Source organism: Aeromicrobium piscarium, from assembly GCF_007421815.1.
In the GTDB taxonomy this organism is placed as follows: domain Bacteria; phylum Actinomycetota; class Actinomycetes; order Propionibacteriales; family Nocardioidaceae; genus Aeromicrobium; species Aeromicrobium piscarium.
In genome coordinates this window covers 1-40,965 of the sequence record NZ_VLNT01000022.1, presented here as the reverse complement: position 1 = coordinate 40,965, position 40,965 = coordinate 1, and the positions used below count along the sequence as shown (strand labels likewise).

At 66.8% G+C, this 40,965-nt stretch carries 33 protein-coding genes and 2 pseudogenes; 17 read left to right on the top strand and 18 right to left on the bottom strand.

What is annotated here, in order from left to right; genetic code table 11:
• Nucleotides 1-498: 498 nt before the first annotated feature.
• The 11 genes from FNM00_RS16825 to FNM00_RS16775 form a co-directional block, all read right to left on the bottom strand.
• Nucleotides 499-1,674 carry a L,D-transpeptidase gene (locus FNM00_RS16825; protein ID WP_246065213.1) on the bottom strand — a complete coding sequence of 392 codons (1,176 nt, stop codon included), beginning with the start codon at nt 1,672-1,674 and terminating at the stop codon, nt 499-501.
• A 38-nt stretch (nt 1,675-1,712) separates the two neighbouring features.
• On the bottom strand, nt 1,713-2,108 hold the full coding sequence (locus tag FNM00_RS16820; protein WP_143914697.1) for a cytochrome c oxidase subunit 4: 396 nt from the start codon (nt 2,106-2,108) through the stop codon (nt 1,713-1,715).
• 3 nt (nt 2,109-2,111) lie between these two features.
• Nucleotides 2,112-3,797, bottom strand: coding sequence for an aa3-type cytochrome oxidase subunit I (ctaD, locus tag FNM00_RS16815; RefSeq protein WP_246065214.1), 1,686 nt, complete (start codon nt 3,795-3,797; stop codon nt 2,112-2,114).
• Between the two features lie 71 nt (nt 3,798-3,868).
• Nucleotides 3,869-4,711, bottom strand: coding sequence for an aa3-type cytochrome oxidase subunit II (gene ctaC, locus FNM00_RS16810; RefSeq protein ID WP_246065212.1), 843 nt, complete (start codon nt 4,709-4,711; stop codon nt 3,869-3,871).
• A gap of 106 nt (nt 4,712-4,817) precedes the next feature.
• Nucleotides 4,818-5,810: a carbohydrate kinase family protein gene (locus FNM00_RS16805; protein ID WP_143914694.1), complete on the bottom strand. Its 993-nt coding sequence runs from the start codon at nt 5,808-5,810 to the stop codon at nt 4,818-4,820.
• Nucleotides 5,811-6,084: 274 nt separating this feature from the next.
• Nucleotides 6,085-6,450 carry a HesB/IscA family protein gene (locus FNM00_RS16800; RefSeq protein WP_087623992.1) on the bottom strand — a complete coding sequence of 122 codons (366 nt, stop codon included), beginning with the start codon at nt 6,448-6,450 and terminating at the stop codon, nt 6,085-6,087.
• 99 nt (nt 6,451-6,549) lie between these two features.
• A complete protein-coding gene (locus FNM00_RS16795; RefSeq protein WP_143914693.1) occupies nt 6,550-7,668 on the bottom strand; it encodes a glycerate kinase family protein in 1,119 nt (372 codons plus the stop codon).
• A 7-nt stretch (nt 7,669-7,675) separates the two neighbouring features.
• Nucleotides 7,676-8,929, bottom strand: coding sequence for an aspartate aminotransferase type Ic (locus FNM00_RS16790; protein ID WP_143914700.1), 1,254 nt, complete (start codon nt 8,927-8,929; stop codon nt 7,676-7,678).
• Between the two features lie 62 nt (nt 8,930-8,991).
• Nucleotides 8,992-9,558: a PspA-associated protein PspAB gene (gene pspAB, locus FNM00_RS16785; RefSeq protein ID WP_143914692.1), complete on the bottom strand. Its 567-nt coding sequence runs from the start codon at nt 9,556-9,558 to the stop codon at nt 8,992-8,994.
• Nucleotide 9,559: 1 nt separating this feature from the next.
• Nucleotides 9,560-10,408, bottom strand: coding sequence for a zinc metalloprotease HtpX (gene htpX / locus FNM00_RS16780; protein ID WP_240191026.1), 849 nt, complete (start codon nt 10,406-10,408; stop codon nt 9,560-9,562).
• A gap of 19 nt (nt 10,409-10,427) precedes the next feature.
• The gene (locus tag FNM00_RS16775; protein WP_143914690.1) at nt 10,428-11,144 is read right to left on the bottom strand and encodes a PspA/IM30 family protein; all 717 of its coding nucleotides are present in this window, start codon (nt 11,142-11,144) and stop codon (nt 10,428-10,430) included.
• A gap of 91 nt (nt 11,145-11,235) precedes the next feature.
• On the opposite strand from FNM00_RS16775, the gene FNM00_RS16770 reads away from it, so the two are divergent.
• Nucleotides 11,236-11,784 carry a DUF3043 domain-containing protein gene (locus tag FNM00_RS16770; RefSeq protein ID WP_185973209.1) on the top strand — a complete coding sequence of 183 codons (549 nt, stop codon included), beginning with the start codon at nt 11,236-11,238 and terminating at the stop codon, nt 11,782-11,784.
• 294 nt (nt 11,785-12,078) lie between these two features.
• Here the strand turns inward: FNM00_RS16770 and FNM00_RS16765 are convergent, their stop codons facing one another.
• Entirely contained in the window at nt 12,079-12,273 is a 195-nt protein-coding gene (locus FNM00_RS16765) for a YegP family protein (RefSeq protein WP_143914688.1), read from the bottom strand.
• 2 nt (nt 12,274-12,275) lie between these two features.
• Nucleotides 12,276-13,376, bottom strand: a complete 1,101-nt coding sequence (gene gcvT, locus FNM00_RS16760) for a glycine cleavage system aminomethyltransferase GcvT (RefSeq protein WP_143914687.1) — start codon at nt 13,374-13,376, stop codon at nt 12,276-12,278.
• Between the two features lie 32 nt (nt 13,377-13,408).
• Here gcvT and FNM00_RS16755 point away from each other — a divergent pair, with 32 nt between their 5' ends.
• A complete protein-coding gene (locus FNM00_RS16755) occupies nt 13,409-14,845 on the top strand; it encodes a leucyl aminopeptidase (protein WP_143914686.1) in 1,437 nt (478 codons plus the stop codon).
• Nucleotides 14,842-16,170 (top strand): serine hydrolase domain-containing protein, encoded by a 1,329-nt coding sequence (locus FNM00_RS16750; protein ID WP_143914685.1) that lies wholly within the window; start codon nt 14,842-14,844, stop codon nt 16,168-16,170. The genes FNM00_RS16755 and FNM00_RS16750 overlap by 4 nt, the downstream gene beginning before the upstream one ends.
• A gap of 179 nt (nt 16,171-16,349) precedes the next feature.
• Here FNM00_RS16750 and FNM00_RS19305 read toward each other — a convergent pair whose 3' ends face one another.
• Nucleotides 16,350-17,351: a DUF222 domain-containing protein gene (locus FNM00_RS19305; RefSeq protein WP_143914684.1), complete on the bottom strand. Its 1,002-nt coding sequence runs from the start codon at nt 17,349-17,351 to the stop codon at nt 16,350-16,352.
• Between FNM00_RS19305 and FNM00_RS16740 the strand changes: the two are divergent.
• Both FNM00_RS16740 and FNM00_RS16735 read left to right on the top strand, forming a co-directional pair.
• Nucleotides 17,260-18,063: pseudogene (locus tag FNM00_RS16740) on the top strand (integrase core domain-containing protein); the annotation flags it as partial. The gene FNM00_RS19305 and the pseudogene FNM00_RS16740 sit on opposite strands and share 92 nt — an antisense overlap.
• 887 nt (nt 18,064-18,950) lie before the next feature.
• Nucleotides 18,951-19,589: an Ltp family lipoprotein gene (locus FNM00_RS16735; RefSeq protein ID WP_221933790.1), complete on the top strand. Its 639-nt coding sequence runs from the start codon at nt 18,951-18,953 to the stop codon at nt 19,587-19,589.
• A 222-nt stretch (nt 19,590-19,811) separates the two neighbouring features.
• Here the strand turns inward: FNM00_RS16735 and FNM00_RS19085 are convergent, their stop codons facing one another.
• Nucleotides 19,812-20,366: a hypothetical protein gene (locus FNM00_RS19085; RefSeq protein WP_221933789.1), complete on the bottom strand. Its 555-nt coding sequence runs from the start codon at nt 20,364-20,366 to the stop codon at nt 19,812-19,814.
• Nucleotides 20,367-20,484: 118 nt separating this feature from the next.
• Here FNM00_RS19085 and lpdA point away from each other — a divergent pair, with 118 nt between their 5' ends.
• Genes lpdA through FNM00_RS16715 form a run of 3 tightly spaced genes read left to right on the top strand, consistent with a single transcriptional unit; the run spans nt 20,485 to nt 24,580 of the window.
• A complete protein-coding gene (gene lpdA, locus FNM00_RS16725; protein ID WP_143914683.1) occupies nt 20,485-21,867 on the top strand; it encodes a dihydrolipoyl dehydrogenase in 1,383 nt (460 codons plus the stop codon).
• A gap of 17 nt (nt 21,868-21,884) precedes the next feature.
• Entirely contained in the window at nt 21,885-23,684 is a 1,800-nt protein-coding gene (sucB, locus tag FNM00_RS16720) for a 2-oxoglutarate dehydrogenase, E2 component, dihydrolipoamide succinyltransferase (RefSeq protein ID WP_143914682.1), read from the top strand.
• Nucleotides 23,685-23,689: 5 nt separating this feature from the next.
• Nucleotides 23,690-24,580 carry a TIGR01777 family oxidoreductase gene (locus tag FNM00_RS16715; protein WP_143914681.1) on the top strand — a complete coding sequence of 297 codons (891 nt, stop codon included), beginning with the start codon at nt 23,690-23,692 and terminating at the stop codon, nt 24,578-24,580.
• A 131-nt stretch (nt 24,581-24,711) separates the two neighbouring features.
• Here the strand turns inward: FNM00_RS16715 and FNM00_RS16710 are convergent, their stop codons facing one another.
• Nucleotides 24,712-25,125: a hypothetical protein gene (locus tag FNM00_RS16710; protein WP_143914680.1), complete on the bottom strand. Its 414-nt coding sequence runs from the start codon at nt 25,123-25,125 to the stop codon at nt 24,712-24,714.
• An 80-nt stretch (nt 25,126-25,205) separates the two neighbouring features.
• On the opposite strand from FNM00_RS16710, the gene lipB reads away from it, so the two are divergent.
• The 3 genes from lipB to FNM00_RS16695 are packed head-to-tail and all read left to right on the top strand — an operon-like array spanning nt 25,206 to nt 27,608.
• On the top strand, nt 25,206-25,928 hold the full coding sequence (gene lipB, locus FNM00_RS16705) for a lipoyl(octanoyl) transferase LipB (RefSeq protein WP_143914679.1): 723 nt from the start codon (nt 25,206-25,208) through the stop codon (nt 25,926-25,928).
• Nucleotides 25,929-25,938: 10 nt separating this feature from the next.
• On the top strand, nt 25,939-26,874 hold the full coding sequence (lipA, locus tag FNM00_RS16700; RefSeq protein WP_143914678.1) for a lipoyl synthase: 936 nt from the start codon (nt 25,939-25,941) through the stop codon (nt 26,872-26,874).
• 29 nt (nt 26,875-26,903) lie between these two features.
• The gene (locus tag FNM00_RS16695; RefSeq protein WP_143914677.1) at nt 26,904-27,608 is read left to right on the top strand and encodes a DUF4191 domain-containing protein; all 705 of its coding nucleotides are present in this window, start codon (nt 26,904-26,906) and stop codon (nt 27,606-27,608) included.
• 127 nt (nt 27,609-27,735) lie between these two features.
• Here FNM00_RS16695 and FNM00_RS16690 read toward each other — a convergent pair whose 3' ends face one another.
• Entirely contained in the window at nt 27,736-28,122 is a 387-nt protein-coding gene (locus tag FNM00_RS16690; protein ID WP_143914676.1) for an RDD family protein, read from the bottom strand.
• 192 nt (nt 28,123-28,314) lie between these two features.
• Here FNM00_RS16690 and glnA point away from each other — a divergent pair, with 192 nt between their 5' ends.
• Both glnA and FNM00_RS16680 read left to right on the top strand, forming a co-directional pair.
• Nucleotides 28,315-29,736, top strand: coding sequence for a type I glutamate--ammonia ligase (gene glnA, locus FNM00_RS16685; protein ID WP_143914698.1), 1,422 nt, complete (start codon nt 28,315-28,317; stop codon nt 29,734-29,736).
• Nucleotides 29,737-30,177: 441 nt separating this feature from the next.
• Nucleotides 30,178-30,819 (top strand): DUF6338 family protein, encoded by a 642-nt coding sequence (locus FNM00_RS16680; protein WP_143914675.1) that lies wholly within the window; start codon nt 30,178-30,180, stop codon nt 30,817-30,819.
• Between the two features lie 807 nt (nt 30,820-31,626).
• Here FNM00_RS16680 and FNM00_RS16675 read toward each other — a convergent pair.
• The gene (locus tag FNM00_RS16675; RefSeq protein WP_143914674.1) at nt 31,627-31,944 is read right to left on the bottom strand and encodes a hypothetical protein; all 318 of its coding nucleotides are present in this window, start codon (nt 31,942-31,944) and stop codon (nt 31,627-31,629) included.
• Between the two features lie 435 nt (nt 31,945-32,379).
• Here FNM00_RS16675 and FNM00_RS16665 point away from each other — a divergent pair, with 435 nt between their 5' ends.
• From FNM00_RS16665 to FNM00_RS19300, 4 genes and pseudogenes are all read left to right on the top strand, one after another.
• Nucleotides 32,380-35,490 carry a helicase-related protein gene (locus FNM00_RS16665; protein ID WP_143914672.1) on the top strand — a complete coding sequence of 1,037 codons (3,111 nt, stop codon included), beginning with the start codon at nt 32,380-32,382 and terminating at the stop codon, nt 35,488-35,490.
• The gene (locus FNM00_RS16660; RefSeq protein WP_143914671.1) at nt 35,490-38,939 is read left to right on the top strand and encodes a type ISP restriction/modification enzyme; all 3,450 of its coding nucleotides are present in this window, start codon (nt 35,490-35,492) and stop codon (nt 38,937-38,939) included. The genes FNM00_RS16665 and FNM00_RS16660 overlap by 1 nt, the downstream gene beginning before the upstream one ends.
• The gene (locus FNM00_RS16655; RefSeq protein ID WP_143914670.1) at nt 38,939-40,036 is read left to right on the top strand and encodes a DUF3320 domain-containing protein; all 1,098 of its coding nucleotides are present in this window, start codon (nt 38,939-38,941) and stop codon (nt 40,034-40,036) included. The genes FNM00_RS16660 and FNM00_RS16655 overlap by 1 nt, the downstream gene beginning before the upstream one ends.
• 372 nt (nt 40,037-40,408) lie before the next feature.
• Nucleotides 40,409-40,965: pseudogene (locus FNM00_RS19300) on the top strand (transposase family protein); the annotation flags it as partial.

Here is a 40,965-nt window from a genome sequence, read left to right as displayed (position 1 = left end):
ACGCAACCGCGGCATCGAGACGCTGCCCAGCATCCGCGAGACCGCCGACCGAGACAACGACTAGGCTGCCCACACACCGTTCACTTTTCGGGCGATGCAATCGTCCAGTTTTCGAGCGTTGCCGACACCGCGACGGTCGCGAACGGCTGCGGGAATCTCTGGCTCCGGGCGAGCGGCGCGGATCCCTGGGAGTACGACGTCCTGCTGGAGCGTGTCGACGGCTCGACCTGGACCTACAAGCGCGATCCGCGCATCAGGCGTCCACTCGACGAGGCACTCTGGCGACGAGACGGACTCGTCTATCTCCGCCCTGAGGTGCAGCTCCTCCTCAAAGCCGTACACACACGTGAGAAGGACAGCCGCGACCTCGCCAGCTGTCTGCCCGTGATGGACCAGACGAGCAGGCGATGGCTCGCGGCATCCCTGAGCCGGGCACACCCCGAGCACCCCTGGCTGCACCGGTTGCCAGCGCCACGGCGAGAAGATCTGCGCTGACTGCTACGCCCCGGCCAGTGCCGAACCGGACTGCCAGGTCTCCCAGTCGACATTCCAATCGGTCCAGCCGTTCTGCGGCTCGAGGGCACGGGTGCTTCCCACGAAGTTGACCACGTCACCGCGCTTGGAGTTCTGGTAGAGCCAGCCGGCGTCCTCGGTTCCCATGCCCACACAGCCATGGCTGACGTTCGCACGTCCGTGGGAGCCGGCGGACCACGGCGCAGCGTGGATGAACTCACCGGAATTGGTGAGCCGCATCGCCCACTTGACGCCCTTCATGTTGTAGTAGTTCGGATCGGACGAGTCCACCCCGGTGGTCGCGGCGTCCATGTCGATCGTGTCGAACTTCTCCATGACGATCTTGGTGCCCTCGCGGCTGGCCCACTGTGGCGCACCGCTGGAGACCGGGATGGTGCGTGCCGTCTGACCGTCGATGTCGACCGTGAGCGTGTGGGCGTTGACATCGACCGTGGAGACGACGGACGAACCGACCTCGAAGTCCACCACCTGGTTCTGCTGGCCGTAGATACCCTGTCCGGCCGGCAGGCTGTTCAACTGCAGATCGACGTGGACCTTGGTGCCGGCCGGCCAGTACTCCTTGGGCCGCCAGTGCACCACCCGATCGCTGATCCAGTTCCAGGCGCCCTCGACTTGCGGTTCGGAGGTGACCGCCATGTGCTGCTCGAACGTGGCCCGGTCCTCGACGGGGAGGTCGAAGTTGACGATGACCGGCATGCCGACGCCGACGGTCTCCCCCTGGAGCGGCGCCACAGAGGGATAAGTCTGCTCGTCGAGGGTCAGCGACTGGCTCGTGAACCCGGTCTCCAGCTCCGTCTGCTGCCCGTCGGTCCCTGAGGCCGTCGCTTGCAGCGTGTAGTCGACCGCGGGCTCGAGGCGCTCGGCCGCCGTCCAGCGCGCGCCGTCGACGGTCCCCTCGATCACGGCATCGTCCTCGCCGCCACGTACGACGACCTCACCGAGCTCGCCGTCCTCGACGTCGACGGTCACGATCGTCTCGACCGGCACGTCGGTCTGTCCATCGGTGACATTGGCGGAGAGCACCGGCTCGGGCCCGGCCGCGGCCGCGGGCTCGGTATCGGAGGCACCGGAGTCACTGCAGCCCACTAACACCAGCGCCGCCACAGCGGCGACGACAACGCGCGAAAACGATGAGATCACCGTGACAGTCTAGTCACGGTGATCTCATCGGGTGGCACTCAGTGGGCGTGGACACCCCGGTAATACTCGAAGACCCAGCCGACCACGACGATCGCGCCGAATGGCAGAGCCAACAGGAAGAGCCACCAGCCCACGACGATGCCGAGCATCAGCGTGCCGAAGACCAGCGCACACCACAACGGCCACCAGCTGAATGGCGGGAAGAATCCCAGCTCGCCGGCACCGTCGATGATGTCGCCGTCCTTGCGGTCCTCCGGGCGCGGATTGACCTGCTGGGCGACGAAGCCGAGGTACAGCGCGAGCATGAAGCACAGCAGCAGGGTCATGACGAGGGCCGTGGTGCCCGTCGGGTCACCCGAAAGCACCCAGTAGACCGGCGTGACGAACACGAAGAAGACGCCCACGCCGAGCATCATCCAGAATTCGGCCTTCATCGATCACTCACCGTCCTTGCGATGCCCGAGGGCCTCTTCGCGATTGTCCACATTCGGCGCATCGGCGACCGCGGCCTTCTCATCGGGGTTCTGCTTCAGCTCCAGCGCAGCGAGCTCGGGGTGATGCAGATCGAAGGCCGGGCTCTCAGAGCGGATGCGCGGCAGCCGTACGAAGTTGTGCCGCGGCGGCGGGGACGAGGTCGCCCACTCCAGCGTTCGGCCCCAGCCCCACGGGTCGTCGAGTCCGACGAGCGGAGCCTTGCGCGACTTCCAGACGTTGTACAGGAACGGGATCATCGAGGCGCCGAGCAGGAAGGCACCGATCGTGGAGATCTCGTTGAGCGTCGTGAAGCCGTCGTTTGGTCCGTAGTCGGCGTAACGACGCGGCATACCCGCCACACCCAGCCAGTGCTGGACCAAGAAGGTCAGGTGGAAGCCGATGAACAGCAGCCAGAAGTGGATCTTGCCCAGCTTCTCGTCGAGCATCCGGCCGGTCATCTTCGGCCACCAGTAGTAGAACCCAGCGAACATCGCGAACACCACGGTGCCGAACACCACGTAGTGGAAATGCGCCACCACGAAGTAACTGTCCGAAAGGTGGAAGTCCAAGGCCGGTGAGGCCAGGATAATGCCCGTCAGACCGCCGAACAGGAACGTGGTCAGGAAGCCCAACGCGAACATCATCGGCGTATCGAAGGTGACCGATCCGCCCCACATCGTGCCGATCCAGTTAAAGAACTTCACCCCCGTCGGCACGCCGATCAACAACGTCATGAAGCTGAAGAAGGCGAGGTTGACCGCACCGGTCACGAACATGTGATGCGCCCAGACGGCAGCCGAGAGCGCCGCGATCGCCAAGGTCGCGAAGACCAGCCCGACGTAACCGAACACGGGCTTACGGCTGAAGACCGAGAGCACTTCGGTGATGATGCCGAAGAAGGGCAGCGCGATGATATACACCTCTGGATGCCCGAAGAACCAGAATAAATGTTGATACAATATTGGGCCGCCGGTCGCCGCGTCGAAGACGTGGGCCCCAAGCATTCGATCGGCCGCGACCGCCAGCAGCGCGGCGCCGAAGACCGGGAAGACGATGATGACCAGCAGACTGGTCACCAGCGTGTTCCACACCATGATCGGCATCCGGAACATCGTCATGCCGGGCGCGCGCATCGTGAAGATCGTGGTGATGAAATTGACGCCACCGAGGATCGTGCCCAGACCCGACATGTACAGGCCCATGACCCACAGGTCACCGCCCATACCGGGCGAGTTGATCGAATCGCTCAGCGGCATGTAGGCGAACCAGCCGAAGCTCGCCGCGCCGCCGGGCACGATGAAGCCCGAGACGGCGATGAGGCTGCCGAACAGGTACATCCAGTAGCTGAACATGTTCAGGCGCGGGAACGCGACATCCGGGGCACCGATCATGATCGGCACCACGAGATTGGAGAACCCGAAGAACAGCGGGGTCGCGAACATCAGCAGCATCACGGTGCCGTGCATCGTGAAGAGCTGGTTGAAGGTCTCGTCGCCGACGACCTGGGTGCCCGGACGCGCGAGCTCGGCGCGCATGATGAGCGCCATCACGCCGCCGATCAGGAAGAAGGCGAACGACGTGAAGAGATACATCTTGCCGATCAGCTTGTGATCGGTCGTGGTCAAGACCGTGGCGATCTTCTGACCCATGCTCCGCTCACGCTGGATGCGTGCCGACGTGGCGTGGGCTCCGCCCTCGTCGAACGCTGCGGTGGTGGCCATCAGCCCTCTCCTCCGTGGTCACCGAGGCCGGTGACGGTCGTAGCATCGGAGGCTCCCTGCGGACGACCGATCTGGCCCTCCTGCTGAAGCTCCTCGAGGTGAGCGTCGTACTCGGCGCGCGAGACGACGTGGACGTTGAACAGCATCCGCGTGTGGTAGACGCCGCACAGCTCGGCACAGCGGCCGGTGAACGTCCCCTCACGCGTCGGCGTCATCTGGAAACGGTTGTCCTGAGGTCCCTCGCCGGGGATGACGTCCATCTTGAAGTAGAACTCGGGGATCCAGAACGAGTGGATGACATCGGGCGAGAAGAGCTGGAACTCGACCGTCTCGTCGACGGGCAGGTAGAGATCCGGCAGGTTCTCGGTGTCGCCCTGGTCGTAGACCGGCTCACCGCCCGTGGCCTCGGAGTCCAGGTAGTTGAACGTCCACTGCCACTTGCTGCCGACGACCTCGATGGTGTGATCGGGCGTCTCGGAGTCGTCGAGCATCGAGTTCTGCGCCTGCACCGTATGGAAGAAGAACGCTGCTACGACGACCAGCGGTGCGATCGTGTAGAGCGCCTCGATCGGCAGGTTGTAGCGGATCTGGGAGGGCGCCGCGGTCTGGCCCGCGCGCCGGCGGTAGCGGATCGGCGCGTACAGGATGAGCGCGAAGACCAGCACGAACACGACGAGGACCGCGATCCACGTGCCGAGCCACAGATGCCACATCGGCTCGGAGCGATCCGAGCCCGCGATGGGCAGCGCGAGGCGCTTGAGCTCCGACTCGTCAACAGGGGAACAGCCGCTGAGTAGCAGCGCGGCTGCGGCGATGACCGCCGCCAACTTCTTCCGACCCACGGGGCGCCTTTCTGAAACCTGGACCATCACCTGGATGTCACCCTGACCCTAACGCAGGCCACTGCCCGGGCGACGGTCAGGTCAGCCTGTGTTGATCGTTCCGATGTCATGCTACGCCGCCGAGGGACAACGCCTTGTGAATTTCGGTACGAGCCTCACTGCCGTACTGCCGTTCCAGCCGGCTCAGGAAGGTGCCGGCGTCCACGGCGTACTCCTGGGTGCCGATGGTCTCGACGACGCAGGCGGCGATGGTGCAGCCCACCTGGACGCTGCGCTCAGCGCCGAGACCCGCCGCGACACCGGCGAGATAGCCGGCCCGGAAGCTGTCGCCCACACCGGTCGGGTCGACGGCGGTGATGCCGTCGATCGCGGCGACCTCGATCAGCTCGCCATCGGCCGTGTGCACGACCGCTCCGTCCTTGCCGTGGGTCACGACCCGGGTGCCCACGTGGCGGCGCAGGTCGTCATCGTTCCAGCCGGTCTTCTTCTCGATCAGCGCGGCCTCGTACTCATTGCAGAACAGGTACGCGGCACCGTCGATGAGGTCGGCGATGAGCTCGCCATCGGCCCACGCCAGCTGCTGGGAGGGATCGGCGGCGAAGGGGATGCCGAGCTCACGGGCCGTGTGAGTGTGCCTCAGCATGCCGGTGGGATCGTCGGGACCGATGAGCAGCAAATCGATCGGGCGCTCGGCATGGAGCGTCGCGACGTCGATCTCGCGGGCCTCGGCCATCGCGCCGGGGTAGAAGGTCACGATCTGCGCGTGCGCGTCATCTGTGGTGATGGTGCACAGAGCCGTGTGCCGCGTGTCGGAGACCCGCAGCCGCGAGCAGTCGACGCCCGCGGAATCGAGCCACTTCTCGTATCCCTGGGACACGAAGTCCTGTCCCACGGCGGCGACGAGTAGCGGCCGGTGTCCCAGCTGAGCGAGCCCGAAGCTGATATTGGCGGCGCAGCCTCCCCGGCGGACGTCGAGGTCCTCGACCAGGAACGACACGGAGATCTTGTCGAGCTGGTCAGGGACTAGGGAGTCCGAGAAGCGGCCTGAGAACGTCTGGAGGTGGTCGGTGGCGACCGACCCGGCAATCGCAAGATGCACCGAACCAGCATACGTTCGATGCCCTTGGTCGCCACCGCCCCGGCCCCCTCACCCCGCCATGCGCCCGTGCTAGGCCCCGTGACTGTGGGGACCAAGAGCGGTGATTTACGCACCTCTCGCACGCGGGAGCGGTGAGCTACGCACCTCTCGAGCGTCGTGAGAGGTGCGTAACTCACCGCCTTCGAGGACGGGAGCGGCGGAGGACACCGGCCCCACTCGACGCGAACGGCGCCCCTCGCGGTAGTCGCGAGGGGCGCCGTTCGTCAGGAAGGACTCAGTGGAAGGAGTCGCCGCAGGCGCACGAACCCGTGGCCATGGGGTTGTCGATCGTGAAGCCCTGCTTTTCGATGGTGTCGACGAAGTCGATGGTGGCACCGTGCAGGTACGGCAGGCTCATCCGGTCGACGACGACGTGGACGCCGTCGAACTCGCGGATCTCATCGCCGTCGAGCGAGCGCTCGTCGAAGAACAGCTGGTAGCGCAGGCCGGAGCAGCCGCCGGGCTGCACGGCGATACGCAGCGACAGATCGTCGCGGCCCTCCTGATCGAGCAGGCTCTTGACCTTCGACGCCGCGCCGGAGGTCAAGGTGATCCCGTCGGCCGAGGTCTCGGTGGCCGGGGTCTGGTCGGTCGTGGTCATCTCTGCTCCTGCCGTGGACTGCTGGTGTCGAGGTCAACGCGCTCGCTCACGATTCCATTCCTCATCGTACGCGCCGGAGACGACGAAATCGATGCGCGGTCATTCCCAGCGGGCCGACCAGGTCCGGGCGACGCGCGCGGCAAGCGCCGACAGCTGCTCGGCCGGTGCCCTGAGGGCGGCCTCCTCGCCGACATAGTCGACCATCCCGTAGGCCGACTCGATCCCCAAGGCCCGCATCTCGCGTGATCCGACATCGACGCGCCCTGCGAGCACCAGACACGGCAGAGCCGAGCGCTGCGCGATCTGCGCGACACCGTGGACCACCTTCCCGGCACGGGAGGAGTAGTCGAAGGCTCCCTCTCCGGTGACCACGAGATCGTGGGTCGCCGCCGCGTCGGGGAGCCCCACCGCCTCGGCGACGAGCTCGATCCCCGACCGGACCGAGGCCCCGAGCACCAGCAGCGCGAAGCCGAGGCCTCCGGCGGCTCCCGCGCCCGGCTCGTCGGCGACCCGGCGCTCGGCAGGGGTGGCGCCGCACACGGCGTCGACATACCTGTCCAGGATCCGGTCGACCGCGAGGATGTCCTCGTCGCTCAGACCCTTCTGCGGTCCGAACACCTTGGTCGCGCCGAACATGCCGAGCAGCGGCGTCTGCACGTCCGCCGCGGCCACGAGCTCGACTCCGCTCACGCGCTCCCTCACCGCATCGAGGGCGACCGAGGTCACGCCCTCCAGGCCTCGGGGGCCGGCGTCGAGCGCCACGTCCGCGGTGGCGCCCAGCGCAGCGAGGAGGCCCGCTCCTCCGTCGGCGGTGGCGCTGCCGCCGAGACCGACCACGATGCGCCGGGCCCCGGCGTCGATGGCCGCGTCGATCGCCTGGCCCACCCCGAAGGTGCTCGCCGTCCACGGCGAACGAGCGTCGTCCGCGAGCAGGTGCAGCCCACAGGCCTGTGCCGACTCCACATAGGCGGTGGTGCCGTCGAGCAGGAGCGTGGCAGGCACAGGATCGCCGAGCGGGCCACGGACGGTCACCGCCTGCAGCCGTCCGACCCCCGATGCGGACAGCACGTCGATGAATCCCGGGCCACCGTCGGCCATCGCCGCGACGGTCACCGTGTCGCCGGGTGCGGTGCGTCGCCATCCTTCGGCGATCGCGCGGCCGGCCTCGGCCGCGCTCAGCGTGCCGGCGAACTTGTCGGTCGCTACGAGGACGCGCATGGTGGCGTCAGCCGACGGCCTTCTCCGCCGCCGCGAGCAGCACGCAGGTGCACAATCCCTCCATCGCGGCCCGCAGCTCCTCCAAGGGCGGGAACGACGGCGCGATCCGGATCTGCCGATCGCGCGGATCCTTGCCGTAGGGGAAGGCCGCTCCCGCGGGAGTCAGGGCGATGCCCGCCTCCTTGGCCAGCTGCACGACACGGGTCGCGGTGCCGTCCGGCACCTCCAGGCTGACGAAGTAGCCGCCCTTCGGCTGGGTCCACTCGGCGATGCCGAGACCGCCGAGCCGGTCGCTCAGGATCTCCTGGACGGCCGCGAACTTCGGGGCGAGGATCGCGCGGTGCCGGTCCATGTGCGCCAAGACCCCGTCCGCGTCGCCCAGGAACTCCGCGTGGCGCAGCTGGTTGACCTTGTCGGGGCCGATCGCGCGCACGGCGGCGTGCTTCAGATACCAGGCGACATTCTCCGGCGAACCGCCGAAGAAGCTGACACCCGCGCCCGCGAAGGTGATCTTGGACGTGCTGGCGAACACCAGCGGGCGATTGGGGTGGCCGCTGGCCGTCGCGAGGCCGAGGATATCGGCGGACTTGACCCGCTCCTCGGTGAGGTGGTGGACGGCGTAGGCGTTGTCCCAGAAGACCCGGAAGTCCGGTGCGGCGGTCTCCATCGCCGCGAGCTCGGCCGCGACCGCCTCGCTCACGACCGCCCCGGTCGGGTTGGCATAGGTGGGCACGAGCCACATGCCCTTGACGAGAGGGTCCTTGACGAGCTCGCGCACGGCCTCCAGGTCGGGACCGTCCTCGAGCATGTCCACGGCGACCATCTCGATCCCGTAGTGCTCGCAGATCGTGAAGTGCCGGTCGTAACCGGGCGAGGGGCAGATGAAGCGCACCTTCTCCTCGGCCGACCAGGGGCGTGGCGAGTCGGGAGTGCCGTGCAGGAGTGACCACACGATCGTGTCGTGCATCATCGACAGGCTGGCGTTGTCGCCGGCCAGCAGCTGGTCGGCGGGCACGCCCACCAGATCGGCGAAGATCTCACGGATGGCCGGCAGCCCGGTGCCCCCGCCGTAGTTGCGGGTGTCGACTCCCGCGGCCCGATAGTCGTCGCGGCCGGGAAGGGCGAGAAGCTCGTTGGAGAGGTCGAGTTGCTCGGCCGACGGCTTGCCGCGGGTGATGTCGAGTGCGAGACCGGCCTTCTGGAGCGTCTCGTACGCGTGTCGTTGCTGGTCGTGGAATTGCTGGAGGTCGTCGCGGGACATGCTCTCGATCGTCACACGGACAATCTATCGTGGCCGCGACCCGCTCCCGCGTGACCGGGGTCTCAGGCCAAGCCCGGCGCGCCCCAGATCGCCAGCCACCGGGTCAGGTCCGACTCGATCGGCACGTCCCCCTCGACGATCCCGCGCATCTGCAGCTCCAGCGCATTGTCGCGGCGCTGGCCGCCCGCCGGCACGAAGGGATAGAACGTGCCGCGTTTGAACAGGTAGACCAGTCCCACCGGACGGCCGTCGTGCTCGAAGACGAAGGTCGAGCACAGCAGAGCGGTGTCGAAGCCGTGATCGGCGAGCGAGGAGTTGACGGCGTGCAGGTCCGCGGCGATGGCCGAGGCATCGCCGTCGGCGCGCTCGATGCTGATCCAGGTGAAGCCGTAGTCGTCCTGGGTCTTGTCCAGGGTGACATCGCCGTCGATGGCCACGACCTGCTTGACCTCGGCGATGACGGCATCGTCCGCGGCACCCTCAGTGTCGCGATAGCAGACCGCTCCCCCGCCGGTGAAGCTGAAACCCTGCACCTCCAGCGAGAGCGCCGCCTGCGGCACGGAGAAGAGCACCTCCAGATCGGCCTTGGGCGGTGTCGTGCGGCCGAAGAGCGCGTCGAGAAAGCCCATCTCAGCCTCGTTCGGAAAGGTCGGCGCTGATCTGGGCGAGCTGCGCGAGCCGCCGGTCCAGCGGCGGGTGGGTCGACATGACCGCCTCGATCGACTGCCGGTTGAGCGCCGGCGCGATGAAGAAGGCGTTCATGCTCTCGACCTCGCGCAGGTCCTTGGTGGGGATGCGGGCCATGTCGCCGGAGATCTTGGTGAGCGCCGAGGCCAGCTTCGACGGGCGGCCGGTGAGATAGGCGCCCGACCGGTCCGCGCTCAGCTCCCGGTACCGCGACAGGGCGCGCGTGAGCAGGAAGCTGACGAAGTAGACGATCATGCTGACCAGGAAGACCACCAGGAACGCCGGTCCGCTGTTGCGATTGCGTCCTCCGCCGCCGAAGAACATGCCCCAGCGCGTCATGAAGCCGGCCAGCAGGCCGAGGGACGAGGCGACGGTCATGACTGAGACATCGCGATTGGCCACGTGCGCCAGCTCGTGCGCCAGGACGCCTTCGAGCTCGTCGGCGTCCAGGCGGTTGAGGATGCCCGTGGTCACGCACACGGCCGAGTGGTTGGGCGTGCGCCCCGTGGCGAAGGCATTCGGCACGTCGGTCTGCGCGATGGCGACCCGCGGCTTGGGCATGTCGGCGAGGGCGACGAGCCGGTCGATCATGGCGTGCAGCTCCGGTGCCTGCTGCGGGGAGACGACCTTGGCCCCCATCGACTTCAGCGCCAGCGAGTCCGAGAAGAACCACTGGCCCCACGCCATCCCCAGGACGATGACGAGGCCGAGGATCGCTGAACCGGAGAAGTAGATGAGGACGACGCCGAAGGCGACGTAGAGCGCGCCGAGGCCGAGGCCCACGCTGCCCATCCGCCAGGACAGTCCCCGATCACGACGAAATCTGGTTCGGGCCATCGTCTCCCTTGCTTTCCTCGATCTGGGTCTCGGCGAGCGCGGCGTCGATCTGCCGGCGCAACGCCTCGTCGGGGTCCTCGCCGGCTCGGGCGATCACGCCTTCGCTGGCGAGCTCGTCGACGGCATCGGCAGTGGCTTCCAGCTCACGGGTGTGACGTTCGGCCTCGTCCATCGCCTGGCCGATCTGGCTGGTGGCCGAGGCGATGCCGGTGGTGGCGTCGTTGATCTCGGACCGGGCGCTGGCCGCGGAGTACCGCGCGGTGAGCGTGTCCTTGCGCATCCGGAAGTCCTCGATCTGGCGCTCGACCTTCTCGGCGGCGCGTTCGAGCGACTCCTCCTCGCCGGCGAGGGAGCGGTGGCGCTCGGTCAGCTCGTCGAGGGCCTTCTCGAGCATGACCTTGCGTCCGAGCGCGTCGCGGGCCGCGTCATCGTCGCCGCGGTTCACCGCCTCGCGAGCCTGCGCGTCGAAGGACTCGACCTGCTCGCGCTGCCGCGCCATCTGCACCTCGACACGACGGCGGCTGGTACGGACATCGGCGACGCCTCGGCGCACGGTGGTGAGCATCGCGAGCTGGTCACGATAGGTCTCGTCGAGCTTGCCGCGCAACCGCTCCGGATCCTCGACGTCTCGCGTGGCCGCACGCGACCGCCACCAGCGGCCGATCCGTGCGGTGATGCCGTCCCCTGCCATGGGCCAAGCCTAGGGCGTGCGGCCCAAGACCGGGTGTCACCGCTCACCGGCGCTGTCGGGCGTCTTGCCGCGGCCCGGTAAGGTTTCGCGCGTGACCGACGACGCACCGCAGCCAGGCAAGGGCCGGCCGACCCGTTCCCGTAAAGAGGCCGAGGCTGCCCGCAAGCAGGTCATGAAGCGTCCCCTGACCCGCCGCGAGCAGATGCGCCGGGAGCGCGAGCGCCGCTCGAAGACGCGCGAGAAGCAGATCGCGGCCCTCGACGGCCGCGGCGACGAGGCCTACCTGCCGGCGCGTGACCGCGGGCCGGTGCGCGCGCTCGTGCGCGACTATGTCGACCGTCGCCGCTCGGTGGCCGAGTACATGCTGCCGATCCTCGTGGTGATCCTGGTGCTGAGCTTCATCCAGAACCCCACGGCGGTCACCGTCGTCTTCTTCCTGTGGACGATCACGATCCTGTCGACGGTGCTCGACGAGATCTGGCTCGTCATGGGGCTCAAGCGCGAGCTGAAGAAGCGCTTCGAGCCGGGTCAGGCGAAGGGCGCCACGACCTATGCGGTCCTGCGCAGCACGCAGCTGCGTCGTACACGGCGTCCGCGTCCGGTCATCGAGCGCGGTCAGCCGCTCGCCGACCGCTACTGACCCCGGCCTCCCCGGGGCCTATCTCGGGCGGTGAGTCAAGGAGCGGTGAGCTATCAACCGCCGACGCGCAGGCGGCGGTCGTCTGCCTGGTTGACACTGCACCGCGATCACGCATCTGCACGAAGCGGTGAGTGGTCAATCACCGCTCGCATCACGAGGTTGCCGACTCACCGATGTCGTGCAGGGACAGAAAGCGGTGAGCTATCAACCGCCGGCTGGCCTCCCAGCCGCGATGACGACGCACCCGGTGGTTGACCACTCACCGCCCTCGCGACCGCCTCCCCACGGCGCGGCTCAGTCCGCGTGCAGGCTCATCGGGCCGTAGACCTCGGTATCGCCCTCGAACAGGCGCACCTGATCGATACCGCGACCGAGCAGCTCCTCGAACTCCATGCCGATGAACGTCTCGGCATCGCTGCGCGACGGGAAGTCGTGCGAGGTGCCGAGCTCTCCGCCGTCGGCGTTCTCGTAGGTCCAGCGCCAGTTCATCGTCAGCTCTCCTTCACCTGGGTGGTCACGAACGGTGGCGTCACCACCGTGAACGATTGCGCGCGGCCCCGCACGTCGACGGACACCGTGTCGCCCACCGCGATCGAGCGGTCGAGCAGCGCCAAGGCGATCCCCTCGCGCAGCGTGGGGCTGAAGGTCCCCGAGGTCACCTCGCCCACCGGCTCCCCCGTCGTCGAGGACACGCGCATGCCCGGACGGGGAATGGCGCGCCCTTCGGCCTTGAGACCGCGGATGAGGCTCACGGTCTTCTCCGCGCGTTGACGCTCCAGGGCCTCCTTGCCCCAAAACTCGGGCTTGTCCCAGCCGACGGCCCATCCGGCGCGCGCCATGACCGGGGTGATCTCCGGGGAGAGCTCGTGGCCGTGCAGCGGGTAGCCCATCTCGGTGCGCAGCGTGTCCCGGGCGCCGAGACCGCACGGCCGGATCCCCTGCGGCTCGCCTGCGGCGAGCACCGCGTCCCACACATCGGCGGCGTCCTCAGAATCCACGACGAGCTCGTACCCGCGCTCGCCGGTATAGCCGGTGCGGCACACCGTCAGCTCTCGGCCGGCGATCGTGCCGGTGACGAAGGACATGTACGGGTGATCGGCCGGAACGTCGAGGGCCTGGAGCACGTCGGCGCTGGCGGGGCCCTGCAGGGCGAGCACGGCGTAGCGGCGGTGCAGGTCGGCCACCTCGATGCCCTCGGGGGCCTCGTCCCGCAGACGCTGGACCACCTCGGCCGTGTTGGCCGCGTTGGGCATGAGGAAGACCTCGAAGTCGCTGCGCAGGTAGGCGATGAGGTCGTCGACGGTGCCGCCGTCATCGGCGCAGCACAGCGTGTATTGCGCCTGCCCCACGCCGATCTTGGCAAGATCGTTGGTGAAGCAGCGGTTGACGTAGTCGGCGGCTCCGGCTCCCCGGACGACCGCCTTGCCCAGGTGGCTGACATCGAACAGTCCGACGCTCTCGCGCACGGCGGCATGCTCGGCCAGTACTCCACCACCGGAGTACTCCACCGGCATGTCCCATCCGCCGAACTCGGCGAACTTGGCGCCGAGGGCGACGTGGCGATCGTGCAGCGGCGAGTGCAGCAGGTCCATGCGATCAACCTACCCGTGGATACAGTGGCGCCATGGTCTCGGTATCACTGCGCCCCACTGCCCCGTCGAGCGATGTCGTGCTCCGCGCGATCCGCGCTTCGGACCCCCTCGACGAGGACCTGGTCCCGTTCACCGCCCTGGGCTTCCGCCAGGAGGCGGGGCAGACCCTGGTCGTGCCGAGTCCGGCAGGGATCAAGGCGCCCGTCACGGTCTTCGTCGCGATCGACGACGAGCCGTCGCTGGAGGACCTGCGCCGCGCCGTCGCCAAGGGCCTGCGGGCCGCGCCGGCGGCACGCCACATCGTCGTCGACTTCGGTGATCTCACCGATGACCAGGTCGCCGCGCTGGCCGAGGGTGCGCTGCTGACGGCGTATCGCTTCGACGACTACAAGGGTGAGAAGGCCCGTCAGAAGGCGGACGAGAAGCCGTGTCTCGATGAGGTCACCCTGGTCGCCTCCGATGCCAAGAAGCGCGAGCTGAAGAAGGCCGTCGACCGTGGCGTGGCCATCGCCGAGGCGGTCTGTCAGGCGCGCGACTGGGTCAACACGCCTCCGGGGGATCTGCGTCCGCCGGACTTCGCCGCCGCGATCGAGTCGTCGGCCGCGAAGGGTGTCTCGGTGACGGTGTGGGACGAGAAGCGTCTCACCAAGGAGAAGTGTGGTGGAATCCTCTCGGTGGGCCGTGGCTCGGAGGCTCCGCCGCGTCTGGTGACGCTCTCCTACTCCCCCTCCAAGGCGAAGGCGCACCTGGCGCTCGTCGGCAAGGGCATCACCTTCGACTCCGGCGGTCTGTCGATCAAGCCCGGCGCGAGCATGCAGACGATGAAGATGGACATGGGCGGGGCGGCGGCGATCGTGGCGGCGGTCAACGCGATCGCGACGCTCGGGTTGCCGGTCAAGGTGACCGGTTACGCCTGTCTGGCCGAGAACATGCCGAGCGGCTCGGCCACCCGGCCGGGCGATGTCATCACGATGCGCAGCGGCAGCACGGTGGAGGTGCTCAACACCGATGCCGAGGGCCGCATGGTGCTCGGTGACGGTCTCGCGATCGCGGCGGAGCAGCAGCCCGATCACATCGTCGATGTCGCGACGCTCACAGGTGCGGCGATGACCGCGCTCGGCGCCAAGACGGCGGCGATCCTCGGCAATGACGAGTACTTCGAGGAGCGCGTCTTCGCCGCCTCGCAGGAGGCCGGCGAGGCGATGTGGCGCCTGCCCATCACCGAGGAGGTCACCTCCTCGCTCAAGTCCTCCAAGATCGCCGATCTGCGCCAGATCGGCACCAAGCCGCACGGTGGGACGCTGTTCGCGGCGGCCTTCCTGCGTGAGTTCACCGCGGACATCCCGTGGGCGCATCTGGACATCGCCGGTCCGGCGTTCAACGAGGGCGGCGCCGACGACTACATCCCGTGGGGTGGCACCGGGGTGGGCGTGCGCACGCTCGTGCAGGTGGCGACTCAGCTTACGTGAGCGCGTACGACGACCGGCTCGTCCGCGAGCTGGAGGAACGGCGGCTGCCCTCGGTGGCGGCCGCCGTGGTCGCTGGCGGGCAGGTCGCCTGGTGCGGCACCGCGGGGACGCTCGACGGCTCGGACGGGACCGACGCTGTCACGCCTGATACGCAGTACCGCATCGGCTCGATCACCAAGACCTTCGTCGCGGTGGAGATCCTGCGGCTGCACGAGAAGGGTCGGCTGCGGATCGATCAGCGGGTCCGTGAGGTGCTCGACGATGTGGACGGGCAGTCCTTCGCCGATGTCACGATCGCTCAGCTACTCACGCACACCTCCGGGCTGCAGTCCGAGACGAACGGACCGTGGTGGGAGCGTGCGCCGGGTACGGACTGGGCGGAGCTCCGTGACAGCGACCTGCGTCTCGTGCTGATCCCGGGGACCCGCTTCCATTATTCGAACGCGGGGTATGCGTTGCTCGGGCGGATCCTGGAGGTGGCACACGGTCGTCCGTGGTTCGAGGTGGTTCGCGATGGACTGCTGGTGCCGCTGGGCATGGCACGCACGACGCTGCGGCCGACGGGTGAATGCGCCGCGGGGATCGCGGTTCATCCGAGCGAGAGTCTGCGACACGCGGAGCCGGAGTTCGATGCTGGGGCGATGGCCCCGGCCGGCCAGTTGTGGGCCAGCATCGAGGATCTCGCCCGGTGGGCGGTGTTCGCTGCGGGGGACGGTGAGGGGCTGGTGAGCCGTTCCACGATGGAGCTCATGCGGGTGCCGCTGGCGGTCAATGACCGTTGGGAGTTGGAGTGGGCGTCGGCTCAGGGGCTCGGCTGGCAGGTCTGGCACGACGGGCCACGTCGGTATGTCGGACATGGCGGCTCGATGCCGGGATTCCTGGCGTCGCTGAAGGTCGAGCCGGCGACCGGGGTCGGTGTCGTGGTGCTCACCAACACGACTTCGGGTCTCGGCTCGGTCGGCGACGATCTGCTGACGATGGCTCGCGAGGAGCTGGCCACGCCCGCTTCCGCTGAGGTCGCGGCGCCGAGTGAGCGCGTCGCTGCGCTCGCGGGCACGTGGTACTGGGGTCCGGCACCGTTCACGATCGAGCCGACCGGCGGTGAGGGCTTCATCCTGCACGCGCCGAACGGTGGGCGTAGTTCGCGGTTCACCCCCGACGGCGACCGAGACCGATGGATCGGGCTGGACAGCTATTACGCCGGAGAACACCTCGTGGTGCGTGAGGATGGCGCGCTCGATCTGGCCACTTTCGTGTTCACCCGCGAGCCCTACGACCCCGGACACATCTATCCGGGCGATCTCGATCCCACCGGCTGGCATTAGGTCGATCCTCCCGGTCGCCATCGGTGGTTGCGTTTCCATTGTCGGGTGCCGGGTTTGCGGAATTCGGGGATGCCGTCGTGTGGGTTGATACGGCATTCGAGATAGCCGTTGTGGATTTGTCGGTGATGCTCGGCGCAGACACTGATGGCGTCTTTGAGGTTGGTGGTGCCGCCCTCGGCCTAGGCGAGATCGCCGTGATGGGCCTCGCACCATCCTGGTGGTCTGTCGCAGTCTGGTGCGGCGCAGCCGCCGTCTCTGTTGGCGATCGCGATGCGTTGATATCGGGCGAAGAGACGTTCCTCGCGGCCAAGATCGAGGGGAACAGATTCCCCACCGAACACCTGTGGGAGCAATCTGGCATCGCAGGCCAGGCGTCTGACTTCGCCGGGACTCATCCGGGTTCCGTCGGTGGTGATGATTCCTGGCGCCGCGTCCTCGATCGGCTGTTCCAAATCTTCGAGGTTCATATTCACGGTGACGAGGACGTTGTTCCCGCCGTGGTTCGGCAACCGATCAGTCGGAACCCGCTCGATGAGTTCACAGAACCCCTGACCGACGCGGGTGGTGTAGTCGTCGGTACGTTCACGCCCAAGCGTCGACGCACGACGTGGCGACGCATACGCATCCAACACCGTCTTCAACATCGCAGCTTGGGCGTCGGGGATCATGAACCGGCCACTGGTGGTGCCGTCACCATTCCCCCACATGCTCAGGCGCGTGGAGTCCCAGGAGCGCTGTTCCCGCTCGACCAACAATGAGGATTCGTGCCGATCCACGTCCTTCTTGGTAGCCCATTGGTCGGCGACCCGATCCGCCCCCGCCCGCAGGTCCTTCGGCGTCAAGATTCCCGAGTCGTCGATCAGTGTCCGCTCCGCAACCGTTCGCTGCTCAGGCGTGGTCTCGGTGGGGAAGTTCTTGAGCCCGTCAGAGATGATCCGGGCCTGAGCCAGTGTCAGGTCCCCGGCTGAGAGTGCTTGGTCGGTGAGCGATTCTTCCGGGACATCCTTGGCTGCGGCGAGGAGCCGGTTCTCGGCGGTGCGGTCGTTGCCCAGGTCCCTGCCGAGCAGGTCACCGGTGGTGTTATCTCTCAGGAGGGCGCTGGCAGAGGGGCCGGCCGCGGTCCTCGAGCCCAGGTCCAGACGCCCGCGATCGAGCCCTGCCCGGTTGACCGATGAGGTCAAGGCGCAGGCGGTCCAGGTTCGGGCATCGCTGGAGGCCTCGGGTCTGGACTGCGGGCCGATCAGCGTCCACGACAAGATGAAGTCGATGGGGCTGCCGGTCGTGCCCTCGATCGCGTCATTGGCGCGGATCTTCCGCGAAGCGGGTGTTGCTCGCCTGGAGCCGAGGAAGAGGCCCCGCTCGGCCTGGCGCCGGTTCGTCTACCCGGCCCCGAACGCGTGCTGGCAGCTCGACGCGACCGAATACGTCCTGACCGGCGGGCGCAAGTGCGTGGTCTTCCAGCTCATCGACGACCACTCCCGCTACGCGGTCGCCTCCCATGTCGCCTGGGGCGAGACCGCGACAGCGGCGATCGCGGTCTTCGACAAGGCCGTCGCCGCCCACGGGGTTCCGCAGCGGCTCCTCAGTGACAACGGGACGGCTCTGAACCCGTCGCGGCGCGGGATCGTGGGCCAGCTCGTCGACCACATCGGTGCGCTCGGTGTCGAGGCGATCACCGGCAAGCCCTACAAGCCGACCACCCAGGGCAAGAACGAACGGTTCCACCAGACCCTGTTCCGTTTCCTCGACAAGCAGCCCCTCGCTAGCACCCTGGAGGAGCTCCAGACGCAGGTCGACGCATTCGACCACATCTACAACACCGAGCGCCCCCACCAAGGGCTCCCTGGCCGCGTGACCCCGCAGACCGCCTGGAACGCGACCCCTGCGGTCGAGGCGCCCCGCCCGCGACCCTCACGGCCACGACTCGAGCGGCCCGTCAGGAAGCAGCCAGTCAAACCGGCCATCCCTGACCACCTCCCAGCCGACACCCGCGTCCGGCGACTCTCCACGGCCGGCACGATCGGTCTGGACAAAGTCACCTACATGATCGATTCGCACCGACCCTTCGAGCACGTCCTGGTCATCACCGACGGCGACCGGATCATCGTCTGCGACACCCACGGCGAGGTCCTCGTCGAGCACACCCGACCAGCACCCGGAACCCGCTACGTCGGCAACGGCAGACCTCGCGGCCCACGCACCAAGAACCCCGGACCGTCACCGAAGTCCTGAGACATCGAGTGTCACCCATGTCCTGAGGCAGAACTGTCACCGATCTCCTGAGACATCACAGCAGGTCACCGGTGGAGGCGGCGCCTGCATCGAACTGGTGTTCGATACGGTTCCCACTCTAGAGGAGTGCCCCGACACTTTCCGACTTCATCCACACCCACCCCACGCGGAGTCCGTGCGTGGTAGAAAAGTGATGCCGAAACCACCAGACACCGTGCGTTTGCGCAGGTCAGCAAGTGCGCTCTCCGCAAGCGGGGATGATCCGTCGACCGGCGAGAAGCACCGAGTGCCCGCGCAGTGCTCCCCGCGCGAGCGGGGATGATCCCGCCGGTCACAACTTCCCGGAGAAGTGCCCTTGACGAGGGCTTCAGCGGAAGTGACTCACCGAAGTAGTGAAGGACCCGCACGCGCCGACTCGTCGGCTTCACGGAAAACGAGAGCGGCGCGCTCCGTCATACACACGCCCGACCAGCACGGCTGAAATGAGCGGCCGATCAGTCTCGGGAAACGTGAGACAGACAGCATTACTGGCCAGTAAGATTCCGCATATGAGCGATCAGAAGCCGAATGCTGGTTACTATCCGGCCCCTGACGGGTCAGGCCAGAATTGGTACTGGGACGGTGAGCGGTGGATCGACCCTGCTCAGACTCAGCCCGCAATGGCAGGTAACGCCCCCGAGCCTGAGCGGCCGTGGTTCAAGAAGAAGCGCATCGTGATCCCCGGTGCGCTCGTTGCGCTGATCATCTTCGGTGCCGCGTTGAGCGGCGGAGAGGGCGATGCCGATTCGCCTGCCGCATCGAGCACGCCTGCTGCCACCGAAACCGCAGATGCCGAGACCGTCGTCGCCGAGGAGCCGGAACCCGAACCGGAAGCGGAAGCGGAGCCTGAAGAGTCGATGACCGCCGGCCAGAGGAATGCAGTGAGTTCGGCGGAGGATTACCTCAGGTTCACCGCATTCTCGCGTTCGGGACTCATCACTCAGCTCGAATTCGAGGGCTACACGACCGAGGACGCGACCTTCGCCGTGGACCATCTTCAGCCCGACTGGAACGAGCAAGCTGCCAAGTCCGCGCAAGAGTACCTCGACTTCACCTCTTTCTCCCGTGTCGGTCTCATCGAGCAACTGCAGTTTGATGGCTTCTCGCCAGAAGAGGCCACCTACGGCGTCGACCAAGCTGGTCTCTAGCGTCAGGATCGATGTCGGACACACCTGGGCAACGGACGAGGCAGTGTCTCCGCCGCCGTCCGGTATCGAGCTGCCACCTCATGAACTAGACATGTGATTCTGCGGTCGCTATAGCTACCGCAGAATCACATCCTTCGTGCACCTTCGGACGAAGGATGTGCTTCCGTGGTTGTCATGGCAACCACGGAGTCACATCTTCCGTCGGGCAAGCCCGGAATGGGCTCAGTGCAGGCCGAGGGTGCGGGCGGCCTCTTCGACCTTGTCCCACTGGGTGCGGTCGCCACCACGGCGATCGGGATGCGCGGCGTTCCGCGCCCGCTTCCAGACCCGCTCGATCTCCTCGGGGGCCGGTTCCTTGCCGAGCGGCTCGGCGCCGGCGATCGACTCCAGCACCATCAGCGCTTTGAACCGGTCCGGACTCAGCGAGGCGCGCTGCGGAGACGGGGTCGTCGCGCGCTTCGCGGAGGACCGCTGGTTGTAGTCCCGCATGCGCTGCGGGTAGCCGACCCGGTTCGCGTCGTAGAGGGGGATGCCCTGCTTGCGAGCGAAGTCGGAGGCCACCTTGGGCGAGGCGATGCGCTTGCGCGTCCACTCACCGTCGCTGGCGACCAGCAGCACCGTGGTCTGCGTGACCGAGGTGGCCGGCTCGACGAAGGCCTCGACCCCGCGTCGCGACTCCACGAATTCACGTAAAGCCGCGAGATCGGCGCGCGTCGCGTCACGATCGGAGACCACAGCACCGCCGTCGGTGCGCTTGCGTTTGGAGAACCAACCCACGGCCCTAGTGTGCCCGATGGCGACCAGACGGAAGTTACCGACGCGTCGGCGACCCCACTGGGCGCAGGGGTGCCCGAAGTGACAAGATGGACGCCAGACATCCGACGGGAGGGAAGCTGTGGCCGACGCCGAACCCGGCAGCGAGTTCGACATCGTCGTTCTCGGAGCGGGCAGCGGAGGCTATGCGTGCGCGCTGCGCGCCGCACAGCTCGGTCTGACCGTCGCCCTGGTGGAGAAGAAGAAGCTCGGCGGCACCTGCCTGCACGAGGGCTGCATCCCCACCAAGGCGCTCCTGCACGCCGCCGAAGTCGCCGAGACCGCCCGCCATGCCGCCGATGTCGGCATCCAGGCCAGCTTCGACGGCGTCGACATGCCCGCGGTCAACCGGTACCGCCAGGGCGTGGTCGACCGTCTCTACAAGGGCCTCACCGGGCTCATCGGCTCCGCCGACGCGATCAAGGTCATCGAGGGCGAGGGGCGCCTCGTCGACGCTCACACCGTCGAGGTCGACGGCGTCCGCCACACCGGTCGCAACGTCGTCCTCGCCACCGGCTCGGTCCCCCGTACCCTCGGCGTCGAGATCGGCGGCCGGGTCGTCACCAGCGAGCAGGCGCTGACCCTCGACGAGGTCCCTCAGCGTGTCGTGGTGATCGGCGGCAGCGTCATCGGCGTCGAGTTCGCCTCCGTGTGGAACTCGCTCGGGGCCGAGGTCACGATCGTCGAGGCCCTCGACCGGCTCGTCCCGCTCGAGGATCCTGTGCTCGGCAAGGGCCTCGAGCGCGCCTTCCGCAAGCGCAAGATCGCCTTCCGCACCGGGGTCAAGTTCACCGGCGTCGAACAGGACGACACGTCCGCGCGCGTCAGCCTCGAGGACGGCACGCAGCTCGATGCCGACCTGGTGCTGGTGGCCGTCGGCCGCGGCCCCAAATCGGACGGGATGGGCTTCGAGGACGCGGGTCTCTCGCTGGAGCGCGGCTGGGTTCCCACCGACGAGCGCCTGCACACGAATCTCGACGGCGTCTACGCCGTCGGTGACCTCGTACCGGGCCTGCAGCTCGCGCACCGTGGCTTCGCCCACGGCATCTTCGTCGCCGAGGACATCGCCGGCTTGAACCCCGCCCCCGTCGTCGACTCCGGCATCCCGCGTGTCACCTACTGCGAGCCCGAGCTGGCCTCGGTCGGCCTGACCGAGCAGCAGGCGCGCGAGCAGTACGGCGAGGTCGAGACCGTCGAGTACAACCTCGGCGGCAATGGCAAGAGCCAGATCCTGCAGACCGCGGGTCTCGTCAAGCTCGTACGCCAAGCCGACGGGCCCATCGTCGGCGTCCACATGATCGGTGCCCGGATGGGCGAGCAGGTCGGCGAAGCGTCTCTCCTGGTCAACTGGGAGGCCTATCCCGATGACGTCGCTCCGTTGATCCACGCCCATCCCACCCAGAACGAATCCCTCGGCGAGGCCGCACTGGCCCTCGCCGGCAAGCCGCTGCACTCACACGCCTGAATCGGACAGAGGAACCCATGGCAGAGAACGTCACCCTTCCCGCCCTCGGTGAGAGCGTCACCGAAGGCACCGTCACCCAGTGGCTCAAGCAGGTCGGCGACACCGTCGAGGTCGACGAGCCCCTGCTGGAGATCTCCACCGACAAGGTCGACACCGAGATCCCCTCGCCCGTCGCGGGCGTGCTGCTCGAGATCAAGTTCGACGAGGACGACACCGTCGAGGTCGGCGAGGTGCTCGCCGTCATCGGCGAGGAGGGTGAGTCCGCCGGTGAGTCCGGCAGCGATGACTCCACGTCGAGCGAGGCCGAGGAGGAGCCCACCGAGGACGAGCCCGAGGCTGAGGAGCCTGCTGAGGAAGCGGCCGAGGAGCCGGCCGCCGAGCCCGACGAGTCCGCTCCGGCCCCGCAGGCCGAGAGCAAGCCCGCCGGTGGTTCCGGCGGCGAGGCCGTGACGCTGCCCGCGCTCGGTGAGAGCGTCACCGAAGGCACCGTCACCCAGTGGCTCAAGCAGGTCGGCGACACCGTCGAGGTCGACGAGCCTCTGCTGGAGATCTCCACCGACAAGGTCGATACCGAGATCCCGTCCCCCATCGCCGGCACGCTGCTGGAGATCAAGGTCGACGAGGACGAGACGGTCGAGGTCGGCGCCGAGCTCGCCGTCATCGGCTCGGGCGACGCCGTCCCGGCCGAGTCGTCGGAGGAGAGCGAGTCCTCCGAGCCCGCCGACGAGCCGGAGCCTGACGAGGAGCCCGAGGAGCAGCCGGAGGAGAACCCGGAGCCCGAGGCCAAGCCGCAGGCCGAGCCCGAGCTCGAGGCGAAGCCCGAGGCCGAGGAGCCGAAGCCGGCCCAGGAGCAGCCCAAGGCCGAGGAGTCCTCCAGCTCGTCGTCGGGCGACGAGGGCTATGTGACCCCGATCGTGCGCAAGCTCGCCAAGCAGCACGGCGTCGATCTGACGTCGCTGACCGGCAGCGGCGTCGGCGGACGCATCCGCAAGCAGGACGTGCTCGATGCGGCCAAGAAGGCCGAGCAGCCCGAGCCGGCCGCCGCGTCCTCGGCTCCGTCGAGCAGCGCACCGGCCCCGAGCACCGAGGTCTCGGCCCTGCGCGGCAAGACCGAGAAGGTCTCGCGACTGCGCAAGACCATCGCCAAGCGCCTCACCGAGTCACTGGAGGTCTCCGCGCAGCTCACGCAGGTGCACGAGGTCGACGTCACCGAGGTCGTGCGGCTGCGCAACCAGCACAAGAACGCGTTCGGTGAGCGTGAAGGCGTCAAGCTGACCTTCCTGCCGTTCTTCGCCAAGGCGGCGGTCGAGGCGCTCAAGCAGTACCCGCAGATCAACGCCTCGCTCGATCTCGAGGGCGGCACGATCACCTACCCGGCGGGCGAGCACCTGGGTGTCGCGGTCGACACCGAGCGCGGCCTGATCGTGCCGGTGATCAAGGACGCCGGCGATCTGTCGATCGCGGGTCTGGCCCGCAAGATCGCCGATGTCGCCGATCGCACCCGCACCAACAAGATCGCTCCCGATGAGCTCAGCGGCGGCACCTTCTCGCTGACCAATCTCGGCAGCAACGGTGCGCTGTTCGACACGCCGATCATCAACCAGCCGCAGTCGGCGATCCTCGGTGTCGGCTCGATCGTCCGTCGTCCGGTGGTCATGACCGATGAGCACGGCAACGACAGCATCGCGGTCCGCAGCATGGCGTACCTGGCGCTGACCTACGACCACCGCATCATCGACGGCGCTGACGCCGGCCGCTTCCTGACGGCCGTCAAGCAGCGCCTGGAGAGCGCGGCGTTCGAAGGCGAACTAGGCTGACGCGTATGCGTATCGTCGTCGGAGGGGCATCGGGTTTTCTCGGTGCCCCTCTGGTGTCTTCTCTGCGCGAGGCGGGCCACGACGTGAACCGCCTCGTCCGCGGTGAGGACACCTCCGCAGATGCTTCCCGTTGGGATCCCGCGAACGGCGAGGTCGACACCGCCCTCATCGGCGATGCCGATGTGGTGGTGAACCTCTCCGGTGCGCCGATCTCGCAGTGGCCTCGCACCAAGGGGCGCGAGGTGGAGATCCTCAACTCGCGGGTCAGCGCCACCGACACCCTCGCGCGGGCCATCGCGGCCGCGTCCACTCCCCCGGCCTTCCTGTCCGGATCGGGCATGTCCTGGTACGGCGTCGATCGCGGCGAGACCGTGCTGCCCGAGGGTTCGGGCTCGACCGGTGAAGGCTTCCTCGCGGAGGTCTCGCAGGCGTGGGAGGCGGCCGCGGCGCCCGCACGCGATGCCGGTGCCCGGGTGGCGTTCCTGCGCACCTCGATCGTGCTGGACGATGCCGGCGGGGCGCTCAAGCTGATGAAGGTGCCGTTCTCGCTCGGCCTGGGCGCGCGGCTCGGCTCCGGTGAACAGTTCTTCTCCTGCATCAGTCGTCGCGACTGGGTCGAGGCGGTGCACTTCCTCGCCGAGAACGACGTGAGCGGCCCGGTGAACCTGGCGGCTCCGTCGCCGCCGACCAATGCCGAGTTCACCAAGGCGCTCGGTCGCGCGCTGAATCGTCCGGCGCCGTTCGTCGCTCCCGCATTCGCGGTCAAAGCGGCCCTCGGCGGGCTCGCCGAGGATCTGCTCGGCTCGCTGCGTCTGGAGCCGGAGACCCTGCTCCAGGCCGGTTACGCGTTCGAGCACACCTCGATCGACGACATCCTCCACGCCGCCCTCGCCTGAGCAGGCCGGCCAGTCGGTGGTTGAGTAGGCCCTGGGGGCACCTCCCGCTTGCGGGGGAGGAACGAGGGCCGTATCGAAACCACGTCACCGTGTGGTGGTTTCGATACGCTCCGCGCGCAGAGCGCACTTCGCTACTCAACCACCGGGTCCCGCACGGAGGCGATGCGCCAGCGGCCGTGCTCGACCACCAGCCGCACCTCGCGCTCCTGCCACGGCTCCCGCGGCAACGCCTGCCGCTCTCCGTCCGGCAGCACCGCGACAGCCGGGCCGAGCCGTTCGCTGACGCGGAGGCGCCCGTCGGCCTCCTCGCAGGATTGCCGCTCGACGCGCCCACCCTCGATGCGCACGCCACGTCGGCGATAGTCCTCGGCCGTCGCGATGTCATCGGTCTGCGCCCGCTCGGCGTACTGCGCGGTGACTCCGTCCGGGTCGAGGCGCGCGTAAGCGACCGCACGGTGGAGGTCGAGTCCGTCGAGCACTCGGCAGGGATCGCCCGCCCCCGAGCGGGGTAACAGCACCAGGATCGCGGCCAGAAGATCGTCCATGAGCCGATCGTGCCGTGAAAGCTACTCACGGGTCGGGCGCTGTCCACAACCTCGTCGGGTGGGGAGCGTAGGCTGGTCGTGTGAGTCTTCGGATCCTCGACTCGTGGTATGGCGAGCAGGCGATCGAATATCTTGATGCCTGGGAGCTGCAGCGTCAACTGCACGCGCAGCGCGTGGCCGATCAGATCGAGGACACCACGCTGTTCCTGGAGCATCCGCCGGTCTACACGGCGGGCAAGCGCACGGAGCAGTTCGAGCGTCCGCAGGACGGCACGCCGGTGGTCGATGTCGACCGCGGTGGCAAGATCACCTTCCACGGTCGGGGCCAGCTCGTCGGGTATCCGATCACCAAGCTGCCCTCGCATGTGCTGGTGGTCGACTATGTGCGGCGCGTCGAAGAAGCCCTGATCCGGTCTCTCGCGGAGTTCGGCCTCGCCACCGGACGGGTGCAGGGCCGGTCCGGTGTGTGGCTGCCGGAGGCCCCCGGACGCGGTGAGCGCAAGATCGCCGCCATCGGCATCCGCGTCTCGCGCGGCGTCACGATGCACGGGTTCAGCCTGAACTGCGATGTCGACCTCGGCTGGTACGACCGCTTCATCCCTTGCGGCATCGCCGATGCCGGCGTCACCACCCTGAGCGCAGAACTCGGCCGCGATGTGACCGTGCTGGAGGCGGCACCGACCGTGGCCCACCACCTCGCCGAGCTGCTGACGTGGAAGCCCTACGATCCCTCCCCCGACATCGATCGCGTGGACCACCCGAGCCTCGCGATCGGAACCGTCCAACCCCCGACACCCAGGTAGGCTGGAAGAGATGACTATCGCACCCGACGGTCGCAAGATGCTGCGCCTCGAAGTCCGCAATGCGGAGACTCCCATCGAGAAGAAGCCGCCGTGGATCAAGACCCGCGCGAAGATGGGCCCGGAGTACAACGAGCTCATGAACCTCGTGAAGGGCGAGGGTCTGCACACGGTCTGCCAGGAGGCCGGCTGCCCCAATATCTTCGAGTGCTGGGAGGACCGCGAGGCCACCTTCCTCATCGGCGGTGAACAGTGCACGCGGCGCTGCGACTTCTGCCAGATCGACACCGGCAAGCCCTCGGCCCTCGACCGCGACGAGCCGCGCCGAGTGGCCGAGAGCGTGCAGAAGATGCAGCTGCGCTACTCGACCATCACCGGTGTCGCGCGCGACGACCTGCCCGATGGCGGCGCCTGGCTGTACGCGGAGACGGTGCGGCAGATCCACGAGCTCAACCCGGATACGGGTGTCGAGAACCTGATCCCGGACTTCAACGGCATCCCCGAGCTGCTGACCGAGGTCTTCGAGTCGCGGCCCGAGGTGCTGGCGCACAATGTCGAGACGGTGCCACGCATCTTCAAGCGCATCCGCCCGGCCTTCCGCTACGAGCGTTCGCTCGATGTCATTACGCAGGCCCGCGACTTCGGCCTGGTGACCAAGTCGAACCTGATCCTCGGCATGGGTGAGACCCGTGAGGAGGTCTCGGAGGCGCTGCGGGATCTGCATGCCGCGGGCTGCGATCTCATCACGATCACGCAGTACCTGCGTCCGTCGGCGCGGCACCATCCGGTCGAGCGGTGGGTCAAGCCCGAGGAGTTCGTGGAGCTGTCCGATGAGGCCACGGAGATCGGCTTCGCCGGGGTCATGTCCGGACCGTTGGTCCGCTCGTCGTACCGCGCCGGCCGTCTGTACCAGCAGGCGCTCGAGGCGAGGGACCAGGCCCGCGCCTGAGCCTGTGCCGCTGACGTAGAATCGACCGTATGTCCAACCCCGCAGCCGTGCCCCAGGGCCGCATCGCGCAGATGCGGCAGGCCTATCGCAATACCAAGCAGACCGATCCTCGCCTCGGGTGGATCCTGCTGGCGATCTGGGTCGTGGCCGCGGCGATCACCGCGACGCTGAGCACGCTGCTGGTCGGTACCGGTTGGTTCAGCATCATCCTGACGGTCTTCCTGTCGATCGCGGTGGCCTCGCTGGCCACGATCACGGTCTTCGGCCGTCGCGCCGAGAAGTCGATGTACCAGCAGGCCGAGGGCCAGCTGGGCGCCGGCGGCGCCGCGCTGACGATGCTGCGTCGTGGGTGGACGGTCAAGCAGGCCGTCGGCTTCAACAAGCAGCAAGACGTGGTGCACCGGGTGATCGGCCGTCCCGGTGTGATCCTCGTGGGCGAGGGCAGCCCCGGGCGCACCAAGAATCTGCTGACGAGCGAGGCCAAGAAGCACGCGCGGATCGTCGGTGAGGACGTGCCGATCACGATGCTGATGGTCGGTCGCGGCGAGGGCGAGGTACCCCTGCCCAAGCTGGTCAAGAAGGTCCGCAAGCTGCCCAAGAAGATCAAGGCGGCGCAGCAGACCGAGGTGCTCTACAAGGTCAAGGCGCTGGACTCGATGCGCCCGGCCGCCCCCATGCCGCGCGGCCCGATGCCCACGAGCATGAAGGGCGCCCGCAAGATGATGCGCGGCTGAGTAGCCCCCTCGGTGATTGAGTAGCCGAAGATCACAGCACGTCCGCCCGGTAACCGACTCGGTGATTGAGTAGCGACGGCGAGCGAAGCGAGCGCGTCGCGTATCGAAATCACCTACGGTGGCGAGATCACTTGCCGACGCGGACGACCTTGCTGCCGACGGCGAGGTCGTGGAGTCCTCGTCCGTCGCGCTGGATGATCGCGGGGATGACGAGGCTGAGCAGGGCGGTGCGCACGAGCCCGCGCCACCAGCCGATCGGGCGGCCGTTGACGTCGACGACGGCGAGGCGCACGAGCCGTTTGCCGAGGGAGACTCCGAGGAAGCCGATGGTCAGGCCGGTGATGACGACGAAGACGCCCTGGACGATGAAGCTCTCCCCCGGCGTCTGGGGCGGGAAGCCGGTGCCGAAGGCGGCCCAGGCGAAGGCCATCGCGAGGGTCCAGTCGATGACGAGGGCGAGGAGTCGGCGGCCGGGCGACGCGTCGTATAGGTCGGGTGAGGGCTCGTTCGGCACGTCGCGAGCCTACCGTTCGCTCCCCTGCCGCCCGTTTCGCGATCGGCGACTGAGCCTCGATCTTTGTAACATCGATGAAACAAACCAGTGATGGTGGAGTAATCACGCCCGCCTAGGCTCACTGGTGACGCTGATGAAGCGTCGCTGTCGATGTATCACAATGACCCGCCCCCGGCGGTCGAGGAGGCCCAGATGTTCGGCAATGCCGACGAGCTGTTCAGATTCATCAAGGACGAGGGTGTCGAGTTCGTCGATGTCCGGTTCACCGACGTGCCGGGTATCCAGCAGCACTTCACGGTTCCGGTCTCCTCGTTCGACGAGGGTGTCCTCGACAGCGGCCTGGCCTTCGACGGGTCGTCGGTGCGCGGCTTCCAGAGCATCGACCAGTCCGATATGGCGCTGTTCCCCGACGTCAAGACCGCGTACCTCGATCCCTTCCGGGCGCGCAAGACGCTGGTCATGGACTTCTTCGTGCACGATCCGATCACCGGCGAGGCGTACTCGCGCGATCCGCGCAATATCGCCCGCAAGGCCGAGGCGTACCTGAAGACGACCGGCATCGGCGATACCGCGTTCTTCGCGCCCGAGGCCGAGTTCTACATCTTCGACCGCGTCAGCTTCGGCACGAGCGCCAACAAGTCGTACTACGAGATCCAGTCGGCGGCCGGTGCTTGGTCGACCGGTGACGACATCGTCGACAACCGCGGCTACAAGGTGCGCTACAAGGGCGGCTACTTCCCCGTCGCGCCGACCGATCACTTCACCGAGCTGCGCGACGACATGATGGCCAACCTGGAGACTGTGGGCCTCACGGTCGAGCGTGGTCACCACGAGGTCGGCACCGCCGGTCAGGCCGAGATCAACTACAACTTCGACACGCTGCTGAAGTCGGCCGACGATGTCATGAAGTTCAAGTACATCATCCGCAACACGGCGTGGGCCGCGGACAAGACCGTGACCTTCATGCCGAAGCCGATCTTCGGCGACAACGGCTCGGGCATGCACTGCCACCAGTCGATCTGGAACAACGGGGAGCCGCTGTTCTACGACGAGGCCGGGTACGGCGGGCTGTCGGACATGGCACGCCACTACGTGGGCGGCATCCTGCGCCACGCGCCGAGCCTGCTGGCGTTCACGAACCCGACGGTGAACTCCTACCACCGTCTGGTGCCGGGCTACGAGGCCCCGATCGCGCTCGTCTACTCGGCGCGTAACCGTTCGGCCTGTGTGCGCGTGCCGATCACGGGCAACAACCCGAAGGCGAAGCGCATCGAGTTCCGCTGCCCCGATCCGTCGGCCAACCCGTACCTGGCGTTCTCGGCGCTGCTGCTGGCCGGTCTCGACGGCATCAAGAACAAGATCGAGCCGCCCGCGCCGGTCGACAAGAACATCTACGAGCTCCCGCCGGAGGAGTACGCGGAGATCGACCACGTGCCGACCTCGCTCGACGCCGTCCTCGACTCCCTCGAGGCCGACCACGAGTTCCTCACCGCCGGTGACGTGTTCACGCCCGACCTGATCGAGACGTGGATCGACTACAAGCGCACCGAGGAGATCGCCCCGGTCCAGCTCCGCCCCCACCCGCACGAGTTCGAGCTCTACTACGACATTTAACAGGCTCCGCAACCCCGAAAGGGCCTCTGACCTGCATGTTTGCAGTGTCAGGGGCCCTTTCACATGAGCTCCAGAGACCCAAGTACCGCGGAATTACCGGAGGAGGTTCCGTTGAGCTACTTAAGACGGTCGGAGTTGGTCGATGCGAGCCGCATCCTTACCGTCGGTTGAACCGTCGACACGCTGCGATCCCCTTCGGTCAAGGGGGCGTCGGACACGAGACAATGGGCTCATGTCAGATCCTTCGTCGAACGCTCCCGCCCCCACTATCGAGACCCGCGAGACGGCCGCGCTCACGGGCTCCGGAGAGATTCGCGAGGGCGTCCAGGCCATCACGACGACCGGCGTCCCTGCGGGCTACCAGCCTCCTGCGGCGGCCCTACTCCAACCGTCCGCTTCTGAGCCGGCCGTACCAGAGTCGCCCAGTAACTAGAGCCTCCGATGCTCCCCACGGGCGTCGCCGCCTTCGTCGCTCTTTCGGCGCTCATTCCTGCTTGGTACTACGAGCGCCGCACCGAATCCAGTCGACCACGCAGCAGCCGGTCCAGCCTGACCGAGGTACTTGAGCTGCTCGCGGTCGCGGCCGTAACAACGGGGCCACCCGCGCTCGCTGCCGCACTCGCGCCCGAGAGTTGGCGAAAGAATGTCTTCGATCCTGCAGATTGGTTCATCAACGGCACGCCCTATCTTGCGGAGCACCTCAGGGGTGCGGCTGTCCAACTGGCTCTGATCCTGATCTGCGCCATGCTGATCGCGGAAGGACTCGCTTGGCTAACGCGGAAGGGCGTCCCAGACGAGTTCCATCCCTCTGGTGCGGTCTGGAGCCGGGCGCTCGCCGAGCGCCCGAAGGGCACCTACCCGTGGGTTGGCGTTATGCTTGCGGACGGGACCCTTGTGGAGGGCGTGCTGAAGACGATTGACCTGAGCTCAACCGGCGATGATCGCGACCTTGCGCTAACGGCTCCAATTCGCGTCACTCCTACCGACGGGGTTGCGCAACGCCACCCCCATCTCGACCGATTGGTGGTCCCCGCTCGGGAGATTCGATGGATCAGCGCCATGCACCTACCGGAGAAGGTGTAGTTGCTACACACCAGCCGATAGGTACGACCTGTCCACCTCGACAAGGCAGTAGCTATCTTCGCGGCGCACGAATGCGACCGTCGGCACCGGTGTCGAAGGACTCGACGTAGATTCCTGGTTCGTAGAAGCCCATGAGCGTTCCATTTCTTTGTAGACGGCCGTGACTGCGGCGCGTGAGGTCGTCCCTGTCCGGCCGTAGGTGCCGAGAGTCGTCTTGGCCGACGTAAGGCGCAGCCGGACCTCGACACCTTCACGTCGAGCCTGCTGACGGTGAGCAGCGATGCGAAGTAATACCGCAGGTCGTGGAACCGAAATCCGTTTGGCAAGCCAACGACCGGGATAGCAGCACGCACGGAGCACTGGATCGTCCAGGATCCTCGGGCGTTGCCACACTCATCGTTGATGAGATGGTTGCCATCACCAGCGCACGGCCTCCTTGAGCAGTCGTGCCATGTCGAGCGCGATCGGGAATCGCCCGCCCACTCCCGTTCGATTTCTTTCGACAGTTTGTCGCCCCGCTGAGCGGTCGGCGCGACAATGCCGACCTCGGAGTCAACCTCAGTCACCCGCAGGGCGGCGGCCTCGGCCAGCCGCCGCTCGCGTGGGCGCCAAGCAGGATCACCAGCTTCACCCCGGGCGGCACGGCGTCGTAGAGCGCCACACCTGCTCAGTCGTGGCGACGTACGGCCCCTGCGTGCCCATGCCGGGTGACGTACGACGCGAACACGGGTTGCGCACGACGAGCCCGTCGTTGCGAGAGCCGGGAGTACAGCGCATAGACCTAGGGACCGACGCGGCCTTGCGTCTTCATCTTCGCGCTCCACGCGCGCACATCGGGTTGACCGCCGAGAGCAGCACGGCCTCGAACTCCGCGCAGACGACCTTCAGATGCACTGCGGCAATCTTCACCGTCGACTCGCGGCGGGTTCGGCCATCCAGCCACTTGTCGCACCTCTGCCTCACCGTTAGCTTCTGATCCTGCGGCGCGACGTGTTCGCCGCGCAGGAGCGAGGCGAGCTGGCCGTCGAGCCACTGCTGCGCGTCAGCCCTGCGGTCGAAGGGCCGCAGGGCCTCACGGCCACCATCGTTGACGTACCGCGCCGACCACCGCGTGACCCCAGCCACGGCCTACGGCACCTCGATCATGGTGCCGTAGGTTGCCCTTGACGCGCTTGCGCCAGCGGTCCTCGACGTTGCGCCGCGGTCTGGGAGACACGTAGCTGCTACTAACGCTGCCGTCGAATCGGCGTCGCACTGCTCCACGAGCCATCGGAACACATCGGCTCGGACATAGCGCAGCCGCCGTCCGATGACGAAGCCGCGCGGCCTGGTGCCGAGGACACGCCAGTAGCGTAGAGATGCCACCGGCATGCGTAGCAGCTCGGCGCGTTCGACGATTCGGTCGTCGTTCCAGACCCGCAAGGCCGTCGCCGACGCCCTCCTCACGAAGGTCGGGCTCTCGAAAGACCGGCCTTCCCGGCGGCATCGGGCTGTTCGTCCGATTTCGTCGGAGCTGGCCAATAGACTTTCGGACGAGCAAAGGATCAAGGGGACGAGCACGTGGCAACACCAGAACAGTTCATCGTCGACAACACCGCAGAGGACTGGAAGGCACTCCAGTACGTCCGCGAGTGGTGCGACATCAGCTCCGCGATCGACATCGCCACGGGCCACTTCGAGATCGGTGCCTTCCTCGCCCTCGACGGCGCATGGCAGAAGGTCGACAAGATCCGCCTCCTCATCGGGGGCGAGACCAGCCGCACGACGGCCGACGCGATCGCCGCAGCCCTCGACACATCGATCGTCGTCGAGCGGCAGACCGGCGATGCCTTCCTGACCGGCGTCGATGCCGTTGTCGACGGCATCCGCACCGGCAAGATCGAGATCCGCGTCTACAAGCCGAAGAAGTTCCACGCCAAGGCCTACATCACCCACAGCAAGCTGAAGGTGGTCGGCTCGGCCGCTCTCGTCGGCTCGTCCAACTTCACCCGCCCCGGCCTCACGCAAAACGTCGAGCTCAACGTGAAGTTCCAGGGCCCGGAGGTCGCCGACCTCCAGGAGTGGTACGAGCAGCACTGGGACGAGGCGACGCCGGTCAACCCCGAGTTGCTCGCCGTGCTGGAGCACAACGTCCGCGAGTTCACGCCCTTCGAGGTCTATGCCAAGGCCCTGCACGCACTCACGGCCAACGTCGACCCTACCGACAAATCATGGGAAGAATCGGAGTCGACCGTCTACCCGCTGCTCGCCCCCTACCAGCAGGAGGCGTTCCACTCGCTCGTCGAGATGTCTCGCCGCTGGGGCGGCGGCTTCCTGACCGACGGCGTCGGTCTCGGCAAGACGTTCGTCGGCCTGATGCTGACCGAGTACTACGCGGTGCGTCACAGCAAGAACGTGCTCATCATGGCGACCAAGACCGGCCAGGACGCGGTGTGGAACCCGGAGATCAAGGAGAAGCTCCCCGAGCTGTACGGCGGGCAGTTCTCCAACGTGATCGTGAAGGCGCACACGGACCTCACCACGAAGGCCGGTGCCGAGGAGATCGAGCACCTCGCCAAGCGCGCTGATGTGGTGATCATCGACGAGGCCCACAACTTCCGGAACCACGGAAGGAAGCCAGATGAGGACGACGAGCAGAACCCATGGGGCTCTCGCTGGTGGCGCATGGAGAAGATCTGTCAGGGCAAGATCGTCTTCAACCTGACCGCGACGCCGATCAACAACTCGCTCTTCGACCTCGTCCACCAGGCCGAGCTCTTCACCGGCGTCGACGCGGACGACCACTTCACCAGCATCGGCATCAACAGCCTGCGCAAGTACTTCGTTGCACTGGAGAAGCCGTTCAAGGCAGCCGTCCCGGATGCCGCCGCCATCGCGGACTTGATGACCAAGGACAAGCTGTTCCAGTCGATCATTCACCAGAACAGCCGCAAGTACGCTGTCGAGAGCTCGAAGGTTGTCGGCGGCTCGGAGGTCGTCTTCCCCGACACCCAAGTGCCGCGTGTCGTCCCCTACGACTTCGGCACGCTGTACTCCCCTCTCTTCACCGAGCTGCAGAACGCGTTCAGCCGCTCGACCCCGCTGTTCGTCCTCCCGATGTACTACCCCTTGGCATTCTCCACGAAGAAGGACGTCGACACCAAGGCCGAGAACCGTCAAAAACAGGTCGTCGCCCTGATCCGGACAATCTTCCTCAAGCGATTCGAGTCGAGCCTGGCTGCCTTCGCGGGCTCCTGTCTCGATCTGTCGGCGAAGGTGCTGCACTGGCTCGACGTGAACACCAAGATCGACCCCGACCAGGAGAGCCGCCTGGTCGATTGGCGTGCAGCCAACGAGCTCACGCTCGAAGCCATCCACGACCGCTATCGCGCCACGCTGGAGGAGGTCTGGCACGAGGAAGACCTCACGGAGGAGGCGCTCAGCGAGCTCGACTACAACCTTGTGGGCGGCGACTACAAGCTCCAGGACATGATCGACGCTGCCTTCGAGGACCTCGATCAGCTCAAGCGCTTCATGGACCTGATCCTGGGCGGCGCAGGGGTCGACGACAAGTACCTGCGACTCCGCGACCTGCTCATCGGACGTTCGGGCAAGCCCAAGAAGGGCCAGGAGGTGCTCGACCCGGAGGTCTTCACGCCGGAGTTCCGCGCCGAGCGGGTGATCGTCTTCACCGAGTTCGCCGACACTGCCCGCTACCTTGAAGAAAGCCTCCGGAACGACGGCCTGACCGACGTCGATCGGATCGACGGTTCGCGCACCGCCGGCTCGTCGCGCTACGAGATGATCAAGCGGTTCGCCCCCTTCTACAACAAGGTGTCGGCTGCCGACCGCACGAAGCTCGCCCCTCTCCGCGTGCTGGTCTCCACCGACGTGCTCAGCGAGGGCGTCAACCTTCAGGACGGCACCCTGCTGGTCAACTACGACATCCACTGGAACCCCGTGCGTTTGATGCAGCGCATCGGCCGTGTGGACCGCCGGATGAATCCGGTCATCGAGAAGGAGCTGGTCAAGGAGCGGCCGTCGGCCAAGAAGTCGCGCGGCCACATCCAGATCCGCAACTTCCTGCCGCCGACGGAGATTGAGGACCTCATCAAGCTCTACAACCGCGTCCACGGCAAGACCCTGATGATCTCCAGCACGCTCGGCATCCCGGGCGGCAAACTCATCGACGAGTCGGACCTGTATGACGACGTGAAGGTCTTCCAGGCCTTCAAGGACGAGTACAACGGCGACATCGCGCCCATCGAGGAGCTTCGCCTCAAGTGGTTGACGCTCGCCAAAGACAACCCCGGGCTCGAGGAGCTCGTCGACCGCCTTCCCGACGGCATCTCCGTCGCCAAGGACGGCAAGCCCGCAGGCGTCTTCGTGTGTCGCCGCATCCCGGTGCTCACCAAGGCCGCTGACGAGGCCGAGGCAGAGTGGAGCATCGAACCGGGCGAGATCCAGTGGTCGTTGCGCACACCGGACGGCGACGAGCACGGGCTTCATGCCATCGACGCCGCCATCGCTGCTGAACCGACCAACCAAGCCAAGACCTTCAGCGACCGTTCCAAGGTGCACTCCGCGCTCAGGGAGTTCGAGCGGGATGAGACCAAGCAGCTTCGCAAGGAGACTCAGATGCCCCTCAATGCGCCTTCACCCAAGACACTGTGCTGGATCGAGGTGCAGTGATGGTCGCCGACGCCAAGCTGCGCGAGCTGATCCGCAACGCTCCGAAGGACACCTGGGCGCTCATCGACTTCCTGCGTGACGGCCTCTCTTGGCCGCTGCCTGACGTAACCCTTCTCCAGTCCGACGACATCCTCATCGACTGGAAGCCGGAGGAACTGCACCTCGACCCCGCTAAGGTCGCCAAGCTCATCGACATCACCCAGCTCCCGCCGCTGACGGCCAAGCAGAACTTCGGCGTGTTCTTCCTGAACTTCGATGGCAATAACCTGCCAATCACCGCAGTTCGGCGACTCGTCCACCGGCTCGTCAGTAACAAGCGCGGGAAGGGTGCCGGCACCCACCCAACGTGGGCGCTGGACGACCTCCTGTTCTTCTGCTTCGCCAACGGCGACGAGAAGGTCATTCACGTTGTGAACTTTCGCGAGAAGGACGGCAAGCGCGTCCTGCGTGTCCTCTCTTGGTCCGACAAGCCCACCGAGACTCGCCTCGATCTTCTGGTCCGCAAGGCCGTCCCCGAGCTCTCCTGGACCACCGACGACGCACCACTGCTTGTCGTTGACCCCGCAGGCAGCCGTGCGCTCGCCAACTACCGAGAAGGCCTCAGAAACGCGAAGCAACTCTCCCGCAGAATGGCAGAGGTGGCCCAGGACGTCCGTGACGAGGTCGCCGACCTGCTCACCGTCGAGACCAAGACCGGACCGATCCGCAGCCTCTATCGCGACGTTCGTGAGCAGCTGCTCGGTGACATCACCCAGGAGCGCTTCGCCGACGTCTACGCCCAGACCATGGTCTACGGCCTGCTGACAGCACGCATCGCACACCCAGAGCAGTTCGAGTCCGAGCAGTCGCTCGCGGTAATGAAGTTCGACAACGAGTTCCTCGACGCCATCTACGCCCGGTTCCGCGAGGGATCGGACGGCATTATCGACGTCGACGAGCTCGGTCTCGCCGACCTGGCCGAGCAACTTGCCGGCACCGATGTCGACGAACTCCTCGCCGACTTCGGCGCCGACAACCAGCGCGACGACCCAGTCGTCTACTTCTACGAAGAGTTCCTCTCGCAGTACGACCCCGTGCAGCGCAAGGACCTCGGCGCCTTCTACACCCCCAAACCGGTCGTGCGCTACATCGTCAAGACCGTCGACGACGCGCTGAAGTCCTTCGGGCTGCCGCTCGGCGTCGCGGACCCGACGACCTGGGGCGAGTACGTCAAGGCCCGGCCCGACATCACGATCCCCAAGGGCGCGCTTCCGGAGGACTCCGTCGTCTCCATGTTCGACCCCGCCAACGGCACCGGCACCTTCCTGGTCGAGTGGCTCGAGCAGGCGAAGCGGAACGCCGGCGAGGTAGGCCTCAAAACCGCGCTGAGCCACGCCTCGGCGCTGGAGATCTCCCTCGCTTCCTACGCCGTCAGCCACCTGAAAGTGTCACTCGACCTGCCGGAGGACCTCCGAGAGCAGGAGCGCATACCCGTCTTCCTCGGCGACACCCTCTCCGAGAAGCGCGTCGCCCGCATCAGCGGCCTCGACGACCCCATCGGCGCCGAAGGCGTCCAGGCAGACCGGGTGAAGTACGACTGGCACCACAACGTGCTCATCGGCAACCCGCCCTACGACCGCGTCGAGAGCCAGGGCACGGGCGGATTCATCACTGCGGTTACCAAGGGCAACAAGGCGCTCGGAGAGCGCTCGCTGTTTGACGACATCTTCGACGACGCAAAGAAGCACGTCATCTTCAGCGCTCACTCTAGCCTCTACAACCTCTACGTCTACTTCTGGCGGTGGGCGATCTGGAAGGTGTTCGAGGAGAACACCGGGCCCGCCGTGGTCTCGATGATCACCGCCTCCTCCTGGCTCGATGGCCCCGGCTTTCTGGGCCTCCGACGGCTCGCTCGCGAGGTGGCCGATGAGATCATCGTCGTTGACCTTCACGGCGACAACAAGGGCACCCGCAAGGACGAGAACGTCTTCGACATCGAGTCCCCCGTCGCCATCGTCACCCTCATCCGGCGCGGGAACGGTGATCGCACCAAGCCCGCACCTGTGCACTACGCCAGCTACCGGGGCACCCGAGCAGAGAAACTCGACGCGCTTGCTGACCTGGCCGTAGGGACGACGCCCCTAGAGACCGCCGAGGCGTCACCGGATTGGCACGCCCCCTTTATCCCGGCAAGCGGCGGACTCGACTGGGCGGCGCACCCCAAACTCACCGACCTGTTCCCCTGGCAACAGCCAGGTTGTAAGTTCGGGCGCACCTGGCCAATCGCGACTACCCAGGACACTCTTAGTCGACGCTGGACAGCACTGGTGGACGAATCCGACATCAACAAGCGCAGCCAGCTCTTCGTCACTCCTAGTTCGGGACGCAACATCCACACTCGCGTCGGCGACTTCGATCGGATCGCCGACCTGAAGGCGGGTAGTTCTCATCAGCCGATCGCGCGCTACGCCTTTAGGTCCTTCGACCGCCAGTGGGCATTCGAGGACCCCCGAATGGCTAAGACGGAGAGTCCTTCGCTTTGGGAGAGCGTTAGCTCTCAGCAGGTCTTCCTCGGCTCGTTCACGACTCGCCAACTTGGTTCTGGGCCCGCGGCGACGGTGACGAAAGCGGTCCCAGACTTGCACTACTTCCGCGGGTCTTACGGTGGTAAGGACATCATCCCGTTGTATCGGGACGCCGCTGGCACCCCAAACGTCGCGCCCGCCACGCTGAACGTGCTGAGCGAAGCGCTCGGCGACAAGGTGACCGTCGAGCAGCTCTTCGCCTACACCTTCGGCGTACTCGCCGGCACCGACTACACCAACCGCTTCCACGAGGCGCTGGAAACGCCCGGGCCTCGTGTTCCTCTCACCTCCGACCCCGACCTGTTCGCGCAGATGGTGGCCCACGGCTCGAAGCTAATCTGGCTCCAGACCTTCGGCGAGCGCTTCGGCAGCGGCGAGCTGCCGACTGCCGGAATCGGTTGGAAGTCAGAGCCCTCTCACCTCCCCGAGGCCAAGGCGGACATCAAGTACGACCCCCCAACCGAGACGTTGAGCGTGGCGGACGGCGCACTGACCGGCATACCCGAAGCCGTCTGGAACTTCGAAGTCAGCGGGATGGACATCGTCGCCAAGTGGCTCGGTTACCGCATGGCTAAGCCTGCCGGCCGCGCCGCATCCAGCGACTCACCTTTGGACCACATCCGCCCGAGCACCTGGGCGCCCGAATGGAGCGCCGAGCTCGTCGAGATCGTCGCAGCGATCCGCGAGACGCTGGCACTCGTCCCCGATGGCGTCGCGCTGCTCGATGACATCATCGCCGGGCCGCTTATCGCTGCCGATGATCTCCCGGCTGTCCCTGCCCCCCTTCGCCAGCCTCCGAAGGCTGGCAAGGTCGCCGCCGGGCAGGACTCACTCACCTTTGATGATGGCATGCTGCCCGGCACCAACGAGGGCGGTCTCTTCTGATGACCTTCAAGCCCAACCTCTCCGTCAAGGAGGGCCTCGATCACCTCGCCAGACGACTCGATCCGATCATCGGCGATCGTCTCGCGTCCAATCTTGGCGGCCACCCGTGGACCGTGGTCTTGGAGATCCTCGACCAGAAGAAGGGGTACTCCAAGGGCTACAAATACTGGACCTATGACCTTCAGGCCCAGCTCCGTATGCTCACCGAGCGACTCGGCGACTTCGGCTACCCGTTCGATGACCGACAACGGACAGTGAGCACGATCGGCAACGAGCTGCGGATCGTCCGTAAGCAGATGGCCCACATGCACGAGTTCTCCGTCGAGGAGGCGTTCCGCGCGAACGACTTCGCTGTGCGGCTCTTGGAGCAATTCGGAGACGCAGACGGCTTGGAGGAAGCCAAGCGCATCCGACACGAGGCTCTCGCTGCGCTGGCCACTCAGGAGGGCATGACAGAGCAGGTTGCTGCCAGGACCGCCTCGACGCCTGCGGCGTCGTCCGAGGAAGCACCCGCCGTCGCAACCGCGACGGAGACCGAGTCCGTCGTGCCTGACCCCGAGGTGTTCGTCCGAGAGCCGAGCGTCATCGGTGACAAGGGCCTTGAGTTCGAGCCCTGGTCCGTCGTACAGGTTGGCGGCGTCGACGTGCTCGACGACCTCCCCAAGAAGGTGGCAAAGGAGAAGGTTCGCGCAGTAGCTGTCGAGGTCGCCACATACGAGGGCCCGATCCATCTCGACCGCCTCACCGACAAGACGGCACAGTCGTTCGGACTCCAGCGCGTCCGCTCCAACCGCGCGAAGAAGATCTCGTACCAGATCCAGCAGGCTGGCCTGTTCGTCGATGAGGACAAGTTCGTCTGGCCCCGCGAGATCGACCCGACGACGTGGGCCGAGTTCCGGCCCAACGACAGCACTGCCGATCGGCCGTTCATCCACATCAGCCCGATCGAGATCGCCAACGCCGCCCGCTTCATCGCGGCCAACCACCCCGACATCACCGAGGACGCCCTTGACGTCGCCATCCTTCAGACCTTCGGCCGAAAGCGCCGCACCAAGCAGCTCGCTGCCCACCTCGCCAAGGCGAAGGACTTGTTGTGAGCATCCTCTACCGCGCTGTCTGGACCGACGCCAGGATGTCCGGAGCCCGATGTCGTAGATGAGCTGCACCGTTGCGCCGCCGTCTGGGCCCAGGAGACCTCGGATCCGTCGCCGCTGGTCGAAGGGCAGACCGAGCTGGATGTCTCGCAAGGCCGAAACCGTCATGTCGACTACCGGCCGGTGAGCGCCGATGCGTTCGAAGTCACAGTGAGCGACCAGAAGCCAGGAAACGCAACCGCCTGGACGACCACTATCCGCGTCGTCGCCGATGAGTCAGGAGTTCACACACTCGTTGAGAACCGCATGGATTCCAACGACCTGAAGCGCCCCAGGTTTGATGCCGCATCCTTTTGAGTTGGAAGGATGCGAACCATGCCGAAGAAGATCGATCCCGCGGTCAAGGAGCGGTGCGTGCGGCAGGTGCTGGAGCACCTGCCGGAGTACTCGTCGCTGACCGCGGCCGCCGAGTCCGTCGCTCGCCGCGAGGGGCTCGGGAAGGAGACCGTGCGTCGCTGGGTCGTCCAGGCCCAGATCGACGGCGGCCAGCGCCAGGGAGCCACCAGTGAGGAGCTCGCCGAGATCAAGGACCTCAAGGCCAGGGTCCGCCGACTCGAGGAAGATAACGAGATCCTCCGCCGGGCCTCGATTTTCTTCGCGGCCGAACTCGACCCCCGCAATCGATGATCGTCGCGTTCATCGACGAGCTGCGGGCCGAGGACCACGCGGTCGAGTCGATCTGCCGGGTCCTGCGTGAGCAGGGCTGCCAGATCGCCGCGCGGACCTACCGCGACTGGGCACAGAACAACCGCTCGGTCGCCGCCCGGACCATCACCGACGCACAGGTCACCAACCAGGTCCGTGACCTGGCCTGGACGATCGACCACGAGGGCGTGCGCAGGATGACGCCCGAAGGGCTCTACGGGCGTCGG

Bases quoted from the DNA above. Each gene is read 5' to 3' on its own strand.
- FNM00_RS16795 (WP_143914693.1), bottom strand. From the start codon at position 7,668: ATGCGCGTCCTCGTAGCGACCGACAAGTTCGCCGGCACGCTGAGCGCG.
- FNM00_RS16775 (WP_143914690.1), bottom strand. From the start codon at position 11,144: ATGGCAGGGGACGGCATCACCGCACGGATCGGCCGCTGGTGGCGGTCG.
- FNM00_RS16735 (WP_221933790.1), top strand. From the start codon at position 18,951: ATGAGCGATCAGAAGCCGAATGCTGGTTACTATCCGGCCCCTGACGGG.
- FNM00_RS16765 (WP_143914688.1), bottom strand. From the start codon at position 12,273: ATGAACTGGCGCTGGACCTACGAGAACGCCGACGGCGGAGAGCTCGGC.
- sucB (WP_143914682.1), top strand. From the start codon at position 21,885: ATGGCAGAGAACGTCACCCTTCCCGCCCTCGGTGAGAGCGTCACCGAA.
- FNM00_RS16660 (WP_143914671.1), top strand. From the start codon at position 35,490: ATGGTCGCCGACGCCAAGCTGCGCGAGCTGATCCGCAACGCTCCGAAG.
- ctaD (WP_246065214.1), bottom strand. From the start codon at position 3,797: ATGGGTCAGAAGATCGCCACGGTCTTGACCACGACCGATCACAAGCTG.
- FNM00_RS16710 (WP_143914680.1), bottom strand. From the start codon at position 25,125: ATGGACGATCTTCTGGCCGCGATCCTGGTGCTGTTACCCCGCTCGGGG.
- FNM00_RS16695 (WP_143914677.1), top strand. From the start codon at position 26,904: ATGTCCAACCCCGCAGCCGTGCCCCAGGGCCGCATCGCGCAGATGCGG.
- FNM00_RS16680 (WP_143914675.1), top strand. From the start codon at position 30,178: ATGCTCCCCACGGGCGTCGCCGCCTTCGTCGCTCTTTCGGCGCTCATT.
- lipA (WP_143914678.1), top strand. From the start codon at position 25,939: ATGACTATCGCACCCGACGGTCGCAAGATGCTGCGCCTCGAAGTCCGC.
- pspAB (WP_143914692.1), bottom strand. From the start codon at position 9,558: ATGGGCTTTCTCGACGCGCTCTTCGGCCGCACGACACCGCCCAAGGCC.
- FNM00_RS16655 (WP_143914670.1), top strand. From the start codon at position 38,939: ATGACCTTCAAGCCCAACCTCTCCGTCAAGGAGGGCCTCGATCACCTC.
- FNM00_RS16800 (WP_087623992.1), bottom strand. From the start codon at position 6,450: ATGACCACGACCGACCAGACCCCGGCCACCGAGACCTCGGCCGACGGG.
- FNM00_RS16755 (WP_143914686.1), top strand. From the start codon at position 13,409: ATGGTCTCGGTATCACTGCGCCCCACTGCCCCGTCGAGCGATGTCGTG.
- FNM00_RS16715 (WP_143914681.1), top strand. From the start codon at position 23,690: ATGCGTATCGTCGTCGGAGGGGCATCGGGTTTTCTCGGTGCCCCTCTG.
- FNM00_RS16790 (WP_143914700.1), bottom strand. From the start codon at position 8,929: ATGTCCCGCGACGACCTCCAGCAATTCCACGACCAGCAACGACACGCG.
- glnA (WP_143914698.1), top strand. From the start codon at position 28,315: ATGTTCGGCAATGCCGACGAGCTGTTCAGATTCATCAAGGACGAGGGT.
- htpX (WP_240191026.1), bottom strand. From the start codon at position 10,408: ATGGGCAGCGTGGGCCTCGGCCTCGGCGCGCTCTACGTCGCCTTCGGC.
- FNM00_RS16820 (WP_143914697.1), bottom strand. From the start codon at position 2,108: ATGAAGGCCGAATTCTGGATGATGCTCGGCGTGGGCGTCTTCTTCGTG.
- gcvT (WP_143914687.1), bottom strand. From the start codon at position 13,376: ATGGACCTGCTGCACTCGCCGCTGCACGATCGCCACGTCGCCCTCGGC.